This window comes from Methanosarcina acetivorans C2A, assembly GCF_000007345.1.
Taxonomy (GTDB): domain Archaea; phylum Halobacteriota; class Methanosarcinia; order Methanosarcinales; family Methanosarcinaceae; genus Methanosarcina; species Methanosarcina acetivorans.
The window spans coordinates 2768233-2825903 of record NC_003552.1 but is presented as its reverse complement, the minus strand read 5'-3'; the positions used below and the strand labels follow the sequence as shown (position 1 = coordinate 2825903).

The following is a 57671-nucleotide window of genomic DNA, read 5'->3' as shown; positions in this document are numbered from 1 at the left end:
TATTCGAAATCTCCCCCGGCTTGTCCATCCTTATCTCCGTCAAGAGACACACCTTTTACGTCAGTGATGGCTCCTGCCCCGGTATCGGTTCCTATTAAAGTAATGGAAACTTTGGCTTTGCCATTTTCTGCAGGATATTTTCCATGAGGCCGGAACATAAGAATCCTCCCTCCCGCATCAAGAAAACCATCCAGAGGCTCATCAGATACCGAACTTTTGACTATTACCGTATCTTTCGTAACTGTGGAACTGTCTATAGGTGCATCGAATTCGACCCAGATAGGGGATTTCATGTTATGGGAAAAAGTCTGGTGATCCGGATAAACAGCCCTCACCGTAACAGGAGCCGGGCCGCGTCTAAACACCTTCCTGGGAAGGGATTTGATTTTTTTGTGCATTTGCTGTTCCTGAATATATTTATCATAAGTGTACTTCAGCGTAATTCCGGCAACCAGACCTCCGACAATTCCAGCGGCTGTCCCCGCGACTGACCCCATTACCAGTCCACCAAGTATATGTTTCTTTGTCAGTTCTATACCCCCTTATATTTTCAGATTTACCCTCAATCTGATAGTAATCTAATTTTATTTTGTTTTGAGAACTATTTGTAACTGTATTTCCTGATTGAAAAGTCAATGTTTATAGAAGAATCAGTGTTACCAACTTTCAGTAAGATAGAAAATTCCCGGTTTACTTTGAATTTAAACAGAATGGTTCTGCTAGTTTGTTTGTTTCAGGCGCATATGTCTTCGGTCATATTATGAGGCATTTACGTCTTTTAAGATTTTTCATGGAAATTGACTTCATGGAAATTGACTCGAGTTTTTTGTGTATTTGCTTCTCATGAATGAGTTTGTCATAACCATACTTCAGTGTAATTCCTGCAATCAGACCTGCAATAACTCCACTGGCGGACCCCACTAAAAGACCCCCAAATAGATGCTTTGTTGTCAGTTTCATACCCCCCAAGTTCTTTTATTAATTCAACAAAATGGCCTGTTTTTACAGCTACTTATCCCAGTTTATATTATCAGCATTATATATAAACAATAACAAAATAAACTATTTAAACAAACAGATTTCTGCTTTTGATTATTATCGATAAAAAGTAAATAGAAAAATAACCTGTAAAAAATCAAATCGAAAATCTCCATTCTGGCTCGAAAAAGCTTTTTGTATTATCGAAAAGAAGATTAAACCATGAAACAATCTATCGGAGCAAAGCCCCTTTCATTTCCGACGCCTGCCTGGGTTGTCGGCACCTACGACATGAATGGAAAGCCAAATGCTATGACTGTAGCCTGGGGAGGGATCTGCTGTTCGAATCCGCCATGCATCAGCGTGTCCTTAAGAAAAGCTACTTACAGTTATGCCGGGATCATGGAAAATAAGGCATTTACTGTAAACATCCCTTCCGAAGCATATGTGAAAGAAACCGATTATTTCGGCATTGCAAGCGGAAAGGAAGAGGACAAGTTTGAGGCAACCTGTCTTACCCCGGTAAGAAGCGAACTTGTGCCTGCTCCTTATGTTGCAGAGTTTCCGGTTGTCCTTGAGTGTAAGCTTCTCCACAGCCTTGAGATAGGGCTTCATACCCTGTTTGTAGGAGAGATCATGGACATAAAAGCCGAAGAAGCCGTGCTCGATGAAAAAGGAAATCCTGACATTGAGAAAGTCCGTCCTGTGGTATACGGGACAGGAAATCGGAGCTACTACGGTATCGGGTGTAACCTGGGAAAAGCCTTTTCGATAGGAAAGAAGCCCTGAGAAAAACCATCCATTACCTAATTCGCAGGGTTGAGGGGTATGGTGAGGCTGAGGGGTATGGTGAGGCTGAGGGGTATGGTGAGGCTGAGGGGTATGGTGAAAATGAATTTGCTGCCTTCCCCAAACTCGCTTTCAACCCAGATTTTTCCTGTGTGCATTTCCACAAATTTCTTGACAAGAGAAAGGCCGAGGCCTGTTCCTTTCTGTTTTCCGTATTCGGAGTTCTCAAGCTGGGTAAACGGCTGAAAGATTTTTTTAACTCCGGCTTTGGAGATTCCGATCCCTGTATCTTTGACCATAATTTTTGCTTGATCTCCCTCAACTCTGGCGTCAACAATAACGAATCCGTCTTCGTGAGTAAACTTAATAGCATTATCCACCAGATTGTATAAAATCTGCTTGAACTTTGTTCTATCCGCCCTTATGGTTGTCAGCTCCTTATCGACCACGCTCAGGATCTGAATATCTTTCTTTGATGCCAGAGGGGTCAATAAAACCTTAACTTCAGAGATCGAATCGAGCACGGAAAACTCTTCTACCTTAAGTTCCATCTTCCCTGCTTCAACCTTGGAGAGATCCAGAATACCGTTTATCAGCTTCAGGAGATGATTTCCGCTCACAGAGATATTGTTGACGTATCTCAGCTGCTTTTTATTAAGCGGGCCAAAATTCTGGGTGAGCAGCATGTCCGAAAAACCTATAATCGAATTCAAGGGTGTCCTCAGTTCATGGCTCATGCTTGCCAGAAATTCACTTTTTGCTTTACTGGCAATTTCAGCTTCCATTTTAGCTCTCACAAGCTCACTTTGCATTTTTCTATTATCAGTTATATCCGAAACAATTGCATACAGGAGTTTTTTCCCACCCATCAAAATAGGATAACTGTATCTTTCAACATCTCGGAGCACTCCGTTTGATAAGCGGTGAGTAAAATAGAAGTGGTTTATATCCCTTGACTTTTCCTGTTCCAGTTCTTCCAGGATCTGCTCTTTTGGAAGGATATTAATGTCGGCAATGTTCAGACCGAGCATTTTCTCTCTGGGGTATCCGTAGAAAGCACAGGCAGCCGAATTTGCATCAAGTATATTTCCGGTATCAGGATCAAGCAGCAACATTACTGCACGGTTATTTTGAAACAGGGAACGATACCGGCTTTCATTCTCCTTTACCAGCTTTTCTGCTTTTTTGCGTTCAGTAATGTCTTCCACTATGTAAATTGTCTGGACATGGAACCCGTTTTCGTCCTTTAAACCCGAAGAGTTGACGTTGACATCCACGGTTTTCCCGTCTTTCCGAACCATCCTGTACTCTTTGTTAAAGGAAAAACCCCTGTTTTCGACCTCTTCTGAAGACTTTTTAATTTTTTCAAGGCAATCCGGAAAAATGAGGTTTCTTATGGGTTGCCCTAAGAGTTCGAACCGCCTGTAGCCCAAGAGCTCACCTACGCGGGAATTGCAGTCAACAATATTTCCGTTTTTTTCAACCAGAAGAATCAGGTTGGCAGCATTCTTAAACATGGACCTGTAGATTTCTTCCCCTTCGTGTATTGCTTTTTCAGTCCTCTTGCGCTGTATTCCCATCCCTATCAGGTTTACAGCTATTCGGAGTATGGACACGTCATCTTTCTCCCAAGTCCCGGTATTGACCACATTGTCCAGTCCCATGAAGCCTGCAAGCTTTCCACTTACATACAGAGGTAACACAATCAGAGATTTGATCCCCTGCTTTCCGAGCACCTCTTTCTCTACTGCTGCTTCCGGAGGCAGAGCCAGAACATCAGGGATGTGGATTATTTCATAATTGAGGTTCTGCCAAAATTGATAAAAATGCTTTAAAATAAAAAAAATAGGTCAAAATCACGTATTTTGACAAAAAATTACCTTTAAAACCTCTAAAATAATACTTCAAAATGCCTTTGAATACGAATTAAGCTCAAAAACTGATATAGTATTACATTTACTTTAAAAATTAGAATTTATTGCAACTTATTTCAATAAATCACATAAAAACATAAATATTTATTATATTTTGAAAGTTCAAAAGAAGTTTATTTCCAAATTAATGAGTTATTTCTTACTCCAATATTAATTATAGATAAAAATAACGAATTAAATAGATTTTAAGTTGTTATGAGGTAAATTTTTCACGAAATAAGCTACGCTGTTAAGTATTAGCGGAAATAAAGGGATTATGTGAAAAATGGCAAAACCTCAATTGGAAAGTTTTTCCATCCACCAGGGGCATTCATCGCAGGAAACATTTTGAAGGTTATTTTTCTGAGGCTCCACCCCTTCAGCACACCATTCATGTGTGTTGTCGAAGACGGTTCCGTTTTCTCGAAGCAGGAAAATGTAACTCCTGCCAGCCCCACAGAGCATACAAATCTTTTCAAGGGTAACGTTGATGTCCCTCTCAAGGATGGCAGGATCTGTGAACATGTTGGAAATTTCAAGCAATACTTATTCAATTTCCAGTTTGTGCCTTATTGCGTTTTTTGAATTTATTCTGCTATTAACATCAAAAACTTCACCTGAATAACTCATAATACCCCCTCATTATCAGGCAGTACCGGAATTCTCTTTTTAATCCAGCGGATGTTTCCGGACTTTTTTTAGCATCCCGTACTCAGAAACAAGATTTTTATCTCCTTTTTTAAAAATTGGTAAAATTCAGATTATTTAATTCCTGACTACTCTTTACAAACAAGTTTGTTTTGTGAGTTTTCTCCACTTTCCTATATAATATATATGAAATTTAAAGGATAAAATTATATCTATAGATACATTTACTGTGTATTTTATCAGCATCGAGCAACTATTATTAAAATTCAAAACTGATATATTACACACAGCAGAATTTAAAACAGAAAATAACCGGGTGTTAAGGTAACTTAAACAAAAAAATCTTTGGGTTTCAAAATCCAATTCAAGTAATTCAGGCAGAAAAAAGGTCGTCAACGGAAAAATAATTAGCGAGAAATCATCAGTAGAGATTAGTAGAGAAATCATTAGTAGAGAAATCATTAGTAGAGAAATCATTAGTAGAGAAAAATTCTCAGATCAGGAGATTATGGTTACGCCCCTGATCTTTACTCCTTCCTAAAAGCCTTTTTTGCCATGACTCTCCAGCCCTTGAAGTCTTTTCCTTCAAATTTCTTTTCAACGGCTTCAAGCAGGGCTGGTATATCCAGATGCTGCGGGCACTTTTCAACACATTCCCCGCATTGTACGCACTGGGAGGCATAACCCGGGACATCCCCTCTTATTATCCCTCCGGGTTTTGCCGCATACATGAGTTTTGCTTCTTTTTCATTCCCTGAAAGGCAGAAGTTATCGTAGATTTCAAAACAGCTCGGGATGTCCACTCCCGAAGAGCAGGGGATGCAGTACCTGCAGCCTGTACAGCCTGTTTTCATAAGTCCTCTGTACTTCTGTTCCACTTTCGATACTAGCTGCAGTTCAGCTTCGGTCAGGGAATTCGGATAGGCTTCCCCAGCAATTTTCAGGTTCTCTTCGATATGCAACTCTTCGTTCATGCCTGAAAGCACAACCGTAACCTCTGGATGGTTCCAGATCCAGCGAAGAGACCATTCTGCAGGCGTTCGCTTTACCGGAGCTTCGTCCCAGATCTCCTGAACTGCAGGCGGGATAGGATATGTCAGCTTCCCCCCACGCAGAGGTTCCATTATAATTACGCCCAGCCCCTTTGAAGCTGCATATTTCAGCCCTTCGGTTCCTGCCTGGTTCTTTTCATCCAGGAAATTGTATTGGATCTGGCAGAAAGTCCAGGGATAGGCGTCCACAATCCTTTTGAAATCCTCAACTGACCCGTGGAAAGAGAAACCCGCATTTACAATGAGTCCGTCAGCTTTAGCTTTATCAAGAAAACTCAAAACTTCGAGCTTTTCCATTTTGTCCCACAGAGCTCCCACAAGCCCGTGCACAAGGTAATAATCTATATGGTCCGTCCTGAGCCTCTCAAGCTGAACATTCAGAATCCTGTCCATATCTTCCCTACTTTTCACGGTCCAGGAGGGAAGCTTTGTTGCGAGCTTAACCTTTTCCCGGTAACCGTCAGCAAGAGCTCTCCCCACGAAAGGCTCACTTTCTCCCATATGGTATGGCCAGGCTGTGTCGACGTAATTTACCCCGTGACCGATTGCATAGCGCAGCTGCTCTCTGGCCCTTTCTTCATCTATTTTTCCTTCTTTAAGAGGAAGCCGCATGCATCCGAACCCAAGTATCGAAAGCTCGTCTCCGTTTTCTGGTATTTTTCTGTACAGCATTTCCAGTACCTTCGGTTTTAACTTGTTTCCTTTGATTTTTAAGGGTTTCCACTCTGGATTCCCGAAAAAATAAGGAATGGGTGATTTCGGATTAATGGATTAATATTACTCAAAAGATCCGAAGCTAAAATTTTTTGTTTTTCTGTTCTATTCATTGCAAGGATTAAGTTCCCGCCTTCAATGAAGAAAGTGACAGGAGAATTTATACTGTCAATAAGAGGAACTGAATTCAGAAACGTTTTCCATTCAAAGAATCATTCATTGGACACATTGGACCCGAGAATCTCATTTGAATTTTTAGATAATCTAAGCGCCTCCGCCAGCTTGTCTGGCGGCCCTTCCCAAAAGGAAATAGCAGATGAAACAAAGATAAAGATCTAAATTACTTCTTCTTGTCTGTTTTTTCTCATCCTTATTCAAGAACGACTCAGTAGTAAATTTGGTTTTACGGGCAAGAAAAATCGAATGATCCCACTCGAGTAAAACTTGCAACTCTAACCGATTAGCGGATCTGGAGGGTAGCTATTCTGCATCAATTGTCCTGTCTTCTTTGGCATGAAAGTCATTTCATTTACTTTCATTATTTGTGCCTGTTATTCGAAGAATATCATCTGTGTTTTTAGGAAGATGCATGTATTCGAAGCCTGTATTGAAAACTCATCTCCATTCCCTGGCATCTTCCTTACAGCATTCCGTTTCCTCCCCTTTTCAAAGTATTGATTTTCCCACAGTTAACCTTCGCAGTCAGTCTCTCTTAAAGAGTTTTTTAGCCATAGCTATCCTCTGCTCCAGGTCAGGCCCTTCCAACTCCTCCGCCACTGCTTTGAGCAGCTCAGGGATTTTTAGCCCCTGAGGACATTTTTCCATACATTGACCACACTCAGTGCACTGGGAAGCAAATCCCCCGGGATCGGAATTGGTAAATACCCCGCTCATATTAACCGCATACTTGAATCTGGCCCCCTCCACATTCCCGAACATATGCAGATCATTGTAAATTCTAAAGCATTCCGGGATGTAAACTCCTGAAGGGCAGGGCATGCAGTACTCACAGCCGGTACAGCCGACTTTCATGAGTTCATGGTATTTTTTCTCAACTCTGCTGATAAGCTGAAGCTCGTCTTCGGTCAAGGAATTCGGATAGGCTTCCCCGGCAATTTTCAGGTTTTCCTCGACCTGGGACTCCTCATTCATGCCTGAGAGTGCAACCGTGACTTCAGGGTGGTTCCACACCCAGCGAAGAGCCCATTCAGGAGGGGTCCTTTTTACCGGCGATTCGGCCCAGATCTCTTTTACTTCATCAGGTACTTGACCAGCCAGATTCCCGCCGAGAAGAGGTTCCATAACAATAATCCCCAGGCCTTTTGAAGCTGCATATTTCAGTCCTTCGGTTCCTGCCTGGTGCTTTTCATCCATGAAATTGTACTGGATCTGGCAGAAAGTCCAGGGATAAGCGTCAACAATCCTTTTGAAATCCTCAACTGGCCCGTGGAACGAGAAACCTGCATTTACAATACGGCCGTCAGCTTTTGCCTTATTGAGGAAATCGGTCGCATCAAGAGCCTCCAGTTTGTCCCATAGTTTTCCTGCAAGACCGTGGATCAGATAATAATCAATATGATCCGTTTTGAGTCTCTCCAGCTGGGCATTCAGGAATTTATCCATGTCTTCCCGGCTCTCCACAAGCCAGGATGGGAGTTTTGTTGCAAGTTTGACTTTTTCCCGATAGCCGTCAGCAAGAGTGCGTCCTAAAAACGGCTCGCTCTCTCCCATATGATAGGGCCAGGCTGTGTCAACATAGTTTATCCCCTGGTCAATTGCATACCTCACCAGGCTTCTGGCCCTTTGCTCATCTATTGTGCCATCCTCTTTAAGGGGGAGGCGCATACACCCAAAACCCAGTATTGAAAGCTCGTCCCCATTCTCTGGCATTTTCCTGTACAGCATTCTTTTTCCTCCTATGAGTTTCCTCTATGCTCTTATCCCATGAATATCCGTAAGTCCTATTCTCATCTGGTTGACCACTCACTCTTCTTTGAGGAGTTGTTATTATTGTTAAGTTGTTTGACTGCTGAATATGATCAATTAATCACTCAATGGCCGGTGAAGCCGTTGAAAAAAATACCTTAAATCATTTTTTAGCCAGCCCGCTTCAGATAATCTGAAACCCCTGTTCGGTGAGTTCATTCATGTCCAGAACCACCTGAGTCCAGAAACAAACTCACAACAGCCTTTGTGCCCTGAAAAAACAGTTTCATGATCAATTTCGGAGGGTAATCCCTGAGAACCCCGTTGCTGACCCCTTCCTAGACAAGCTCATGAAGGAAAATATATTCTTTCATCATTCTTTCCTGATGACTTTCATGATGTAAGGGGACGAACGGAACTGCTCGACAAAAAGGTATTCTTCGGGATTGTTCACGCCCTACATAATGAAGTTTGGCCACACCCTTCTGATCCTGCACCGGATAGAAACTTCCTCACCTATGCCTGCTTTGATACTGCGGCTCAACCTGCCTTTGACCTCAAAATAAAGGCTGTTTATGAGGGCTTCCTTGGTTGGGAAGTAGTTAAAAAGATCCCTGTAGCCACACCGACATCTTTTGAGATCTGGGCTGTGGAAGTGCCGTGGAAGCATCTTCCCGTAAAAAGTTTCAGGGCTGTTCCCATTATAGCTGCTTTTTTGTCGCTGACCTTCTTTTCTATATTTAAGCTCGTAAATATTTAAACTTGTAATATTGACTGATCAGTCAATTCGAGGTTCTAGTATTTATAGCTATCGCTGAAACATAAAATTCGCAGATTTCTCGTTTAAAAAAAGCGAATGAAAAGCTTGAGTCGATGCCTTCGGCTTTTTGAAAAAAGAGAGAGTTTGGGGATAATAGGGCATCTGGCTTTTTTTGGTTGGGAATGGGTGGAATACGTTTTCTGGAGAAACACAGAGGAAAGATTCTTCAGATGCCCCTATAACATAATAATACTCTATAAGATATAAAATTATGTTACTCTCGAAGAATTTCTATGATTTTTGGCAGTACTGTAAATAAACAGATATCTATGCCAATAATATAGCCAGATTATGGAAGAACATAACCCGTTTATATGAAGAAGCATAAAAGCCCTGAGTCTTTAAGCTCAGGGGGATATAAGCGTCAACTTCTCAACATTCTCCTGATATTGCTTCTGCAAATAAGTTTGTTTTATTAACTATATTATAATATTTAATACTGTCACCACAACCAAAATGCGAAAACCAAGCTGAGGAGTTGGATAACAGGGTATCCTCATACCTGAAAGGATCGGGAACGTCAAGCCGGAGAAAACCGGAAGCTGGAAAGCATCTCAAGTATAATCTCACGTTCGTATTCTGTTTCACCTTTGGAACGAGGGGCAGAGCCTGTACGACTCGCCAACATTGGCTGGGAGGAGGATTCAGGAAGCCGCTAAATCTTTAGTTTAGCGGTAGTTCACGACAGTAACATAGCGAGGTTACGGCAGATTGTAACCGGAATACCGACCTTAATATAGCCGGATATTTTATGAAAATCAGCTACTCAACTCAGTTAACAGAGCTTGAAGAAAAGGAGAAAAATGTATGATTATATATAATTGAAATCAGAGTTTTGGACCACGAACTTTACGCCGGGTATGTCGAAAAAGTTCCCGAAATCATAAAAAAGCACGGCGGCAGGTATCTGATTCGAGGAGGAGAAGTGATATCTATGTTTGGGAACTGGGACCCCGAGAGAATAATCCTGATCGAGTTCGAAACCCTGGAAAAGTTAAGAAATTGTTTCAATTCTGAGAAATACCTTGAGATTGCGCCCTCTCGAGAGAATTCAACCATTACAGAATCGATAGTAGTGAATGGATATCTCCCCCCTGAATAACTGTAACCGATAGGGTTTACCAATCGGGAAGCATAAGCTCAGGGAGTATTCTCTACCTGAGCTCTGTCCGAAAATAGAATTTTATAAGACGTCTGTCAGGGCTTTTGCAGCCGTGTAAACACTTCCAACTCCGAAAATATACTGGGCTATCCTTATCGTTTCCATAACCTCATCTTTTGTAGCTCCGGCTTCCATTGCCTGGATTGCAAGGACCTTTACTCCGTCAACTGCACCGTTAGCTGCATCCAGAGCCATTGCAATAAGGAATTTGTACTTAAGAGGAATTCCGCCTTCTGCAAAAGAAAGTTCTCGCATGTTTTCAAGCAGGGAAAATAATTCCGGGTCTTTATCCATTATAACTTTGAGAGGATGTTCTGGCATGTTATAATCTCCATTTCACTTATGTTTTCAAGAATTTTAACTTAACAGGACTTTAACTTAATAGAACTTTAACTTAATAGAACTTTAACTTAACAGGACTTTAACTTAACAAGACCTAACTTAACGGAACTTAACGTAACAGAACTTAACAGGACTTTTACGCTTAAAAGATCTCACGTATAAAAACTCACTTAGGAAATCCTCATGAAGTGACTCTGATTAAGAGATCCTGGATTAAGAGGTATTACCTGTTAGATCTTATTTTGATGCTTATTTTGTTTTGGTACTGATTAATTTTAAAACATTCGACGTTAAAGCCAGAAAGCCTCCTGTTTTGGACTTATCTGATTGCCGTATCTCTCTCATTATTCACATTAATTTATATTACTGCCTATAAAAAACTTTATTTATTATTAGCTAGTACATAGGATTCCGGTGTATTACTGAATATATTAGGCATTTATGTTCAAACTAAAGCAGGAAATTACGGTAATGCATCTCCGGTAAGACATCTGAAAGGTGAATAGAAATGAACAAAACATGGGAAAAAGTTTTTGAATATGCATCATCCCCTCTGGAAGGAACGATGTCAAGAAAGCTCAGAGAAGGAGTCAGTATTCAGATCAACGAAGGAAAGATCTACAAGAAGGCTGTGCTTTTCCTGGGGGAAGAATTCGTACGCATAACAGAAGAAGAGGAAGGACAAAAAATCAATACTTATTATGATTGGACTTCAATCAGTTCGATCAGGACATACAGTAAGACTAAATGATAATAGTTCTCGATGTTTGTATTCGGTTAAAGTTGAAGAGGTAAAGTTTGCGCCATTGTTACCCTTCATTCAAAGACAGATTTACAAAAGTGTGTTTTATACATGAGAATAAGCAGTGAATCCTGCAAAATTAACCGAATACAAACGAATACAAATACAATAAACAGTAGAATTACACTAAGTTCCAGAATTCAAATAAGTTCCAGAATTCAGATACAACAAGAGACTTAGTTCAACGAATTCCGGAAATAACTTTTTACCCGATCAAAACTTATCCTCAGATGGAAAAAAACAGAATAGATAAGGTCTCTGGCTTCCCTGTAAACGGAAAGCTTGAGGTAATATTTGAAGGAGTAGGGCATCTGTTTTTCGGTGAGGTGGGAATTGGGGAATGGGAAAGTGGGGGGTTTGAAAAAAGTTTTTCAGATGCCCATATGTATAAAATACCTGAAAATATATAAAATTGAGTTTATACTGCTATTTTTTGGCCTTTTCTGGAAGTACTCAAATTATTTCAATAACTTAATCTTAAAAGATCAAAAACATCCGTTTTCTCTCCAAAGCTCATAAGTTATTATTCCCTCTTCGGACACGGCTCCTTTAAAAGAAATCTGTTCTTTTCCAGCACACGGATCGAAGCCTTCATGTGTGGACACGTATAAGCTATGATGAAGTCCCCTTTGAGGCTGGAAAAAACCCGCTGCAACATTGATTTAACAGCCTTGGTCGCATATCCTGGTGCCAGAAAGTAATGAGTACCCTGGCTAAGAGTTCTTTTCTCATAGGCAAGAAATCTCCCGCTTCCTATCAGGAACGATAGTTCCGACCCTTTCTGATACAGGAGCCAGTAGGAGATCCTGATTTCGATCTTTTGCCTGCGTCCTCCCTATAAATCTTCAATGACCTCAGGAGTGATCTGCTCAAGGAACCATTCCTGTGGGACATGTGCTTTGAGGGTAGAAGAAAAAAGCCAGGCAGGTCATGCATTTCCTGAAGATATAGCTTTACAGTCGCAGGGACCAGAGTCATTCTATCGATATCAATAGGAAAGAGAAAATAGGAAAAAGAATTAGGAGCATGAAGGGGATTTGTGTCTTTTGGAGATAATCTTTTGGGAAGTTACCTCAAGGGTTTGGAAGTAAGAAAAGAATGGGGGATGGGCATCTGAGAGTTTGGGGGGTTTGGGAGTGGGGGGTGTAAAAGCTGTTGAGTGTATGAAAAAAGTATTTGTCAGATGCCCTATATACATATTAATTACTGATATTATATAAAATTATGCATATTTTGGTTTCCCCCTTAAGCTCCCTGTAATTACGGGGAATCTGTCCTAGGAAATCTTCCAGTCAGGTGAAACTTCATAATGCTCTCCGGCCGGACAGAGGCATAATATTCAAAGACAAACCTGATTTTTGCAAAAATCAACATAAAGCCACAGCGTTAGTTTTATGCCCTTTTCCTGCAATCTCTGTTATGGGGGTATAGATTATATGAGTAAGGATAGGGATAAGGAAAATCTTCCACCGGGTTTTTCAGATATACTTGATTTCAAGTTCACGGACGCACTTTTCGGAAGAAGAGCACGCCGTTTCTTTCTGGGGGCTTCTATTCCGGATGGGTATTTTAAGTACACATCAAAGCATGCTCCTCTGCCTCTTACAGAATGGGAGCAGATGTTAGTCCTTTCGGCAGCTTCAGGAAACACGGGCTGGCACAACCTAATAATGCGCGGAGAAAGGTATGCGCCTGCTCTCTCCAACTATGCCTGCAGTGCCGGAGGACGCACTTTTCCCTCAGCAGCTGGCTTTCATACAAGTGAGCTCTTTTTTACCGATGATACGGGTGTTTACTTTTTCGAGACCCGAGACGCGCCTGAACTGGCAACCCGTTCGGAAAGCGGGACTTTTGATGCCGAAGAGCTGATTAAAGCCCACAGGGCAAGAGTCAGTAAAATCTCAGAGGGCAGGATGAAACTCCCTCCTGAGACACCGTATATTGAAGCCCATAATACCTGGGTAGTCAATCATCCCGGAACAACCCTGATCATTCCCGTAGCAGACCTTGCCCAGCATGTGCTTGCCGGGATTTGCTACTATACACAGAACGGGATCTGTTTTTATGACGACGTACATGGGAAAAAGATAGAAGGCCTTGAGCAGTTCAGCAAGCTTGTTGATACGGAAAATCCTTTGCCCGTAAGTTTTCTGGAGATGTGGTCTTTATCCGAAGCGACTGCAGAGCTGTCTATTACCTGCTATGCCGGGATGCTCATGTTGCAGGCAATGGGGCTTGGCGGCTGGATGTTCAACGGAATCGACCCCTTTGCAGCCCTGGGGGCAAGTGGAAATCCTGACGTTCCCGGGCTTGGTTTTCGGTATGATACGGACGAGCGCTGGGCTCTTCCAAACCCCACCGGGCTTCCGGGAGTTTTTGAAGGCCATACTCCTCCCCACTACAGGGACATGCGCCATGCAGTTGATGTACTTACCGAAAGAAAGTTCGGAAAAGGGGGACCTTTCAATCCCGATACCCCGGGTTACTACAGGGATGCGAAGGCAGTCCGTAGCAACGCCATACCCCATAACGAGGAGTTCAGGGAGTGTGTCGCTCTTCAGGCTCAGTATATTTACGACAATTTTGGGAAGTTTCCGGGTACAGTTCCAAGCATTTTTGTCATGCCTTACCTTCAGGCCCAGCACATAGACCTCGAGTTCTATGACCACTTTTACGAAAAAGGAGCCTATCTGAAAACCCATGAAAAGCATATGGAACGCTGGCATCCCGGAGAGTGAAAACTTCCGGGAAGCCCTTAACGCATGAGAATCCATCAAGTCAAAAAGTGAAATTGAAACTGGCAGTGTGCAGCGCAAGCAGGCTGCAGCAACTCTGGTTTCAACTCTTTTTTAAGATCCAGTTTTCAGATTCAGCCTGTCCTTTCCTTTATAAGCCTACCGGAGTATTTTCTGTAGGTCCATTCGGCAGCAAAGCAACAAAAAACCGTAAATCCAAGTAGTCCGAGAGTTGTCTTCGAATGCATGAATTCGTAGTACAAAAGCACGCAAAAGAAGGTCAGGCTGCTTAAAAGTGAAGCCCAGATAATATAGGATTTTGCCCCGGTTTCCTTTAACAGGCGAAGGTGGGAAATATTAACTGCCACGTAAACCATGAGAAGGCAAGTACTGGCAAGCATACCTATTCCTTCAAGCTGGAGAAAGTTTGCGCAGAGAATAACCAGGCTTGAGGTGATAAAGAGCCCTTCGGGACTTCGGTGCCAGACTTTCCTCTCAAAAATTTCGGGCAATTCTCCATCTTTTGCCAGAATGTAGCTTACATTTGCACCTCCGTAAAGGGAGGCATTGATTGCGGAAGAGGTCGAAAAAAGGGCAGCAAAAGCCATTATTTTAAAACCTATATCCCCGAGGAAAGGCTTTGCAGCAGCCGCAAGGGCATAGTCCTGTGCATTTTGGATCTCAGGGACGGAAAGGTTTCCTATCACAGCAAGGCTGACGGATACATAGATGATGATGACGAGCACGACACTCAGATAAAGGGCTCTTGGAAGGTTTTTTTCCGGGTTTTTCATGTCTTCTGCAGCATTGGTTATCAGTCCGAAGCCCTGGTATGCGAGAAAAACCATTCCGGCCCCGAAAAAGAGATTTTTGGGAGCCGGCCAGGCTGAAATTGAAAGGTTTCCTGGAGTAACATAAAACATCCCTGCAGCAGCAAAAAGCAGGAGGATCCCAACTTTTATGGAAACAATAAAGAGCTCCGATTTCCCCACGGTTTTTGCCCCTCTGAAATTGATGGCTGTAAAGGCAAGGATGATAGCCGTGGCAAAGAAACTGGTCCACACAGGAGCCGAACCTGCAGGGAGAAAGGTTATCGCATAGTAAGAAAAACCTTTTGCATAGAGGGCGAGCCCGAAAACATAACCCACCCAGAGCAGGAGGTTCAGTCCCCCGCTTAAAATTCCATCTCCAAACCCTTTAAGCATGAACTCTACGGGGCCGCCTGCCGAAGGGTACCTGACCCCCATCTTTGCATAGGAATAGGTGTTTAAAAGTGCGATCATCCCTGCAATAATAAAAGAAACGTAGACCGCGTTTCCGGAAATCTGGGCAGCCGTTCCGAAGATTGAAAAGATTCCGGCTCCAACCATTGCTCCAACTCCTATGGAAGCTGAAGCCCATAACCCCATTGATTTTGTCTCTGCCATCGAAAATCACAATTTTTATTTTTCTCGTCTCTCTTCTTTTTCTCCCTTCTCTCTTAATAATTAAACGGAAAGAAGGCAGTAAAGTCAGTTTCACAGTCTCTCTTATCCTGAAATAATTTTTCTTAAAGAATCTCAGGAAATACTTTTTTCCCTGAAACCAGACAGATTTTTCTAACCTTTTGTTCTGATTTTAACCGTGATTTTAGCTTTATTTCTGGTTTCTAAATCTGCTCCTGATCTTCAACTTTTTGTTCTGATCAATGTTTCACATTTTGTTAAGAACCCATCCCGATAATTAATATTATTTCATTTATACGGAGGGAAAATATGGGACTTTTTAGTGAATTCAAGGAATTCCTTTACGAATACAAGGTGATTCCCCTGGCAATTGCCTTTATCATGGGTATCGCATCCACGGCTCTAATAAAGTCATTTGTGGACAACATTATCATGCCGATTATCACACCTTTTGTTCCCGGAGGGGGCTGGGAGACGGCAACGGTTGAACTGGGGCCAATAGTAATAAGCTGGGGAGCTTTTCTCGGGGAGTTGGTAAACTTCATTATAATTGCATTCGCAGTTTTTATCATTGCAAAAAAAGTGCTGCAGGAAGAAAAGGTTGAAAAGAAATAATTCCCGGAAAGTATTCGGTAAAATAGGGGGTAAAAAATGACCAGCGTAAATTTCGAAAATCAACCCTGAAGAAAAGAAGTTCCAGATCGGATTCGTGGAAGAACTTTCCCTCCGCCCCGAGGACTTCATAGTTATAAAATGTAACGCTATTAACGGCTTTTCCGATACCGCTCTGGACAAAGTTTTGAAGAGACTCAAGCGGAACACGCTTATCCTTGCAGAAGCTTTTGACAGGGGATACAACATCATAGTGCTCAGCAACTGCACGGCCTCTATCAATGCGAAGCTTCAAGGGTTTTCCATCGAAGCAATCTTTCCGATGCTGGGGGGAAGTCAGTACAGTCGATGAACTGGGATTGTTTCCTGAAACTTCTCCATAGTCTTAAGGAAGATCCAGAAAAAAGATCCAATAACTTTCCTGAATCTTCCTCTTTAATGAGCCACGCCGAAATTTAGATTTACTGCTTTGAAACCCTTGTTCTCCATTCTTTTTCTTTACCTTCTTTTGTACAGAAATACTGTTAGCAGGCAAGCGACACTGAAAGCTACTTCAAATCCAGGCATGCCTGTACTTTCTTCCTGTTCGGTTTGCTGTTCTGATTCCATCCCTTCACTCCCGGTCTCATTTCCATTGATCGATCTACCCTCGGATTCAAGCTTTGTACCTGTCTCATTTTCTTCCCTGGAGCTCTTTGACTCCCCTGTTATTGCAAATGGAGAGAAACCAGGAACCCCGGCTGTGAAGTACATGTAAGTATCATCTTCACCGGAAAGGTTTGCCGGCAACTGTTCCCACTTTTCATCACTATACCTGTTAAGCGCAATTGAAGCCTGGTCAATGTTTTTGTCCTGCAGCCAGGCCTTTTCAACCTTAAAGCAAATAACAGGGTTTTCGATATTCTCGGAAGTTGCGTATCCAGAATTTCCAACCCAGACATTAAAGGACTTGTAGACATCACCGGAAGGAAGTTCGGAAACAAGTGAAGATTTACCCTTTAATTCCTCAACAATGGTTGTGGTCTTGCCTGCGGTCTTTTTTGCATCAAAACCCACATATACAACACAGGTTGCGTTCTTCACGAAATCAAACTTTACAGCCTTGTCGTTTGTAATGAACACCTGGGAAAGTTCCTTGACTTCAACGTTTTTTGCAGGTTCGGGGGAACCTCCTCCACCGCCACTACCGCTGCTTCCTCCGCTGCTCTTCCTCTCCACAGTTATTGTGGTAGTTTTTGAATCCGTGCCGTTTGCATTGTTTACTGTTAGTTTTACTGTGTAAATTCCCGGATCTGAGAACACATATACCGGAGCTATTTCAGAGGAGTCAGAAATTCCGTCATTGTTAAAATCCCAGCTCCTTCCTGTAGCGTATTGAGAGAGATCGGTAAACAGGACGGAAAGAGGCGCATTCCCGCTGGAAACGTTGCTGGTGAACTCTGCAGCCGGGGACTCAGAATCATTGCCACCAGAATCTGGTACCTCGGCCGAAGCGAGGGTAAACATGTAGATATCAGCATTTCCATTCCGATTATCATCCCACACAATTCTGTCTCCATAGATAGCAGGCAAAGCCACATATATCACGGACTGATATGGTTCATTACTGGTAATCTTAGATTCAGTAGAAGTGGAAAGGTTCCACATATAGATCTCGGGATTTCCGTTGAACCTTCGGTTCTCATCCCACACTATCCTGTCATCATAGATAGCAAGATTAGATGCCGATACGCTGGTGGTTATTCGAGTTTCAGTTGCAGTAGAGAGGTCGTACATGTAGATATCCTTCCCTCCAGTGCGGCGGGTGTCTATCCACACTATCCTGTCCTCGTAGATAGCAGCAGGCGAGTATGCTGATCCGCTGGTGCTAATCTGAGTTTCCTTAGAAGAAAAGAGATCGTACATGTAAATATTCCAGTTTGGATTGTAATCATCTCCATTCCTCGAATCATACCATACTATCCTGTCACCATAGATAGCAGGCGAGTATGCTGATCCACTGGTGCTAATCTGAGTTTCTTTGTGAGTTGAAAGGTCATACATGTAAATATCGTAATTCGTGTAACTTCCATTGTCATTGCGGTAATCCATCCAGACTATCCTGTCTCCGTAGATAGCAGGCGAGTATGCTGATCCACTGGTGCTAATCTGAGTTTCCGTAGAAGAAAAGAGATCGTACATGTAAATATCGGAAATCATGTAACTTCCATTGTCATTGCGGTAATCCGCCCAGACTATCCTGTCTCCGTAGATAGCAGGGCGGGACTGAGATGATTCGTTGGAAGTAATCCGGGTTTCTGTAGAAGTGGAGATATCATACATGTAGATATCCCCATTTAGGAAGTCATGCCGGTTTCCATTGCGCCAATCGGTCCAGACTATCCTGTCCCCGTAGATAGCAGGCCGTTCCTGCTCTCCTTCATTGGTGGTAATCTGTGTTTCAGTACCCTGTGCCATTTGTTCTTCTTTAGCTGTAGTAATCCGGGTTTCTGTGGAAGTTGAGAGGTCGTACATATAGATGTCCGACAAGTCATCATAACTAACTGCGTTCCTCGCATCTGTCCAGACTATCCTGTCTCCGTAAATTGCAGGATCCCCCTGGAGCGAGTTGTTGGTGGTGATACGAGTTACCGTAAAAGTGGAAAGATTATACATGTGGATATCATGGTTCTCGTCACCAGTTAAAGGAGTGCCACCAGGAATGTTTTCCCATACTATCTTATCACCATAAATTGCAGGGTAGTATGCTTCATCCACCAAACCGATGGTCTGTTCAGTGGAATTAGAGAGGTCGTACATCTTAATAAGGTAGTTTCCTGTTTCGGTTTCAGCCTCATACACGATCCTATTTCCATAGATAAAAGGAGCCCTAGCGAAATCATTATGATATTCCTCATCCCATCCTTCCCAGCCCCACCAATGAGGGGTGACCTGGGTTTCTGTTGAAGTGGAGATGTTATACATGTAGATAGCCCCTTCTTCAGTCCACACTATCCTGTCTCCGTAAATATCAGGCGATGACTGATCTGATGTGTTATTTGTGATCCGAGTTTCTTTGGAAGTGGAGATATCGTACATGTAAATATCCCGGTTTCCATTACGGTCATCTTCCCACACGATCTTATCGCCATAGATAGCAGGCTTACCCTGATATGATTCACTGGTAGTGATCTGGACTTCTCTGGAAATAGAGATATCATACATGAAGACATCCTGGTTCCCATTGCGGGAATCCTGCCACACTATTCTGTCCCCATAGATATCAGGGTTCTGCTGGTCTGCTTCATTGTTGGTGATCTGAGTTTTAGTAGAATCATAAATATCATACATTTGAATATCCCAGCTTCCGTTGCTATCATCCTGCCACACTATCCTGTCTTCGTAGATGGCAGAGTTCTGTTCCGAACCTGCAGCCGCGTTCCCTACGGTCATCAGAAATAAAACAAAAAAAATCCCAAAACAAATTACCGTTCTTTTTTTAATTTTCATCTGATTACACCCCTGATTCAAGATGTGATTCTTTTAACCCTGTTCTGGTTGTTTCAAAATCCAGTAATCTCCTGCTTATATCAAACACCAAACTTTCTTGAATTAGTTACAGTTATCTCATCATAAAAGAATAAATATACTCCTCTTTAAAAAGAAATAGAATAATTTATTAAATAGTATGACTGCAAATTGGCAAAAACCTGGATTAGATTACATTTTTTGCAGTAATTATCACCAGATGTCGACATATCATATCAACTTCAGAGCAAAATATGCCAATATCTGGGTTTTTGATTTTCCACAGTTACGATATAGGAGCCCGGATTCCGTCCCAATAGCTTAGATCGCTCAGGCAGAACAATTTATTGACAGCTAACGTTACTTTTTTCTGTCTAATGAGAACAAAATTATGAATTCTCTTGTCTGTGCAACCTTATTTGACATACCGTGTTTTTTCCATTCCGCTCGACGCAGGGGAACGATCTTCCAAAAAAAATGGCCAAAAATAAGAGCAAGGAAGTAAACATGTCACAAAAAGAGCAAAATAAAAACGATAATGACAAAGCACATCTTTAACTATCTGGACAAAATGGGATACCTGTCAGTGGATTAATATAAACTGTGAAATATATAAATAAGACGAGGTAATAAAAAGAGGAAAAACTGGGCTATAGTGATTATGAACCATTTCCTGTCAGAAAATTTCCTGCAGGCGGACTTTCAGAACTTTGCTGAATTATTCAGCAAAAAGATTTTCGAAATTGTTTTTTGTTTCCAGAGCTAGGTTTCAAATTTGGGGAAAAAGTTAAGCAGACCGTGGCATGAAGCCCTTCATCAATTCCTGGAGAGAAGGCAGGGATAGTCAATCGTGATCCGGAGAAAAATTAGTCCATAGATATAAATCACGGTAAACAGGAGGGGATAGAAATGACCAGTGTAAAGAAAGAAGGTACAGCTCTTATCGCCGTAGACGTACAAAATTATGTTCTCCATGAAAATAGGTTCGGTGCGGACTGGGGATCCTTAAGCATGCAAAAGAGAAAAATATGATTGAAAATACGAAGAAAGCCATAGAAAAAGCAAGAGCTGCAGGGATTCCTGTTATTCATACTATAATGAACATCAGGCTTGAGGTTTTACCGGATATGGGGTTATGGAAGACTGCTAAGCATATGGAATTCGCAACAACGAAGCCCGAGAAAAGGGAATTCGAATTCGGGATTGTGGAAGAATTTACTCCTCAGCCGGAAGACATCGTAGTCATCAAATACAATACCCTGGACGCCTTTCATAATACTGATCTGGATCAAATCCTGAAAGGTTTAAAGTGTGACACTCTCCTTTTAACAGGGGTTGCAACAAACCTTTGCTTCGAAATCACTTTTAGAAGTGCATTTAACAGAGGTTACAAATGCGTGGTATTAAGCGACTGCACTGCCTCTATAAATGAAGAGTTTCAAAAGTTTGCCGTAGAAGGAATCTTCCCGATGTTCGGGGAAGTCTGTACAGTTGATGAACTGGAGATTGTTTCCTGAAACCTTCGGTTTTTCCAAAAACTCAATATTTTCTTTTTGACCTTTAACAATATGTCCAGAATGCCACTGTTGTATTCAAATTTCAGAATGCAACTACTTCACTCCTTTTTCAGAAAGAAACTACTTTACCCGGATTTCAGAATGCTACAACTATATTCGTTTTTCAAAACGCCACTACTTTACTCATGTCCATTTTGACCAGACACAAATCCCCGGTATTCAGGTTCAGGGCATCTGCAAATTGTGCAGGTACCTCGGCATTCAGGGATTTTTCATGCCTGGCAAGTTTAAGTACAATTCTTTTCTTTGGTCCCTTGCCGGTGATGCTGTGGACGTATGCGGAATAGACATTTTCGTCCTTATCCTCGGAGCCGGAGTTCGGCAGGAGAAGCGTTATGTTCTCCGGATGGATCCCCCAGGAAACTTTATCCCCTTCTTTAAGGTTCAGGGGGTTTACCGCAATCCGCATTTCCCCGCTCTTTAAAACTGTGCGTTTTGGGCCTGCATTATTCCCCTCAACCAGTTTCTCAACCTGTTCCTCAACCCGTGCATCATCAAAAATATTTGACAAACCTGCGAGCTCTGCGACATGCAGGTTTCTGGGATGATAGAAGATCTCTTCAGGGGCTCCGAACTGCTGGACTTCCCCACGATATAAAATGAGGATCCTGTCAGCTAAAACGAAAGCTTCGTCCAGGCTGTGCGTGATAAACGCGAGGGGAATTCCGATTCTTTTTTGCAGTTTCTTTAGTTTTTCTGCAAGTTCGATCCTTAGTACCCTGTCAAGTGCGGAAAAAGGTTCATCAAGCAGCAGCAGTTCGGGTTTCGGAGCAAGGGCTCTTGCCAGGGCGACTCTCTGTTTCTGCCCGCCTGAAAGCTGAGATGGATAATGGGTTTCCAGCTCCTCAATATGGAGCAGGTTCAGCATTTCCATGACCCTTACTTCCCTGTCCTCTTTTTCCCATTTTTTGAGGCCGCATTCTATGTTTTTTCTCACGTTCATGTGGGGAAAGAGGGTATAGTTCTGAAAAACATAGCCAAGATTACGTTTCTGGATTGGCAGGTTAATTTTTTTGTCTTTGTCGTAGTATATTTTACTCCCTACAGTTATCTTTCCGTTATCCGGCTGTGTGATTCCCGAAATGCATTTAAACAACGTGGTCTTTCCGGACCCTGAAGGCCCGAAAAGCACCACAAGTTCGTTATCCATTTCAAAGCTGACATCTAACGTAAAAGCTTTTCCAGTGCTTCTTTTCCTATTGATTTCAGCTTCAGTATAATGTTTTTTAATATCAACTTTAACGCCCAATCTCATACCTCTAATTTTCCTGCGAATCTTCCGGTCAATGCAATGGTCAGCAGGGACATAAAGACCAGGATTAAGACCAGCACCTGGGCAAGTTTGTTATTTCCCGCCTGAAAGGCGCTATATATCGAGATCGACATTGTGTTCGTTTTTCCCGGGATATTTCCTGCCAGCATAAGAGTTGCTCCGAATTCTCCCATAGCCCTGGCAAAACTGAGTATCAGCCCTGCCAGTATTCCTTTTTTTGCAATTGGTAGGGTTATTTGCAGAGCGGTCTCAAGTTCACTTTTTCCAAGGATATAGGCAGCATATTCTATTTCCCTATCCACTGCTTCAATGGCTGCTTTTGCGGTATATACCATCAGGGGAAGGGAAACCGTATATGCCGCAATAACTGCTGCCTGCCAGGTGAACATGATCCCTGTCCCCAGAAAATTGAGAATCATCTGCCCTAAAAATCCATTTCTTCCCACCAGGACAACAAGAAGGTAACCAATTACGGTAGGGGGAAGGACAAGGGGAAGAGTTAGTAGTAGTTCCGCAAGTCCTTTCCCCCTGAAATCCCGCCTTGCAAACACATAAGCTATGGCTACGCCACTGGATAGTACGAAAAAAGACGATATAGCTGCTATCCAGAGCGTGAGTGATAAAGGAAACCAGATATTGTCCAGCATAGGTATCATTTCTTACGTTTTGGTCTTACGTTTTCTAGTTTCTGTTTTTAGCTTATGCCTTTAGCTTCTGTTTTTAGCTTCTGCTTTAGCTTCTTTCCTTAGCTTCTGCTTTAGCTTCTTTCCTTAGCTTCTGCCTTAGCTTCTTTCCTTAGCTTCTGTTTTTAGCTTACGCTGTTATTCTTATTCGGGAGTGAACCCGTATTCCTCAAGTATTTCCTGGCCTTCCTGTCCTGTTACGAAATCGATGAATTCCTGTGCTTCTTCTTTGTTTTCAGATGCCGAAACCACAGCTATGGGGTAGCTAATAGGGGTAGTTACAGGCACTGTTGCAACGATTTCGATGGTTCCGGGCTCTGCGGTCTTTGCGTCGGTCATGTATACAAAACCTGCATCCACCTCTCCTCTTTCAACATATACAAGGACCTGTTTTACATCTTCGGCGAGTACTGTCTTTCCTTCCAGCTGGTCCCAGATTCCTGCTTCGGTCAGAGACTGGGTTGTATATTTGCCTACAGGAGCTGTTTCAGGATTTCCGATTGCGATCCTCTCAACTTCGGGGGAGGTCAGGTCTTCTATTCCGCTTATGTTGAGGGTGCTGCTTGATGGGACTATGAGCACGAGGGAGTTCTGGGCGAAGTCTTCTCTTGAGCTGTTCTCAATTAACCCCTCTCCGGCAAGTATGTCCATGTGGCTCTGGGAAGCCGAAGCAAAAACATCAACCGGAGCTCCTCCCTCTATTTGCGTACGCAGGCTTCCGGACCCTGCAAAGTTGAAATTAACGTCTACATCAGGGTTTTCGGTTTCAAACTGGGATTCCATATCCGTAAAGACTTCGGTTAGGCTGGCAGCTGCAGAAACTAAAATAGTTTCGGACTCCTGCTCGGGTACCGCTGTTTCTGCTGTGGGGGTGCCCGTTTCATTTACAGCTTCGCTTCCGTTTTCAGCACATCCTATTGCAAGGAATACACCTAATAACACTAACAGAACGATCAGTTCTTTCCTCATGATTTCGCCTACTAAAAATATTTTTTTATAATTACGTACTTACGCAATTGAACTAAGGATCGAAAGCAATGGACCTCTGGAAGTATGAATCATGCCTTTGACATCAATGCCCATAATAATTGATTTTGTGCCTCAGTTGCGCAAGTGTTACTATTTATTTTTTCTTACTATTTGACACAATTTTATGACAAGTAGTTATGTATACCTAAACATAACGATTATTCTGTATTTTAATAGTATATGAAAGTTCCCGGCGTTGTTCGGAGAAAGCCTTACAACCCTTAAAAATCTTTAACTTCAGCGGCAGTCCGTGATTCCGAATAGACCTTGGTAAATTCCGCACCAATTGTAATCATAATTGAGATGTAATAGATCAGAAGAAACACCCCCACGACTGATCCGATCGCTCCATAAACGCTAACAGGGTTGCTGTATGCGAAATAAAACCCAATAGCATATTTGCCTATGTTTATGAGAATTACCGTTACCAGTGACCCCACAAAAACAGGTTTAAGGTCCAGTTTCGTATCGGGCAAAACCCTGTAGACAAGCATGAAAAACAGGACAAGGATCAGAAAGCTGGCTATGGAACCGGCGTATCGGGCAAGAATCGGAGGAAAGGGGCAACACTCCTGGAACACTTTTGAAACTGCATAAAGCACCCCTTCGACAATTATGCTGAGCGCAAGAAGCCCTCCAAAAACAATGACCACGAAAAAAGAGACGATTGAACCTTTAATAAAGTCTTTAACCGTACTTGACCCGGCAGGTTCAATATCCCAGGCTACCTCAAGGAATTTCTTCATTTGCCTGAAAACATTACTTGCACTCCAGAGGAGGATCACAAAACCGATCAATGCACCTACTGAAAGGGAATTTACTTCTGGAATGTATTTGAAGAGAGAATTAATCATATCAATTACACTCTGATCAACGAATCCTTGAAGATTACTGATTATGGCATCCTGAATCTGTTTTGACCTCAAAAAAAGACTCCCTACGGATACCGAAAACAGCAGAAGGGCAGGCAGGCTTAACACAAAATAATACGCAAGGGCAGCACTGTAAGTCTTTGAATTATCTTCCATCCATTCCTTTATCGTTCCGGTGATCAGCTTTTCTATATACCCCAAACTCATATTTTCCCATAATTCATAATATATGACTTTTTATTAAACATCTCTTATCAAAATTTTGCATAATCTTTTTTCTGCAAGTAAACAGGGGCAAGTAAACCGATACAAGTAAACGGAAACAAGTAAACAGAAAGAAACTCAGGATTCAAATGAGAAAGCCTAAGGGCTGTTCCACTTCTCGAGGGTGGAACGAATTTTCTTAACATCTCTGTCATCTAACTGTCTTAACTTCGACCTCACTTTAAGCAAGTTGTCCAGATCCCCGGTCTCAAGAAAAACTTTCAGATCCGGACTTATTCCCTTCGAAAAGATTCCCATTACACCGTCCCCCGAAGTTTTGCACCTTTGCCCTGAAAGGTAACGTTTAATGAAAAAACTGTACTGTTACCAACAGGGCTGCAGAATATGAATAGACACTGAATAGATACAGGCTCGAGGGTTAATTTATAGGCTTATATCTAACCATGCTTAACTTTATTTTTTATACTCATTATCGAATATCGTGTTTTGATTCACTAATCTTACATCGTAACAGGTCAAAATATAAATTGGCTTATATAAAAGTTCATACTAAATATTACAGGCTAAAACACATTTTTACAGAAAACGCACATGAAATTCCTGAATAACAGGCACAAAAAATGAAAGTATGCATGGACTTTCATGCCAAATCAGATTTATCAACTTTAGCCTTTATTTTTATTGGGGAGGTAATATAATGGCAAATCTTAGACGAGTAAGAAAAGTAATGAGAAGCATGCCAACAATTGAGGGGGCAGGAGTACACTTAAAGAGGGTTTTCGGCTTCCAGAATGTACCTGAGCTTGACCCTTTTTTGTTGCTTGATGACTTTCATTCTGAAAAACCGGAGGAATACATTATGGGATTTCCCTGGCATCCGCACAGGGGGATAGAGACTATCACTTATGTCCTGCAGGGGGAGGTTCGGCATGAGGACAGCCTGGGAAATAAAGGTGCGATCCGACCTGGAGAGCTGCAGTGGATGACTGCCGGAAGCGGAATTATCCATCAGGAAATGCCAGAAGGGGATGAAAACGGAATTCTTTGGGGTTTTCAGCTCTGGGCAAACCTTCCGGCTTCGCACAAAATGATGAATCCGCGCTATCAGGAGATCAAAAGTAACGTAGTGCCTGAACTTTTCATGGAAAAAGGACTGAAAGTAAGAATTATTTGCGGGGAAGTAAACGGGATTGAAGGGCCTGTGCGGGAAATAGTAACCAACCCCGAATATCTGGACGTTACAGTCCCTCCGGCGGAGAAATTTTTCCATCTGACAGTTCCCGGATATACCGTCTTTGCGTATGTGATAGAGGGCAGTGGGAATTTTGACAGGGAAAAAGACCCGTGTACCTTTGAAGTCGAAGGAAAAAGATATCTTGACCCTGCAGTGGACTGTATGATAGAGAAAGAGACCCTGGTTCTTTACGGGGACGGAGATTCGATAGAAGTGACTGCAGGCGAGCGAGGGGTAAGGTTCCTGCTTGTGGCGGGAAAACCAATTGGGGAGCCGGTTGCCTGGTATGGACCTATTGTTATGAACACGCAGGCAGAATTGAAAACGGCTTTTGAAGAATACAGAAAAGGCACATTTATCAAACATCCGTGAAACAGCAGATTTCAGGCACAGCAGGTTCCGGTCAATCACCTGGGAAACGCTAAAATAGTTTACCTTAACATTTTTTGTAAGTTATTTCTTGTTTTTATACTGAATCCGAGCCAAGAAAAAAACTGTCTTGAGCAGGAGTTCTTATGAGTTTTCTTGTTCTTATGAGTTTTCTTGTCCTGATAAATTTTCTTATCCTGATGATATTAGTTAGATATAATGCATATTTTGTTGGATTTATCCATCATTATATTGGTTATTTCTAACTTAGACTTTCACTTCGGGCAAAAACTAGAAATAATAGAAGATGTTATTAATATCTAACTTAATGTTGGAAATATCTAATAATATGTTGCGAATAGAGAACAGGTTAAAGAACCGATTTCAACAATCTATAAAAAAATATTGAAAAAGATGTTGGAAAAAGGAGGGTAAAAATGTGGAAAAAATATACAGGTACAAACTGGTCCTTGGAATAATCATTATGCTTTCCGGAATAATTTCGGCAGCTTTTCTTGAAGTTGAGGCATCAATTTCAATTATTCTGATCAGTATGGGACTGGTTATCTTTGTTATGACAGCCCTCAGGCTCTTCAGACGTGGGGAACTTCCTGACAGGGACGAAAGGACAAAGAAACTTGCAGCATACGGAATTACATATTCCTGGCTCCTGACGCTTGTTCTGATCATGGTGCTCTACTGGGTTGAATTCTTCAAACTTGCCGAACTTACGGCTGAAGTAATTCTGGGGATACTTCTTTTCTTTATGATAATCTCAGCAAATGTTTTCAGGTGGTATTTCATGCAGAAGGGTGATATTGAGTAAGGACACCGGAGGATGCAGCATGAAAACAAGGATCAAAGAGTTTCGGGCAAGGCACGATCTGACCCAGGAGGCTCTTGCAAAAATAGTAGGAGTCAGGCGAGAAACTGTCGTTTTCCTTGAAAAGGGAAAATACAATCCTTCTCTCAAGCTGGCTTACAGAATAGCCAGAGCCCTGGACACCACGCTTGATGAACTGTTTATTTTCGAGGACTCGGACTTCGAATGAGGTAGGCAGTTCCTCAATAAACCGCATCAGAAATTATTATATTTATATTTTCTGTGCAAAGTCTCAAACAATCACAGAGAAGGGAAGAGAGCCGACTCGAAAAGAGTGTGAAATAATCAGTTTGAGGATTGGGCCGGGAAAACTCATAAAAGGTTGATAAAAAATAGTCTACTGGTTTTGAATTTATTCAGGGAAATTCTTTTGAATTCTGAGGCATTATAACCTTAGATTCCCCCGATATTTCGAAATTTTGTATTATGAACAAAACTGAATCCGCAAAAAACAAAAAGGAAATTGAACAAACCTTTTAAATCTTACATTATACTTACTAAGTAAGTCCTTCAGGAGAAAACATGGAAAATACACTAATCGCCTTTCAGAATGTCTGGAAAACCTATCAGATGGGGGAATTCCAGGTCAATGCTTTGAAAAATGTGAGTGTGAAACTGGGAAAAGGAGAATTTACCGCTATAATCGGACCCTCAGGAAGCGGGAAGTCCACGATGATGAACCTGGTTGGCTGTCTTGACATTCCTTCGCGGGGCAAAATTTTCCTTAAAGGGAGGGATATATCCCGGCTTCAGGAATCGGATCTTGCAGCCCTCAGAGGCAGAACAATCGGGTTTGTTTTCCAGCAGTACAACCTGATTCCCGGAATGACGGCTCTTGAAAACGTGCTTTTGCCCCTGGAAATTCAGGAAATTGAGGACAGGACTGCGGAAAAAAAGGCAAAGGAACTGCTTGAATTGGTAGGGCTTTCCGATAAGATGCAGAACAAACCTGCCCAGCTTTCAGGGGGACAGCAGCAGAGAGTCTCGATTGCAAGAGCCCTTGCCTGCAACCCGGAAATCGTCCTTGCAGATGAGCCGACAGGAGCCCTTGATAGCATCACCGGGAAAGAAGTTATTTCAATTCTTTACAGACTCTGGAAGGAAAAAGGAAAGACGGTAGTTATGGTCACTCATGATATGCACCTTGCAGGCTTTGCAAGCCGACATATCCGGCTAAAGGACGGGGAAATGATAAGTGACGGGCCGAATAAAGCACAGATCAGTCCTGAAACCTGATCAGAATATCCGGATGGCCTTAAAGAGAAAAATAAGGTTTTTCAGTTGAGATTGAACTGTAAATTGGACAAATTTCATGTTTATTTTCAAATTGGGTTTCTGATAAAAATCTTCTGAAGAAAATAGGCGACAAAATTCAGGAATTAATAAGTGAACAGGTAAATTGAGGTATCCAAAAATGGGGTTTAAAAACTTTGCAAGTTTTATTTTTTTGATTCTGTTATGTCTATCATTATGCAGCGGAACTGCCTTTGCTGCAAGCACTCTTGATTCAAACAGGAGTCTTGATAAAGGTGTAAGTATTGCCCTGCTCAACCAGGACCCTGATCCTGTAAAGCCCGGAGACGTGCTTGAGGTAAGGATCGCTATCGAGAATACAGGGTATAGTGACATAGAGAACTGTTATCTGAAAATCGAGCCTGAGTATCCCTTCCGGGCTCTTTCGGGAGAAAATCTTTTGGAGGATATAGGCACTCTCGGGAAACGCTCCGAAGATGACCGCAGAAGGATCGTCAAGTTTAAAATAGGAGTGGAAAACGACGTCAATGAAGGCAAATATCCCCTCAAAGTCTATCTCTACTCAAGAGATAGCAAAAATAAAGTCTCCCTTAACCGGGAACTCACGATCGATATTGACAGCGAGTCAAACGCCGAAATCGAATATATCAGTGTCGAAAAGCTGATTCCCGGAGAAAAAACCACCCTTCTTTTCGGCATAAAAAATGTAGGGAATTCCCCCCTGAAAAACTCAATGTTTTCCTGGGAATGCACAAGCGATCTTATCCTGCCTGTTGGTTCCAGTAATGTCAAGCATATTAACCTGATTGATGTAGGAGAAACTGCCAATGTCAGCTTTGAGGTTCTGACAAACGTAAACACAAAGCCAGGACTGTACAAGCTGGATATGGTACTTACCTATGACGATATAGAAGAGCTCCAGACAATTACGGAAGCCGGCACCGTAGAAAACCAGAAGCGAAAGACGATCGAAAGCAAAGCAGGGATCTACATCGGAGGGACCACGGATTTCGATATTGCTTTCATGGAAAGGAGCCCTACGGGAGCCTACACGTTTTCGGTTTCCAATATAGGAAATAACGGTGCAAATTCGGTTAAGATCTCTGTTCCCCTGCAGGAAAATTGGACCGTAACGGATGGTAGCAATTCGGTAATCCTTGGAAACCTGCAAAAAGGCGACATCACGATTGCGGATTTCAACCTTGAACCTAAAACCATAGGCCAGGACCTTCCTATTAAATTTGAAATAACTTATACCTCAAGCGACGGGATGAGACAGGTCGAGGAAAACGTGTTCTCCCTTTATGCTTCCCCCGTTACCCTTCCGGTAGGTTCCAAAATGCAGGAGGAAAGTACTGAATCGGGTTTATTCTCTTATAAGCTCGGATTGCTGATCCTTCTCGGCGCTGTAGGCTTTTTTATCTATAAAAAGCACCAGAAAGGGCTGAAAGAAAAGAACGCCGATGGAAACTGGCAAGGCGAAAATTCTCCGGAAGAAAAGAAACCGGAAGAATAAATTAGAAACCTGAGCCCGTGGTTTCCATGAAATTGGCAAAGATTTTGAAAATTGCCCTGAACATGGTCAAAGCCAATAGGCTGAGGAGCTGGCTGACCATTATAGGGATCATCATAGGCATTGCTTCGGTAGTTGCAATTGTTACGACAGGGGAATATTTCCAGGAGCAGGTGACCGAAACCCTGGAAGAGCTGGGAGGCGACACCATTACAATAGTGGCCTCCACTCCTTTTAAAATCTCGTCGGAAGAAGCTGTGGGATACGAAGAAGATACGGTCGAAACCTCGGACGGGAGTTCGGGTACGACTGCAGAAGGCGGAGAGGAAACGGAAACGGAAAACTCCGGGCCCATGATATACGAACCCGTAGAAGAGGCCGAACTCACAAGGATAGACGTGTTTGTCCTCCAGAGAATTCCGGATATAGAGTATGTAAACATCAATGTTGAAGATGGAGCGGAATTAAAATTAGGAAGCGAGACGACCTATGTCCGGGTTAAAGGTGTGGACCCCGGAGTCTGGCCTGAGATCACTAATAAGAATGTGGGAGAAGGCAGAATGCTGGAGCCCGGAGACCGGGCAGTTGTGGTTATTTCAAACGAACTCGCAAAAAATACCTTCGAGAGGGAGATCCGGCTCAACCAGATGATCCTCCTCAACGGCAGATCTTACCGGGTAATCGGGATTCTGGAAAATGGCGGCGGGCTTCTCGGGGGGATGGGAGCGCTTTTCGGAAGCAGCATTTACATGCCCTATCAGGAGGTATACTCCCTCCCGTACAGCGATGAGGATATGCCTGAAAGGGAAAGGGACGTTTACGACAGCATAGAAATAAAGCTCTATAGCGGGGCAGATTATGATTCCGCTCTTGAGGAGATTGAGCGCAAATTGAGGCTTTCGAGAATGGTTACCGAAGATACGCAGGACTTCTATGTGAGCTCCTCAAAAGAGGCTATTGAAAGTACTCAAAAACTGATTAACGGCCTCACATCATTTCTAGCCTTCATCGCAGGCATTTCTCTCCTTGTAGGCTCCACAGGGATCGCAAACACGATGTTTACCTCGGTCCTTGAGAAAACAAAAGAAATAGGGATAATGAAGGCAATAGGGGCAAAGAATAGCGATATCATGCTGATTTTCCTCTGCAACGCCGCAATGATCAGCCTTGTGGGAGGAATAATAGGCATCCTGCTGGGTACGGCTGCAGTGCAGCTGGTTTTGCTCCTGATTTCCGTCAAAATGAACGTACCCTTCGAGTTTGCCCTCAGCCTGAAAGGCACTGTTGTTGCAACTCTTGTCTCCATAATCGTGGGGCTTATAGCAGGGCTTGTACCTGCAAAGAATGCGGCAGAACTGAAGCCTGTGGATGCCCTGAGGTATGAGTGAGGAAGTTTAAAAGAACTTCATACGGACTAAAACTCGTTGAATTCCAATAAAACAAAAGTGGAGAATGGCTCTGCAGGAATCACTACAGAGCCTCCGGAAAAACTGAGGAGCACTTCAGAGCCTTATGTAGTTATTTTCTTTAGCTCTTCATACTTCGATGATATCAATCACATCAAGCCGCATCGTCGGAAAAACCTCTTTTTCCGGCACTCCCACTCTTATGAGCATCTGGATGGTTTCGTCTTCCCCTGCATATGCCTCGTGGATTTCCGTATATATTTCAGCCATTTCGGGATACTCTTCAAGAGCCTGGCTCATGGGCTGCATGGCGTATCCCATATCCGTAGCTGTGAGCAGAAAGCGGCTGTAGAGTATTCCTGCTTCGACCTGTGCCGCACGGCTATTATTCTTCGTAATTATCAAAGCATATGCCGGCGTATTTTCAACTGCAGATTCTGTTTGGCTGAGAAAGGATTTCCCCGATACTTCCGGAGAATTCAAAAAAGGAAAGAGACTGATAAGGCCCTGCATCAGATGTACGTTAAGAGCCGGGAGCCCCTGCCCGTCCAGGCTGAAGCCGTATCTATACTCATTTTTCTTCCATTCATTGGGCCTGAATAGCTCAAAGCCTTCCTGCTGTATCCCATCGTTTCCAGCTTCGACTTCTGCTGCCCTTAGAACAATGTTTCCGAGCGATTCAAGGCTTTCAGGGTCCTGGAAAATAAGGATGGTGACATTTTCTGTGCTAAGGGCTTCAAGGGTTTCAATATCTTCTGCAGAAAGCTGCGTTTCTCTGTAAGGAACCCTGTATGTGTCAGGCACAAACATTGATTTATAGAGAGGAGAAGACTCAGGCTCAGTTTCTCTGCTATTTTCCTTAAGAATCACTCTTGCAACCGGTTTGCTTCCCAGGTTTATGGCAGTGCCCTCCGGTCCGTACTCCCCTCCCGGAAAAAGCTCCATTTCGGCTTCGTACCCCAGATTTCCCGCTGCAACTCTGACATATTCCAGAAAAGTCCCCTGGCTGATTGTAACCTGCCGGCCCGGGGGGTCGGCTTTAGGGCTGAGTCTGCTAGGGTCAACATAGAGGAAGAAACTATCCTCTCCTTCAAGTACCACTTTCCAGGACTGCAGGTTGTGGGAATTCGGAGCAAGCACCCCGTGCGCCAGGACCTGAACTCTCGGGTCTTCGAACTGCGTGTGATAGGTCCCCGACCATGGCTCAAGATATTTCTTCGGAAGAAAGACGCCGTCTACCATAGCAAGTGAAAAAATGCCGATTACGAGAATACCTAAAACTGCAAATGCAATCTTATGAATGGTGATCAAAACCAGAATGTTACCCCCTAATATGAGTTTTCATAAAAATCGATAAACTCCTAATCACAAGATGCTAATTCAAGAGACGTTAGTACATGGGATGTTAATACATAAGATGCCATTATTTTTTAAACCTCCACTTTGGGTAATTACCTACTTATGGAATTACTTGTCTTTCGAGTTTCGTTCTTCTTTTCTTTACCATGATTTAAGTTCCCTGATCTCAATTACTTTCCCTTACCTTAAAATTCTGTATTCTACCTCGAAGGAGCTTGCTTAAGAGAAGCTCTTCAGACTTGAAGTAAAAAAAAGCAGAGATATACTATTTATTTTTAAAAAAACTATATGTAATAATATGAAAAACTATATATAATTGTAAAAATAGGTACGTGATATTTTATATGGAGGGAAAAAAATGGATAGTATAAAGTTATTTAAGCAGGTTACGGATGCTATAACCACAGTCATCCTGTACATACTGCTTCTGGCTTTAATTCTGGGGATGGCAAAAACCTTACTTGAGATCCGCTTCATAATTTTTGAGTCTCTTGAAAGCGGCTTCAACCACATGGTAACAAGTGTGCTGACAGTTTTCATTGTTATAGACCTTTTCAAAGCCTTTGTCGATTACCACGAACACGATAGGATCAAGCTCACGGATATAACGGATGCCACGATCCTGATAGTCCTGCGGGAGATAGCTGTTGGCCTTTATGCCCAGAAGTTCGGGTATGAATTTATCCTGAGCCTTTCCGTGCTGCTACTTGTGCTCGGCATAATAAGAGTACTTGCAGTCAAATATTCCCCTGCAAAAGTCCAGGTACCTTCTACCCCTGTAAAAGAAGAAGTGAAGCCTTCAAAAACAGGCCTTGGTGCCCTGCTTGACCGCTGCAGTTCCGAGCCTGAAGGAAATTAAGCTTTACCCGCAGACAGGCCAATAGATACCGTCCAATATTCTGCAGGCCAACATCAATTCACCTCAATAATTTCTCACCTGCCGCCAGACAGGCAGACTGAGAAACCTTACCTTTTTTCGGATTCAATCTTCCTCATCAAAAGAGTAACGGACTTGACCTCGGGAACCTCATAAAAATTCACCGTTAAACATAAACGCCCCCGCCAGCTTGTCTGACAGCTCTTCACAAAAAGCAGAAAAAAGATAGATTTGAAAGAGAAATGAGACCTGAATATCTGCCCTTTACCCTTGGAATTTTCTCTCAGATCCACAAACGCCTAAAGCAGCTGTAAATTGCTGGCTTTTACTTTATTTATTTTTTCCGGTCTCTTTTTCCTTATTTTCATCCATTTCTCATATCTTTTTGAGAAAGACTGCTTTCTACGTCTCTTTATTTTACCATTGTTTTAGTTAGTCCTCTTGAGCGAGCGAAGCGAGTGAAAAGGACAGCGCACTGCAGAGCCGCAACTCTGCTGGCGCAACTCTGCCAATAGAAGAATTAAAATGGAATTCCCTGATATAGATGTATTGAAATGAAGAAAAGTGTTCAGAATCTCAGTTCAGGAAGAACCTTTAATGAACCTGTTATCCAAACAATTTACGGCTACCTCCTTGACTCATACGGGCTTCAGGGCTGGTGGCCTCTGATAGAACTGCACAACAGTTACGGGACTAATCCCACAAAAACAGGATCCATCCGTGGGTATCATCCCGGGAATTATACCTACCCCCATACCGAAAACCAGCAGTTTGAGATTATCTGCGGAGCCCTGCTTACACAGAATACGAACTGGCAGCAGGTTGAAAAAGCCCTCATCAACCTCAGGCAAATGGATTCCCTTTATCCGGAAAGAATCCTTTCCTGTGACATAGAAACCTTAAAGGAAGCCATAAAGCCTGCAGGGTATTATAATCAGAAAGCAGCACGTCTCAAAATTCTTGCAGAGTGGTTTACGAATTTTAAAAGCCAAACGCCTGAAAGGGAAGAACTGCTCTCGCTAAAAGGGATTGGACCCGAGACTGCCGACTCGATCCTGCTTTATGCCTTTAAGCAACCCTCATTTGTGGTTGATGCGTACACCAGAAGAGTTGTAAGCAACCTTGGCCTGGTTGAGGAGAAAGCGAAGTATTCTGAGATCAAGGCCCTGTTTGAAGAGAATTTGCCGGAAGACCTGGTTATCTATCAGGAATATCATGCCCTTCTTGTGGAACATGCAAAGAGGTATTATCAAAAGAAGATCAGTTATTCAAGATGTCCGCTTCTAAGGCTCGTTTCGGACTGAAAAATCCTTTGGCTTTTCTAAGGTTTTTCTAAGACTTAAAAGATATTAAATGGGAGAAATAGCTACTGACGAAACTTCGGTTGAAGTTTTCGCTGTATTATGTTTCTTTACCCGACTTATAAAACTGGTTAAATGACCAAATTCTCGGAAGGCAGTTTAAAGCCTGCTTGAATTCTTGATCTGATCCAGAGTTTCGTTACGCGTTGATCTGTGTTTCCTTTCTTTTCCCTGATCAATGTTCTTATAAGAGCTTTATCCCGGACCAGTCGGAAATTTCAGCTTCAAGAACCCCTTCATGGACCATCTTCTCGATCTCGTTTTCAACCTGTCCGTAAGTGAACTTATAGTCGTATGAGATCGCGGAGATTACATCAGGGCTATGGCAGAACCTGTCCGGAAATGCCTTATTGAACATTGCCACGTTCTCTATAATTAAGTTCCTGAGTTTTTCCATTTTTACATCACCTTTTTTGTTTTTAATGTATATTTTTCTTAGTTACGTCTAGTTTCTGTTTTCTCTTCGACACAGTATAGTTGTCTGACATCTATAAATAGATTTCCCAAGTAGTAAATATATAGCATAATAATCTATATACTTTTAGATTTCTGGTGAAGTTTTTTACTGATATAAATCACTCACGTTGAATAGTAGTACAGTAAACTGATACAACTTTTGTGTTGAGTAAGGGAAAAAGCATGGGAAAGCACGTAGGAAACAGTTATTAGAGTAAAAGAATATACAACGCAATGGGGATAAGTAACGAATAATACTGTGTTTTTTATATACTGATGCTTACGAGAGCGAATATGCCAGGCTGGAGAAATATAATTTTCAGTTAACCCGGTGGCAATGAATTTTTGGATTTCATAGGCCGACTTTTAGGCTAAGATAATAGGGAGCCTTGAAGGGAAAAGGAGAAAAAATGGATCAGTTAGTATCTAAGAACCCGAATCCTGTGCTTCAGGCAGGGACTGACGGGAGAGTTTTTTACTCAAATAAGGCAGCTGAGCCTTTGCTGTCTATCTGGGATATTGGAGGAGAGGGGAAACTACCTCATTCCGTGGAAACCCTTATTAAAAGAGTTGTTTCCAGGAATGACCCGGAAAAAATGGAAGTTAAGGTGGGCAAAAAATTGTATCTAATAGACTTCCAGCCCGTGCCAGGAAAGGAACTTGTAAACATTTACGGGCTTGATATAAGCGAACAGAAAAAGCTGGGAAAAAAACTCAGTATCAAAAAAAAACAATATGATGCTCTTTATACTCTTGGAAAAATGGCTCTTAAATGCGAAAACCTTCAGGTTTTTATGGATAAAAGTGTAAAACTGATTGTAAAGACCCTGGACCTTGAGTTCTGCAAAATCCTTGAACTTACCCCCGATGGAAATTTCCTGCTCAAAGCAGGCATCGGCTGGAAACCAGGACTTGTGGGAAAAGCCGTTGTGGAAGGAGGAAAATTATCTCAGGCAGGATACACTATTTTTTCAAAGATGCCTGTAATTGTAAGAGACTTTGCAGAAGAAAGCCGCTTTGAAGCCCCGAAAATCTTGAGAGACCACAACATTGTAAGCGGGGTGAGTGTCATTATAGGAGATGTGGAAAAACCCTTCGGAGTACTGGGAGCCCATTCCACAAAGAAAAGAAAGTTTACTGCGGCTGAGACCTACTTTTTAAACTCCGTTGCTTTTGTGATTGCAGAGGTTATCGAGCGCAGGCAAGCTGTAGAAGAATTAAATAAGCACAGAGAACACCTGGAAGAGCTCGTTAAAGAAAGGACTTCTGAGCTTACAAAAACAAATAGACAGCTGTTCAATGAAATCTCGGTCCGCAAGCAGGCGGAAAAAGACCTTCAAAACAACATATACTTCCTTGAAACAATCCTTGACGCTATCCCTTCTCCCATATTTTATAGAAACCTTGCAGGTATCTACCAGGGCTGCAATGAAATGTTTGCACGGCATGTCCTTGGCCTTCCGAAAGAAAAAGTCATAGGGCACTCCATTTACGAATTTACACAAGTGTTCTCAGAAGAAACGCTTAATGATTCCGTTTATTATGACAGGATACTTCTGAAGGAAGGCAAAAGCCTGTCTAATGAACTGAAAATAAAGTGCGCAGACGGAAAGGTACGGGATTTCCTCTCCCACAAAGCTATTTACAGCAATATCTCCGGGGAAGTAATCGGAATTGTGGGTGTAATGCTTGATATTACCGAACGCAAAAAAGCAGAAGAAGCCCTTTTAAAAACGGAGGAAATCAGGAAAAAAGAGATACATCATAGAATTAAAAACAACCTTCAGGTAATCTCATCCCTGCTCAGCCTTCAAGCCGAATATTTCAGTGATCCAAAGGTAAAAGAATCTTTCAAAGACAGCCAGAACCGGGTCATCTCGATGTCCCTTATCCACGAAGAACTTTATAAAACCAGAGAGACTGCGGATATTGAAACCTTTGATTTTAAAGTATATATCCAGAAACTGGCAACTGAACTTTTCAAGTCATACTTGGTAGGAAGTGAAGATATTCGCTTAAAACTGGATGTGGAAAGCGCATTTCTCGGAATGGATACTGGGATCCCCCTGGGGATCATTGTTAATGAACTTGTATCTAACTCTTTAAAGCATGCTTTTCCCGAAGGAAGAAGTGGAGAAATCCAGATCAAACTTCACCGCACAGGCAGCAGTCAGAAGAAGGGTTGTAACAAGCACCCCGGAAACTGTGAAATCTCGGAGTTCTTGCTGACGGTATCGGATAATGGAATCGGCTTTCCTGAGGATCTCGATTTAAAACATACCTCTTCTCTCGGCCTTCAACTTGTAAATATCCTTGTAGAGCAGATTGAAGGCAGTATCGAACTTGAAAGAGGGAAAGGGACAGAATTCAGGCTAAAATTCAGAGAACAGGAGAGCAAAGAAAAGTGTGAAAACCGGGAAAAACGAAAATAACGTATTTTTTAAAGCGGAGCAGTTTGTCTTTGATCCCTTTAACTTTTGATTTGAATCGGCTCTGAATCGGTTAATTGACACAACACCCGAAGCTCGTCCGAAACTTCACAAAACCCGAATTTGGGAAGCTTGATCCGGAACTGCTTACCCGTACGAAACTGCTTACCCGTACGAAACTGCTTACCCATTCGAAACCGCTTACTTAATTAACTTCGCAGCTTCTGCAAGGTCTTCGGCAATCATCATTCTTTTCGATTTCTCAATCAGGTAATTCTGCCCGGTCTGCACATACGAAGGAAAAACCCTTTTCCCATTGTAAAAAAACTGTTCCTTCCTGATCTTATACGTAGAACCCGAACGAATCGTGTTTTTTCCGGTGAGCCTCCTGCTGATGTAGTTAAAAGCCTTTATTGCAACGTCTCCCATCAGCATATACACCTCAACATTAGGGAACAGAGAAAGTTCTTTTTCGAGCACCAGAGAGCAATTTTTTACCGTATCTGCCGAAATCACGTACCGGGTTTTTGCACATTTGAGTGCTGTTGTCAGGTAGAACCCGTGATCCAGGATTTCCTGAATACTGTTTACGGGAATTCCTGCATCGTTGAATGCCTGAAGAGTCGTTTTTAGATAAAATGGCTCTCCTGAAGCATAAAAATAGTCCAGGGGATTCTCCGGAGGGGCTTCGGCAATCATAACCACTTTAACTTTTTCGGGGTTGACTTCTACAGCAGGCACAAGATATCCGCCTTTATTGATATCGGAACAGGGAAAGGCTTTACATTTAACGTATTCAACAGGCTTCATTTCCGGTTCACTTCGGGTATATTGATATCACAAGCTTTGCTTTGCAAGAATTGCAGGTTGTCTTTAAGGGACCGTAAAATATAGATTTGCAGCATAGAAAACTATGGCAAGTACCGATATAAAGTTTAAGGACTCCTTGACAAAAAGCAACAGGAAAACTGAGTTCAATAGTTCGCTAATTTTCACTTTCTCACGGTCAACTGATCCTTCGGACGGGATAATATTCAGTAAAACACAGCTTAACAACTCTTTATCTCCGTTTATGAAAAAGTCGTCATCGTTCAATAAAAACACAGATATTTTGGATAAGAAAGCATATGTATTAAAAATGATTAAACAGATTTTTACGATTGCTTGCATTTTTTGTCACAGACAGTAAAATCAAAAACCATTCGGAGCAATCTTATTAGCTTTGGCTGCCAAAACTGGTTTCAATTAAAAAACAAGAACAGGCTGTAGCAGTTAAAATCTGGAGGAAAAATGATTCTTAATAATAAGTACAAACCCGGGGTCTATTTTGCTGCGACCGTTATAGCGACCTATGTTCTCTGGTTTGCAGGGGCGTATTTAAGTTTTCAGGATGATGAAAGCGGGCTGTATATGCTACTTATGCTGCCCGGACTGATGGCACCTTTTCTGATCTCACTTATTATGATCTTTACATCAAAAAACCCAGATTTGAAAAAGGATTTTATTAACCGGCTCACCAACCTCAGGCTGATTCAACCAAATAATACTGCCGGCATTTTTCTTAATAATGCCGTTCTCTGCCCTGGCTTCTATCCTGCTTTCGCTTCCTTTAGGGGGTTCGGTCTCGCAGTTCCAGCTTGCCGAAGGTTTCTCTTTTTCAACAGGCTTTGTCCCTGTACTATTTCTTCTTATGCTTGCTGCAGGTTTTGAAGAACTTGGGTGGAGAGGATATGCCTTTGACAGCCTTCAAAGCCGGTACACCTACTTTACGGCATCTCTTATTTTCAGTATACTCTGGTCGCTCTGGCACTTCCCGCTGATCTTTGTCAATAATTCTTACCAGTATGAGATTTTCCACGAAAACATCTTGTATGGGGTGAATTTTTTTGTAAGCATCATCCCCCTGGGAGTGATTATCAGCTGGATCTGAATAAAAAATGGGAAAAGTGTTATCGCGGCGATCCTCTTTCACTTTATTGTCAATATCTCTCAGAAGATGCTGAATATATCTCAGACGACGAAGTGTATCGAGACCCTGATTTTCGCTGTTGTTGCCGCTGCCATCATTACTTTGGACAACGAGCTGTTTTTTTCGAAAGAATGTCTTGCTGCCGGGGCTAACTAAATGACGGATAAAACCGAAAAAATGAAAGTTGAACTCGAAAAAAAGATAGATGAACCCGAAAACCTTTTTTCCAAATTCCTTTTTATTTGGTTTGGGCAGTTCATCTCAATAATAGGCACCGACCTTACTATTTTTTCTTTAGGAATATATGTATACCAGCAGACCGGTGCGGCTTCAAGCTACGTCTTTATACTGATGTGCGTGTTTTTGCCCCCCTTCCTCCTGAAACCCTATGGGGGAATCCTAGCAGACCGTTACGACAGGCGCCTGATGATGGTCCTCGGGGACCTGGGAGCAACGCTCGGGCTTCTCTTTATATTTTTTATGATGATTAGGGGAAATATCGAACTCTGGCACATTTATCTCGGGATTGCAGCGAGTTCGATTTTTTCAGCTATTCAGGAACCGGCCTATAAGGCTCTAATTACTGACCTCCTGCCCGAAGCCCAATACGACAAAGCAAGCGGGCTGGTGCAGCTGGCAAGTTCAGCTCGATATTTAATCTCCCCTTTTTTAGCCGGAATTTTACTGACACTAATTGACATTGAATTTACTTTTTTAATCGACATCAGCCCCCTCTTAATTTCCAGCTCTATTGTTATATGGGTAAGAAAATTTTTAGGAAAAACGACAATAAAGCATCCGGAACAAAATATCATAGCCGACTTTAAGGAAGACATTGAAGAGTTTTCAAAAAATGGAGGCGTGGTAAACCTAGTTCTCACTACCATGCTCGTACTTTTTTTTGTCGGGCTGCTTCAATCCCTTTTTATTCCGATGCTGCTGGGCCTGACAACAGTAAAAACAGTGGGGATCTCTCAATCAATCTGCGCATCAGGCATACTGATCGGAAGCCTGTTTCTCGGAGTATTCGGCTGCAAAAGCAAACAGGTTAAAACATTAGCTTTCTCGTTATTCCTGGCAGGCATATTTTTTGCCAATCCCGGGCTCTCAACAAATATAATTTTTATTACTCTGGCAGGCTTCATGTTTTTTGGCACCCTGCCCTTTATTAATACCTCCATTGAAGTCCTGATTCGGAAAAATATTGAAAACAGAAAGCAGGGGCGTGTTTGGTCAATTATTTCCATGGTCACTTATCTCGGCTCCATCGCAGCTTTTGCAGTCGCAGGTTTTTTAGCGGATAAAGTTTTCAACCCGCCTCTGGAACTGGACGGTTTCCTGGTTGAAACAGCCGGTTTCATTGTTGGAGTTGGAGAAGGCAGGGTAATTGCCCTGATGTTCATTATTTCCGGATTAATGATTTCCATGATTGCCTTGTTGATCTGGCGAAATAAAAAAATAGAACGATTAGAAGAGGTTGAAGTGCAAGGCAGTAATGTAAACTTGGTTAAAGCAGGGGATTTTTAATGCCTTTCTAACCTGCCTTTTTAGGCGTATAAAACTCTACTGATGTCGAATTATGTGCTTGAACTTAAGCACAATAACTCAGGATTTAATTTTGAAAACCGTAATCAACTGGCAAGATAGATTTACGGAACCTGACATATGCGCTTAAAATATGGGAACTCAGGTTCTAAAGATTGTTCCTACAATATCTATTGTTTCAGAAATTCTTGCGAAATTAAAATTAACGAGTACTGATAGCATAAGTAATCTGAAAACAGAAGGAAACAAAACATGAGGAAACAGAAGTTGAGATGTCAAAAGGGTCTTGATGTGACCCATAAGGTCTGATCCACAATTTAATGTAGTTCTTTACTCAGTTAAGTTATGCCTATTTAAGTTATGCTTATTTAAGTCATTACTCAGTTAAGTTACTACTTAGTCAAGTCATTACCTATTTAAGTTACATACTTTCTTCGTACGTCTTCTTCATAGATCTGGGACTGACCTTATGGATCAATATATGTTATGTTGTTAAAGGTATAAAAGGACAGCGATAAAATATTTCTTTCTTTAACAAGTGAGAATTCAGGATAAATGATTATCCTGGGTTGTACGGTTTCACCGGAAAAGGATTGGCTAACCTGAAGAGGCTAGCCAGGTTTTTTGCGGTGTTAACACATTCCAAGACCCTTAAGGATCTTCTCTATATCTGCCTTTGATTTCTCTACAAAAACTCCCCTTGTACCCGAAATCATAACTATCCAATCGCCGCCGCTGTACATCCAGTTGTTCTGGGGTACCCAGTTCATTTTGTAGAGCTCCGTGTAAGCACTGGCAAGAGCATCGAACATCATGTTCACGGCTCCGCAGAACTTTGCAGTCATCACGGCCATCACTTTTGGCATCTCAGTCTTTGATTTGTACTCCACAAGCTTTCCATCCGGGCTGAAAATCCCGGCTGCCATTACTCCATCAAACTTCAGAAGTTCGTCTAAAGAAAGGTTACATTCCTTTTCGCTCATACATTTACCCCCACTAAATTCGGTATCCCATTAAATCAGGTATTGTACTGGAGATTTACCCGTGAATGAAATCACGTGTATTGTTCAGTACAAAAATGGTTCCCTTGTTCCTGATTTATACATAAATAAACACAAAAAAATTGATGTAATATTATATAAATGTATCAAATTGAAAATGAAAAAAAGAAAGTTAAAAACTTAAATTTCGGTAAAGAAAAGCTTTTCAATCTGACAGATACCACTGTGGAATCGACCTTTATACCCCCGAAAAAGCTGAAGTCTTTTCTATTGAAGGAGGAACCGTTTCGGAGAGTTCTTATGACTTCCCCTGAGATCCTGCCTTACTGGAACCCCACTTATTACGTGATAATCGAAAATACCTCAGACATTTTGCAAGTATGGAAAACTTGCAGAGCATATAGTACAAAAAGGAGAACAGGTAAGTCCAGGACAGCTGATAAGATACGTGGGAATGGTCCTCAACTGTGCGAAAATAGATGAATGCGCTCTTTCCTATATCCTAAAATTGAAGAATAAAAACCCAAGCATGCTGCATTTTGAACTCTGGAAGGATAAGCCCGTCACCTCCCATAGAAAATACCCAGGTGGGAACTGGTTTTCGGAAGAAAAGCCAGAAAATCTCATAGACCCTGCGGAATATCTGGCATCAATAAGAGACTGAATGAAATATCCTGCCTGAAGTTCACGGCTTCTGCTGTGGGTTTTTGTGATGGGCTATACTGTTTTTGTTATATGATAAGGAACGAAACTTAAGAAGATAATAAGTTTCCGGAAGAAAGACTTTCAACGTGAATATAAATAGACAAGTTTGCCATTAATTCATAGTTCTAATTAATATTTTTTTAATGTTGTGCTATGTGTTTTAAACTGTTTACAACACAAAAGTCCTTGCAGAATCACTGCAAAAACCAATAAATAAATATAGTAACATAATAAAAATATAATTATATTAAAGAATACGTTAAACGGATGTTGATACAATAAATACACAGTAGGAAATATATTAGTGTACAATCAGGATTTAAACATTGTAACACAAAATTGAACCTGGTATGGAGGTTCGTTGCTACCCCTTTTATATAAAAGGAAGGCAGATTTGTCCATATGCATGGAGAAGAGGAAAAAGACCTTACAGCTTATTGCGGCCTTTACTGCGCTGATTGTATCCATTTTCAGAATAAACACAGTAAAATCGCGGGGCAACTTAAAGAGGAACTTGAGAATATAGACTTTCAGAGTTATGCCAGTATAAAAAGTCCTTTTGGTTCGGAGTTTCAGCAGTACGATGCGTTTCTTACCGTGCTTGAAGCCCTCATGAACCACTCCTGTTCCGAAGGTTGCAGAACCTCAGGAGGGTGCGGTGCAGCGCCCTGCCAGATAATTCAGTGCTGCATGGAAAAAAGCTACGAGGGATGCTGGGAATGCGGGACTTTTGAAACCTGTGAGAAATTTGAGGCTTTAAAGCCCCGCTGCGAAGCTTCGGTAATGCATAACCTCAAAGAGATAAGGAAAAATGGTCTTGAAGGCTGGAGCAAGCGCCGCAGGCCTATTTATAACTGGCAGCAGGCATGATGAAGAGAGACCTAAGAAGCAGTCAGAAGAAAAAATGAGGATTTAAAATAATCCTCTGAGACGTAACTACACTTAATGGCTCATCGAATTTACTCGATAAACGAATTTGATGTCTGAAGAATATTTTAGAGGGATTCGAATGGCAGCTCAAGCCGATAAAACAGCACCGATTCATCTAGAAATGGAAGCATTCAAAAACCTTCAAGTAATCAAAGACTATTACCTCGTCCTAGGCGGTGGAAAAATCGGCACAGATTTTCTTCGATACGCCCTGAAAAACAGGTTTCCCTTCGTGCTTATTATCGACAGGGACGAAAACGCACCTGCATCAAGAGAATCCCGGGTTCTTAAAACCAGGAGCGAACTTGTAAATCTCCTGAGGGAAAAAGCAAAAATTCCCCCCCGGGAAGAAGTAGCCGAACAACTTCCCGGAACAGAAGACAAAAGTAGAAGCGAAAATAAAAGAGAAAGCAAAAAAGAAAATAAAAGAGAAAATAAGGAGTCCGAAACCTACTTTTACGCGATGGATATGCACAGCATCCCTCTTCTCCTCAGTCTGGGCATCCCTGAAAATATCATCCCTGCCGTGCCTTGCCATGCAGTTGCATATATACTTGCAGACATTTTAAAGTTCCCGGTGCAGCAAACGTGGAATGAGGGGAGCCAGGCAGATCTTCCTGAAAAAGAGATCTCTGAGATAAATCTTTCAGGGGGAAACAGACCTGTAAATGAACTCTTCATCCGACCTAAAGATTCAGAGCTCATGCCCTTTTTCGAAACTCTTGCAGCAGTTTTTCCCGAAGATGTAATCGCAGGCAGTTACCCTGAGTATGGAATGCTGTTTTTTTCATACGCAAGGGAAGGCGAAATATGTCCGGATGGCTGTCCGGGACCGCGAGATCGATGCCCGATCTTCGGGAGAAATAAACCGAAAACCATCACTGAATATTCCAGGGAACTCAATAATACCATATCTGGCTGGGTCTTTGAAAGCCACCAGATGAAGCCGGGAATAGGCGGGCTCAAGGGAGAGGAGTTCAAACAGAATATACTGGAAATCATGGAATTCGTAAGTACACTTCAGGAAGAAAGGAGCTTTAGAAAGTCTGAAAAACCCAAGGAAAAGGCTTTTTTCATAGCCACGACATGCACCTGCCATGGGGTTTTGAATCTCTTCTACATTACCTGAGTTTACTTTTCCGAACCTTCACTCCTTTATAATCCAGAGTCTTCAGAGACAAAAGCTACATCTATCAGCATGCCCGATACCTGTAAGGGGATTATATGGATGCATTTGTGGGTACAAGTGGCTGGTACTATGAGTGGAATAAAAAGAAAAATCTGGACTGGTTTGTGGAAAACTCGGGGCTTAATTCCGTAGAGCTCAACGCAAGTTTTTACAGATTTCCTTCTTCAAACAATATACTGAACTGGAGCACGAAGGGGGCAGAACTCAGGTGGAGCATAAAAGTCCACAGGTCCGTAACCCACTGGCGACAGTTCGGGGAAAGTGCTCTTGAGACCTGGGAAAATTTTCGGGAACTTTTTGAACCCCTGGACCATCGGATCGATTTCTACCTTTTTCAGGCGCCGCCGAAGTTCGATGATGCTGCAAAAGCGCTCGGGTTTGCGGAAGAAACAGGGCTTGGGGAAAGGTTTGCTCTGGAAATAAGGAATAAAGAATTGCTCGGAAACAATGAGCTGTGTGCGGAACTTCTGAAAAAGGTGACCCTGGTATCCGTAGACTCGCCGGATTACAGGAACCGGATATTTCCAGGAAAAATCGTTTATATGCGAATGCACGGAAGAGATGGCTGGTACAGTTACAATTATACGCAGGAAGAAATTAAAGAAATTGCCCGGAAAATCGATGTATTTGAGCCGGAAAAAGTCTACATTTATTTTAATAACAATCATAACATGCTTGAAAACGCAAGAAAGGCGTTAGAAGTCTTTTCCGAAATGTAAACCTGGTAATTTTGTTCCAATTTTCAAAAATTAGCTGTTTTGATGACTATAATTTCACAGCGTGATGGCTACAGTTCTGATTTGTTTGCCGGGCAGGGAAAAAATTGACTCCAATTGTTAACCGGGACCTAATGAATAAATTATTATATAAAGAGATATATTTAAAGTTTTGATCCAGATATCCCATACAGTCAAAAGTCAAAAGGTCTCAAAATAAAATTTTAGCTTTTTCTGAGATTGAAGCTGATGGCAGAAAAGAGAATTACCTGGAACTCCCTATATATAAAACCAAAGTTGAAAAACAAAGTGGAATATATGTTCTGGAGTAAAGATGATATTGTCGAAAGGTTGAGCAAAATACCTAGAACCCTTGAAGACATTTCAATAGAAGTTTTTGAAGGTGTACCCCCGGAAAATAATTTTTTATGCGAAACAAGCCTTTCGAGAGAATATTGCACCGATGCGTCCAACAGCTATGGAAACCCGCAAACAAATATAAGCGTAGCACAGGTGAGTATTGAAAAAGAACTTATGCATCCTTATGTGGATGGTTCTTCTTCGAATGAATTTGCCGTTCATCCCTCGCAGCACCGGTTTCTGCTGCCGTATGAGATCCTGGGCTATGAAATAAGGAAGAAATACAGAATCTTTCAACCGGAAGAGTTGAAAACAAAGTTTCCTGCGGCTTATGAACAGCTAATGGAAGTAAAACAAAAAGCAGGAACCGAAAAGCAGGAACTGGACTCTGTCGAATGTTACCGGCTGGAAAACGAAAGTTTTCTGCAGTATATTAAAACGCCCAAAATAATTATTACTAACCACTGCCAGCTTCATGCTTCCTACGATGCGACCGGAAGCCATGTTTTTGCAGATGGCATAGGAGTTGTGCTTGGGGATATTACACTCTACCATTATGTCACAGCTGTCCTTAACTCTGCTATAGCAAGGGCTCTACCTGAGATATGGCACCGTGAAAAAATGCAGAAAAATAACCATCTGAACGCAAGAATGCTAAAAAGATTCCCGATCGAGTTCCCTAAAAAAGAAATCACTGAGACTCTTGTAAGCACAATCTGCAGGTATCTGATTTATCTCAACAGGCAAAAACAGGTATCAAAGGCTTATCCGAAATCTGAGTACCAGAACCTGATTGATTTTTACAAAAGAATTTCAGATCTTCTGATTCTGGATACCTATATCACAGATGACCTTGATCCGAAACTCCTTGAAATCCTTGCGGAAAACATCACAGCCCCCAGAGAGGAATTTGAATACAGTAACGACATAAATCTTTTGATAGGGCTGCAGGCGATAAAGCAAAATATCCTGGGCTCTGCGGATTTCCGTAAGTGCAGGTTCAACAATGAATTCACCAACATTCTGGCTACCCTGAAAAATAACGGCGTCTGGTAAAAAGAGATAAGGCCTTTTTTCTGGTTCTTAACTTAAAGGATTTTGCTTTTTATTCCTTTTCTTTTTCAAACAATTTTTTCCAGCAGGTTTTTTTTCCAGCGCCTTTAATCCGAAAAATTCTTTTTCAGATCCCCCATCTATCCGGGTCATTTCAGCTATTTGTAATCGATTCAGCCATCCAGACCGTTTAAGCTATTTGGATGGATTCAGCCATTCAGGCCGTTTCAGCTAGGATCGCTTCAACTATTAGGATCAATTCAGCCATTTATTTCTGTCAGGATTATTCTTCAGCTTTGCAGAAACTTCGGTCTTCCCGAGGTGCCGAAAGGATACATGTCCTGCAACCCTCTTCCCTTGATTCAAGGCTCCTGATTAGCTGCATAAGTATTTGTTTATTTAAATCCTCTTTTTGCATCACGACCGAAACATTGCTGTTCAACAACTCCGTTTCTTCGGCACTCAGGTCTCTTGCAGTGCAGACGATGACAGGGATGTCCACGGTCTCAGGGTCTTTCTTCAGGGTCCTTATAACCTCAAAACCCGATACTTCCGGCATCATCAGGTCCAGAATTATAGCATCTGGAAGCTCTGTTAATGCCTTGTCAATTGCTTCCTTTCCTCCATATGCCCTACTGATAATGTAACCTTCTTCTTTAACCAGGGAAACCATAAGTTCAACCATATCCTCCTGGTCATCCGCGATCAGAATTTTCGGAGACCCTTTCTTCGTTTTCTTATTCAAACGCTCCAGAGTTGAAAGCAGGATTGATTTTTCAACCGGCTTGACAAGATGGTCAAATGCACCCCAGACCATGTTGCACTCATCCCGTTCATCGATCGAGAGGAGAAGTATGGGAATTCCGGCAGTTTCACTGTCTTTTTTCAGGTTTTTAAGCACGTCCCATCCATTCATCTCAGGCAGCATGAGGTCCAGAGTGATTACGAAGGGATTTAACTTCTGAGCAAGGGACAGGGCCTGTTTTCCACTTAAAGCCCGGACTACCCTGTAGCCGGCTTCCTTTAACGTGAAGATGAGCAGTTCCCTCGACAATTTATCGTCTTCGACAATCATCACAAGAGGCTCGGAACCGTCTGAGCCTTCAGGCTCAAAAATCTCCACGAAGTCTTTTTCTTCGGATTTTTCTGTCTGACTTCCTATTTCGGAGTTACCTGCTTCTCCTGTTTCGGCAGGGATTTCGAAATTATTTGCTCCATTTATCCCGCAAATTTCAGGGATTTTCATCTTCTCCCCGGAGTTCAGGATTTCTACGGGCACTTCGAAAGTAAAGGTTGAACCTTTCCCGGGTTCGCTCTCAACCCAGATCCTGCCCCCGTGCATCTCTACGAAATTCTTGGATAGCACAAGGCCAAGGCCGGTACTTTCGTATTCACGGCTGAGGGCAAAATTAATCTGTTTGAAGGGCTTGAAAAGATGTTTTATCTCATCCTGTGAAATCCCTATCCCGGTATCGGATACCGTAACCCTGATCCTGTTTTCGGATCTCCTACCCACGACTTCAACCGAGCCTCCTGCGGGAGTGAACTTTATTGCATTGCTTACAAGGTTATACATTATCTGCTTGAAACGAGTCCTGTCGGCATAGATAAGGAAATCTGATTCCACATTGAAATCCATAGAAATATTTTTCTTCAGAGCAAGAGGAGAGCTTATACTCTTTGTATCGGCAAAAATATCGTAAAGGGAGAAAAAGTCAGGTTCAAGGTCCATTTTCCCGGCTTCGATCCTGGAAAGGTCAATGACACTGTTTATGAGCGAAAGCAGATGTTTTCCGCTGTTTGAGATATGCCCAAGAAACTTTCTGTTAAGTTCGTCAAACTCGCCTGTTGCCTCTCCAAGCATTAGCTCTGAAAAACCAATTATGGCAGTGAGAGGGGTACGCAGTTCATGGCTCATGGTCGCAAGGAATTCGCTCATTGCACGGTTTGCTCCTTCGGCTGCGAGTTTTGCCTGCAGAAGCTCTTCTTCAACCTTTTTACGTTCGGAGAGGTCAATGAAACTTTCAACAAAATACCCGTTTCCTCCTATTGAGACGGGCACAACGTTTCTGAGGATAGATATTTTGTCTCCTCCGGCTTTGAAAAGGATACTCTCAGAGAGCTCACCTGCCGGATCCAGCGATGGCACGTTACACCTTTCTTCCCCTGCCTGGCAGATTAACCGGCTGCAGACCATTCCTATAAGTTCCTTTTCGGAATAACCCGTGGTTTTCAGGGCGACCGGATTTGCATCTACAATTTTTCGGGAGGAAGCTTCGATCAGCAGGATACTGCAAAGGGTGTTGTCAAGGACGGTTTTGAACCTTTCCCGATTCTCCTGCTCCAACCTTTCCGCATTTTTCACCCCGGTAATGTCCTGGGCTACAATATGAATTATATTATTATTTCTGTCGATAAGGGACAGGCTGACCTCGATATCAACAATTTCCCCTTCAGCTTTCTGGTACCTCATTTCAAAACAAGAAGAAGCCTGCTTGAAAGTTTCCTTAAGCGCCTGCTGAAGCTCGGAAAGGTACTCAGGTGGAATGAAGGAGATAAGAGAAACATTAAGTGGCCTCTCTTCCCGGAAACCGAAAATTTCACAACCTTTATTATTTATGTCCAGGACCTTTTTTCCGTCCGAAATAATAACAGCATCATTGGACATCTCAAATAGAGCCCGGTACATCTGATCTTTTTCCCTGAGATCTTCTTCTGCTTTCCTGTAAAGTGTGAGGGTATTTTCAAGTTCCATCCATCTCCCGAGAGAAAATATTCCCATTCCAAAAGAAGTATATATCGAAAGAATTAGCAGAAGCCCCAGTCCATCAAGGTTGTACTCCTCAACAAACAATACGACAGATTCAAAAAGATTATAGTTGGAAGCTACCAGTGTAAATATAAAGCCCAGAACCAGAATAAATATTAGTTCATTGGACTTTTTCATAAACGGCGACTTTGAAATATTTTCCATCCCATATCCCCCTTAAAGGACCAGAACCTGTGTAAATTTCACAATACCTGGTAACCACCCGTGCAGGTATCTAAGATTAATTTGAATCTGTCGATATCAATGGGCTTTGAGATATAGCCGTTACATCCTGCTTTTAAGAACCTGTCCTCGTCTCCCTGCATGGCATGAGCCATAAGGGCAATTACAGACGTCTTCCGGATTTCAAAAATCTTTTTGATTTTTTTCAGGACTTCAAGCCCGTCAAATCCCGGTAGCTGTTTGTCAAGAAGTATGAGATCGAACCTATTTTCTTCAGCAATTTTGAGAGCGTCAAACCCGTCCCCGGTTTCTCTGCTCTCATAGCCAGAAGAGGTAAGAAAAAAACTGATGAGTTCCAGAATTACAGGACTATCCTCAACTACAAGTATACTTTTCATTTCCATGACCCCTCAACCTGCATATATTAAGAGACCTGGCAAAATACAGATGCTTCTGGCAAATTGACCCTTTTTTCCGAACCCTGAGATAATATAGCGGGCTTCTACATCTCTATGAGCTTCTATAAGTCCATAAAGTGGATTATACACTCCCAAATCTCCAGAGCGAAAAGCAAAGAGTATCTTTGGCAGACTCCCTTAGATAATTATATAAAGACCCCGTCGTTTTCCCCATTTCCAAAAACTTACCATAACGTAAGTTAACTATCTTATTCTTATTTCCCAGATAAGACAGAATTTATTAAAATTTAAAATTTAAACAGTAATTGAATTCAATACATATAAAAATTTTGTTGCTTGACAAGAAAAAGCCGGATCAGCAGGTAAATGGAACTGGTTTTCTTAAAAAAAGGAAGGGTGATTACCAGAAAACAAAAGAATAACTGGAGAGTACCCGAAGAATAGTTGGAGATCAACAGGAGAGCAGTCAGAGAGGGAAATCCATGCATGATTTGAAAAATAAGGATGGAAAGCAATTGGAATATTAAACCTGTTATAAAGAATGGGAACAATCCGAAGAATATGGGAATAAAAATTAGAAAGTGAAAAAAGAAAAAGTAGGAGAAAGTGAAAAAAGAAAAGTAGAGAAAAGAAAGGAAACAATGAAGAAAAATTAAAAGGCAAATAAAGAGCCTTCAGCATTCAGGTCCCCCGTGATTATGAAGTCGGCCTCACCCGGAAAAGCTACACTGGTATAGTCAAAGGATGAGGGCAGGGAATTAAGTTATTTGATCGCTATACTGCGTCGAGTATAAAAAGAAGGACGTGGTATAGCGAATAAAGTTGTATGGTAAGAATGTACCTTAATCTCTGTGATACACTAATATAGCTTGGGGTAGCCTATATATGGATCAATCCGGAATATTTCCAGTTAGAAGTTCCATTAAAGATCTTAATTATTCTGCTTTTCATTCAGGAGGGGTGATTTACGGCTAATTCCAGGGAAGGTTCGGCAAAAGCGGAAATTTTTACTGAAAGCGGTTTTATTGAGAATGAGGAAAGAGACGTGAAAAAGGAAGAAGAAAAGAAAGAGTTAAAGAAAGAGTCAAAGGGAGAAAACCACAGGATCCTGTTTGAAGGATATAATCAGAGGTTAAAGGATCTGGATCCTGAACTGCTCACACCGGAAGATGAAATCAGCTTAAAGGAAGCTTTCAGGCATGCAAAAGAGGTGCTGGGGCCTGAGGAACTTATAAGCTGGTTTATAGGTGCAGCCGAGCCGTTCTACAGGTCTGCAACCTGGGAAGTGCTTTTACCCATATACGAAGAGCTGCTTGATAGTGCGAAAAGGGAACTCGGCCCGGAATCTCCGGGAACTGCAGCTGTATTGAACGGGCTTGGCGGAATTTACCGGTACATGGGAAAGCTCGAAGAAGCCCTGAAGTTGTATTTAAAAGCCCTCAGAATCCGGGAAAAAACTTTAGGGCAGGACAGACCTGAGACCGGAGACACGCTCAGTGAACTTGGAATCCTCTACAATGTGATGGACAGGCCCGAAGAAGCCCTTCTGTATTATAACCGGGCTCTTGAAATTCAGGAAAAGTTTCTGAGTCCTGAGAACCTGGGAACTGTCAGGACGCTTAATAGAATGGCTTTTTACTATCAGGGAATGGAAAAGCCCGAAAAAGCCGAAGAGCATTTCATCCGCGCCCTCGGGTTGCTCGAAAAACTCAAAGAAAAGGAGCCGGAGAATAGAAAAGTCCTGGCTTATACTGCGGGCACCCTGAACAATCTGGGAGTGCTTCTCTCGGAAATGGGCAAACTTGAGGAAGCCGAGGAAAGATACGGTCAGGCCCTGAAACTCCAGGAAAAGATATACGGAAATGAACACCCCCAGATAGCCCAGACTTTGACCAACCTTGCCCTGCTTTATTTCCAGACAACACGGTATGAAAAAGCCATGATTCTCTATACACGCTCCCTTGAGATCATGGAAAAACTGGGGAAAACCGAACATGCAGGCTTTGCCACAACCCTTAACAACCTCGCAGGCGTTTATGTCCAGAAAAACCGCTACGAAAAAGCCCTTGAACTTTACACGCGAGCCCTCGAAATCCGTGAAAGGATCCTGGGCCCGGATAATCCCGAAGTTGCCAAGACTTTAAACAACCTTGGAGAACTGTACAGAATCCTCGGCCAGCACAAAAAAGCTCTTCCTCTCTACTCTCGCGCCCTCAAAATCTATGAAAACACGCTGGGCCCCACCCACCCCGATGTCGGCACAACCCTGAACAACCTCGCAGGCCTCCATGAAAGCATGGGAGAATACGAAACCGCAATCGACCTCTACGAAAAAGCCCTGGACATAATCGAAAAAGAATACGGGCCCGACCACCCATATTTCAAGGTCACACGAAATAATTTACTTGGACTGTACGAGAAAATGGAGAGGAGCTGGCGGGAATAAAAAGTATTCAACCTAAAGATATTTGATGATTAAAGATGTTTGATGCTATGAAAATTCGATACTTGCAGGTAATTCGATGCTTACAGGTAGGCTCTCCTTTTCCTCAACTGATTGATCTTACAGAGAAGACGTAAATGAATATTTCATTTTTTTCTCCCCGGCTTTTAAACCGGACCTTTCCCTCTGCCCGGGTACAACGTTTACATATTTCAGTATATATAAATGACGATTAATGCAACTTAAAGTAACCAAAAATGAGTTCGAAAAACGGTAGTCTACACTTAAGGGGGATTAGAAGTGTCAGTAAATGACAGGATGAATACTACCAAAGAGCTTCGGGACATGGGTAGGGTTCTCAAAGAGCAGGTGCCCCGCAGCAGTCACGGGACCTGGATACCCAATCCTTCCAGACCTAATTGACCTGCTTCAGGAACAGGACAGGACCCGTCTTGAACACCTTTTGCCTATCAAATACGGCCGCATGCTGGCATCACCCTTTGTCTTCATGCGAGGTTCGGCTGCTGTGATGGCATCCGACCTTGCTACAACTCCGGTGACCGGGCTCCAGGTGCAGCTCTGCGTGGATGCACACCTTTTAAACTTCGGCATTTTTGCAACCCCTGAACGCAAACTGGTTTTCGACATTAACGATTTTGATGAGACTTAATCCCGGTCCCTGGGAATGGGATCTCAAGCGCCTTGCAGCCAGCTCGGTGATTGCAGGAAGGGAGAACGGGTTTGGAGATTCGGTAAACCGAAAACTGGCTAATGTTGTCGGTAAATATTACGGCAGAGCCATAGAACGTCTTTCCCAGACTGCCTTCCTGGATTGTGGTATTACCGTGGAGGTGGATAAGGTCCTCGAGGTCTTTGAGCAGGCCTCAAAAAGAGCCGGGAAAAATGCCCGGAAGGCGGGTAGGAAGGCACGCGAGAGTACGCAGGAGCATACGATGGTGAAGCTCACCAAGGTTGTCAACAATAGAAGGCAAATTCGCAACAATTCACCCCCTGCTTGCACGTCTGAGTGAGATACTGCCCGAAGAAAAAAAAGCCGGAATAACAGAACAGTACGTTGAAAACCTGTACCGGGATTTCATAAACACCCTGCCCGCGGAAAGGCATCGGCTAGTCTCACACTTTAGGATCTCGGACGGAGCTTTGCGAGTAGGAGGCATTGGGAGCATTGGAACGCGCTGTATTATAATTATATTTCATCTCGAAGGCGCGAATAAAGATGAAGCTCTGATACTGCAGCTGAAAGAAGCCGGACAGTCGGTCCTGGAACCCTATGTCGAGAAAAAAGATTACGCCGGCAACGCACGACGCGTGGTTGTAGGACAGAAGCTTATGCAGGCAGCCAGTGATATCTTTCTGGGATGGATCGAAGATCCAAAAACCGGAATCCAGTACTACTGGCGCCAATTGAAAGACATGAAGAGCTCTTTTGACCTGAATTCCCTTCAAGAACCCGGCCTGGAAACATACCTCAAGGTGTGCAGTGTCTGCCTTGCCCGAGCCCACGCCAGAACGGGGGATGCAGCCTGCATTTCAGGATACATCGGCAAAAGTGACGCTTTTTGTGAGGCGATAACCGATTTTGCCGTAGCCTAGCCGACCAGACAAAACGCGATTATCAGGCACTGAAGGAGGCGGTAAAATCGGGCCGCATTAAAGCTGAGAAAGGCACATAGAAATCACAAGAAAATTTTAAAAATAACTCTCACGGTTACGAACACCGAGTTGCTATTCGGTAGCCACCAATCCTTTTCGCCACGTTTTTCCCCTCTCAAGAGGACTAAATTACAATATCTTTGACCCACTCAACCATATTCGCTATCTTGAACCTTTCTTATCCCGCTCGATGCAGGAGAGCGGCCTTTTCCAAAAAGACGGAAAAGAATAAAGGGACAGAGGGAGTGTAAAAACTTCTGTGAAAGCTTGCAAGTTTGAAAGAGAATCCTAAGGTCAAAGAGATGATATTCCGGTCTTATTTCTCTTTCAAATCTGTTTTTCTTCTTTATGGTAAGGGCCGCCAGATAAGCTGGCGGAGGCGTTTATTTCCATGTAAACTAAAAGAGGCTCCAGGAGTCAAGATTACTCCTTATCTCAGAAGGAACCTTTTTCAACAAACTTACCTGCCCCGTACAGTATCGGCTAATTACAAAATCAGCCATTATAAAACCAGCTGCATTTTAGGAGCACTTTTATTACATTTATGTTAAGTGCTTCTATTACTACTGATTTCCTGCAATAAACTCTTCAATCATAAGGTATGCCTCATCATCCGGATACTGCTTTGGAGGGTGTTTCATGAAATATGCGGACGGCTGATAAAGAATTCCGCCTTTCCCCCTATCCAGTGCAAGTTTGCAGCACCTGATAGCGTCAATTACGACCCCGGCAGAGTTTGGAGAGTCTTCTACCGATAGCCTTAATTCAAGGTTCATGGGCACATCTCCGAAGAGTTTGCCTTCAATCCGCAGGAAGCAGACCTTGTTGTCTTTCTGCCAGGAAACATAGTCACTCGGGCCCACATGGATATTTCCGTTTTCAAGCCGCTCGGCAAGCACGGACTGCACGGCTTCGGTTTTCGAGATTTTTTTGGACGCAAGCCGGTTTCGGTTTAGCATATTCAGGAAATCGGTGTTTCCACCTGTGTTGAGCTGGTATGTCCTTTCGAGTTTTACTCCCCGTTTTTTGAAAAGGTCGGCAAGAGTCCTGTGGACTATGGTTGCTCCGAGCTGGGACTTGATGTCATCGCCGATGATCGGAAGCTTCTTTTCTTCAAAGCGTTTTGCCCATTCAGGGTTGCTCGCAATAAAAACAGGCATATTGTTGATAAAGGCACAGCCGGCTTCAAGGGCGCATTCGGCATAGAATAGGGCAGCTTCTTCGGAACCCACAGGCATGTAATTTACAAGAATCTCGGCTCCAGAATTTTGCAGGACACTTACTACTTCCTCTTTTGTTGCCCCCTCCCCTTCCACGGGCAGGAACCTGCACTCTTCGGGATAATTGAAAAGATGTTCGGAACAGCCGTCGAGAACCCTCCCCATACTAACTTCAATGCCTGTCCTCGGCACATCTGGACAGAAAACTGTTGTGCAGTTCGGAAGGGAAAAAATTGCTTCGGATACGTCCTTTCCAATCTTCCTCCGGTCGATATCGAAAGCTGCTGCCACTTCAATGTCATACGGGAAGTAGCCTCCAAGGTCCCGATGCATCAGGCCGATCGCATCTGCATCCTCATTTTTTCTGTAATATTCAATCCCCTGCAGAAGCGAACTTGCACAGTTTCCAACCCCTGCAATGGCAATTTTGATCCTGTCTTTACCTGCCATTAAAACTCCCCAAATAAATTTAAAATAGTACAAGAATAGTTTAAGATATCTTTAAACCCGGTTATCTTTAAACCCCACTATTTTACACCGGTTACCTCTATCTCCCGGTTGTCTTTGTTTCCCGGTTCCTCTTTATCCTCAGGTTATTTTAATTCCCGGGAACGCTTTATTCCCAGGTAATCCAAATTCCTCAGTCCCCCATTTATCTACAGTTCCCAAAACCTATCGCCAGAGTATTACCCCCCATCCAGGATAAGGAATGAAAACTGTGATGCCTCTTATCTTATGCAGAAAATAGTATAAAAAACATTTTACAAAAAAATAAATTAATGTAACACTGTATCTCCAGTTTTCCAGCCCGCTTTCACCGATTCTATGCGGCCATCAGGCCCCTATACAGGTTTACAGGTTTAGCCAGAGCACCAGCAGGAGGTGAACTCCAACAAACCCCGGCACAAGATATCTAAACATGGGTTTCTGGGTTTTATGTCTGAACTGCATCATTCCGAACCAGGCACCGATAGGTCCGAAAAGGGAAATAGTCAGAAGGGTTTTTTCCGGGATCCGCCAAATTTTCTTTCTCGCTTTAGATTTATCCAGCCCGTACAGGGTGAATGAAACTGCATTAAGCGCAGCGTAAATAAAGAGAAAAATAATATATACAGTCTCTACCATGGGAAAGAATTCTCCGTAATAATAATTAAAAGCTGTGATGATTTACAGGAAACAGTTTCATGCTCACTTTATCGCGTCTTACTTC

55 protein-coding genes and 1 pseudogene (1 of these 56 running past the window's edge) are annotated in these 57671 nt (G+C 42.5%); 31 read left to right on the top strand and 25 right to left on the bottom strand.

Annotated elements, in window-relative coordinates; genetic code table 11:
* Together MA_RS11930 and MA_RS11925 are read right to left on the bottom strand one after the other, a co-directional pair.
* Nucleotides 1-497: the 5' portion of an Ig-like domain-containing protein gene (locus MA_RS11930; protein ID WP_011022276.1), read on the bottom strand. 22 nt of this gene lie to the left of the window's left edge; 497 of the gene's 519 nt are visible here — the first part of the coding sequence; its start codon is at nucleotides 495-497; its stop codon lies beyond the left edge, outside the window.
* 256 nt (nucleotides 498-753) lie between these two features.
* Nucleotides 754-921 (bottom strand): hypothetical protein, encoded by a 168-nt coding sequence (locus tag MA_RS11925; protein ID WP_157860199.1) that lies wholly within the window; start codon nucleotides 919-921, stop codon nucleotides 754-756.
* Between the two features lie 279 nt (nucleotides 922-1200).
* Here MA_RS11925 and MA_RS11920 point away from each other — a divergent pair, with 279 nt between their 5' ends.
* Nucleotides 1201-1767: a flavin reductase family protein gene (locus tag MA_RS11920; protein WP_011022274.1), complete on the top strand. Its 567-nt coding sequence runs from the start codon at nucleotides 1201-1203 to the stop codon at nucleotides 1765-1767.
* Between the two features lie 17 nt (nucleotides 1768-1784).
* Here the strand turns inward: MA_RS11920 and MA_RS11915 are convergent, their stop codons facing one another.
* The 5 genes from MA_RS11915 to MA_RS29415 all read right to left on the bottom strand — a co-directional run bounded on the left by MA_RS11915 (nucleotide 1785) and on the right by MA_RS29415 (nucleotide 8722).
* Nucleotides 1785-3551 carry a sensor histidine kinase gene (locus tag MA_RS11915; RefSeq protein ID WP_345939375.1) on the bottom strand — a complete coding sequence of 589 codons (1767 nt, stop codon included), beginning with the start codon at nucleotides 3549-3551 and terminating at the stop codon, nucleotides 1785-1787.
* A gap of 426 nt (nucleotides 3552-3977) precedes the next feature.
* Complete coding sequence (locus MA_RS11910) at nucleotides 3978-4205, bottom strand: hypothetical protein (RefSeq protein ID WP_157860198.1); 228 nt, start codon at nucleotides 4203-4205, stop codon at nucleotides 3978-3980.
* A 650-nt stretch (nucleotides 4206-4855) separates the two neighbouring features.
* Entirely contained in the window at nucleotides 4856-6052 is a 1197-nt protein-coding gene (locus tag MA_RS11905) for an aldo/keto reductase (RefSeq protein ID WP_011022271.1), read from the bottom strand.
* 744 nt (nucleotides 6053-6796) lie between these two features.
* Nucleotides 6797-7999, bottom strand: coding sequence for an aldo/keto reductase (locus MA_RS11895; RefSeq protein WP_011022270.1), 1203 nt, complete (start codon nucleotides 7997-7999; stop codon nucleotides 6797-6799).
* A 594-nt stretch (nucleotides 8000-8593) separates the two neighbouring features.
* A complete protein-coding gene (locus MA_RS29415) occupies nucleotides 8594-8722 on the bottom strand; it encodes a hypothetical protein (protein ID WP_282680128.1) in 129 nt (42 codons plus the stop codon).
* A gap of 935 nt (nucleotides 8723-9657) precedes the next feature.
* Between MA_RS29415 and MA_RS11885 the strand changes: the two genes are divergently transcribed.
* The gene (locus tag MA_RS11885) at nucleotides 9658-9942 is read left to right on the top strand and encodes a DUF1330 domain-containing protein (RefSeq protein ID WP_083755918.1); all 285 of its coding nucleotides are present in this window, start codon (nucleotides 9658-9660) and stop codon (nucleotides 9940-9942) included.
* A gap of 81 nt (nucleotides 9943-10023) precedes the next feature.
* Here MA_RS11885 and MA_RS11880 read toward each other — a convergent pair whose 3' ends face one another.
* Nucleotides 10024-10323: a carboxymuconolactone decarboxylase family protein gene (locus tag MA_RS11880; protein ID WP_011022268.1), complete on the bottom strand. Its 300-nt coding sequence runs from the start codon at nucleotides 10321-10323 to the stop codon at nucleotides 10024-10026.
* 529 nt (nucleotides 10324-10852) lie between these two features.
* Here MA_RS11880 and MA_RS11875 point away from each other — a divergent pair.
* Nucleotides 10853-11095 carry a hypothetical protein gene (locus tag MA_RS11875; RefSeq protein WP_011022267.1) on the top strand — a complete coding sequence of 81 codons (243 nt, stop codon included), beginning with the start codon at nucleotides 10853-10855 and terminating at the stop codon, nucleotides 11093-11095.
* Nucleotides 11096-11376: 281 nt separating this feature from the next.
* Entirely contained in the window at nucleotides 11377-11556 is a 180-nt protein-coding gene (locus MA_RS11870) for a hypothetical protein (protein WP_048065355.1), read from the top strand.
* 113 nt (nucleotides 11557-11669) lie between these two features.
* Here the strand turns inward: MA_RS11870 and MA_RS29645 are convergent, their stop codons facing one another.
* Nucleotides 11670-11903: a GNAT family N-acetyltransferase gene (locus MA_RS29645; RefSeq protein ID WP_345939374.1), complete on the bottom strand. Its 234-nt coding sequence runs from the start codon at nucleotides 11901-11903 to the stop codon at nucleotides 11670-11672.
* A 679-nt stretch (nucleotides 11904-12582) separates the two neighbouring features.
* Here MA_RS29645 and MA_RS11865 point away from each other — a divergent pair.
* Complete coding sequence (locus MA_RS11865) at nucleotides 12583-13884, top strand: hypothetical protein (protein WP_048065354.1); 1302 nt, start codon at nucleotides 12583-12585, stop codon at nucleotides 13882-13884.
* Nucleotides 13885-14015: 131 nt separating this feature from the next.
* On the opposite strand, the gene MA_RS11860 is transcribed toward MA_RS11865, so the two are convergent.
* Entirely contained in the window at nucleotides 14016-15308 is a 1293-nt protein-coding gene (locus MA_RS11860; RefSeq protein ID WP_011022265.1) for an APC family permease, read from the bottom strand.
* A 327-nt stretch (nucleotides 15309-15635) separates the two neighbouring features.
* On the opposite strand from MA_RS11860, the gene MA_RS11855 reads away from it, so the two are divergent.
* Together MA_RS11855 and MA_RS11850 are read left to right on the top strand one after the other, a co-directional pair.
* On the top strand, nucleotides 15636-15941 hold the full coding sequence (locus MA_RS11855) for an MscL family protein (protein WP_011022264.1): 306 nt from the start codon (nucleotides 15636-15638) through the stop codon (nucleotides 15939-15941).
* A 94-nt stretch (nucleotides 15942-16035) separates the two neighbouring features.
* Nucleotides 16036-16290, top strand: coding sequence for an isochorismatase family protein (locus tag MA_RS11850; protein WP_048065353.1), 255 nt, complete (start codon nucleotides 16036-16038; stop codon nucleotides 16288-16290).
* Between the two features lie 146 nt (nucleotides 16291-16436).
* On the opposite strand, the gene MA_RS24590 is transcribed toward MA_RS11850, so the two are convergent.
* A complete protein-coding gene (locus MA_RS24590) occupies nucleotides 16437-19370 on the bottom strand; it encodes a PGF-pre-PGF domain-containing protein (RefSeq protein ID WP_162013083.1) in 2934 nt (977 codons plus the stop codon).
* A gap of 984 nt (nucleotides 19371-20354) precedes the next feature.
* Here MA_RS24590 and MA_RS29410 point away from each other — a divergent pair.
* Nucleotides 20355-20477, top strand: a complete 123-nt coding sequence (locus MA_RS29410) for a hypothetical protein (RefSeq protein ID WP_281085488.1) — start codon at nucleotides 20355-20357, stop codon at nucleotides 20475-20477.
* The gene (locus MA_RS24585; RefSeq protein ID WP_011022262.1) at nucleotides 20474-20962 is read left to right on the top strand and encodes a cysteine hydrolase; all 489 of its coding nucleotides are present in this window, start codon (nucleotides 20474-20476) and stop codon (nucleotides 20960-20962) included. The genes MA_RS29410 and MA_RS24585 overlap by 4 nt, the downstream gene beginning before the upstream one ends.
* A 163-nt stretch (nucleotides 20963-21125) precedes the next feature.
* Here MA_RS24585 and MA_RS11835 read toward each other — a convergent pair whose 3' ends face one another.
* The 5 genes from MA_RS11835 to MA_RS26955 form a co-directional block, all read right to left on the bottom strand.
* On the bottom strand, nucleotides 21126-22277 hold the full coding sequence (locus MA_RS11835) for an ABC transporter ATP-binding protein (protein WP_011022261.1): 1152 nt from the start codon (nucleotides 22275-22277) through the stop codon (nucleotides 21126-21128).
* Complete coding sequence (gene modB, locus MA_RS11830) at nucleotides 22274-22951, bottom strand: molybdate ABC transporter permease subunit (RefSeq protein WP_011022260.1); 678 nt, start codon at nucleotides 22949-22951, stop codon at nucleotides 22274-22276. The genes MA_RS11835 and modB overlap by 4 nt, the downstream gene beginning before the upstream one ends.
* A 171-nt stretch (nucleotides 22952-23122) precedes the next feature.
* On the bottom strand, nucleotides 23123-23947 hold the full coding sequence (gene modA, locus MA_RS11825; protein ID WP_011022259.1) for a molybdate ABC transporter substrate-binding protein: 825 nt from the start codon (nucleotides 23945-23947) through the stop codon (nucleotides 23123-23125).
* A 281-nt stretch (nucleotides 23948-24228) separates the two neighbouring features.
* Nucleotides 24229-25086: a YihY/virulence factor BrkB family protein gene (locus MA_RS11820; RefSeq protein ID WP_011022258.1), complete on the bottom strand. Its 858-nt coding sequence runs from the start codon at nucleotides 25084-25086 to the stop codon at nucleotides 24229-24231.
* A 156-nt stretch (nucleotides 25087-25242) separates the two neighbouring features.
* Nucleotides 25243-25401, bottom strand: a complete 159-nt coding sequence (locus tag MA_RS26955) for a hypothetical protein (protein ID WP_157860197.1) — start codon at nucleotides 25399-25401, stop codon at nucleotides 25243-25245.
* A gap of 400 nt (nucleotides 25402-25801) precedes the next feature.
* On the opposite strand from MA_RS26955, the gene MA_RS11815 reads away from it, so the two are divergent.
* The 6 genes from MA_RS11815 to MA_RS11790 all read left to right on the top strand — a co-directional run bounded on the left by MA_RS11815 (nucleotide 25802) and on the right by MA_RS11790 (nucleotide 31745).
* Entirely contained in the window at nucleotides 25802-26710 is a 909-nt protein-coding gene (locus MA_RS11815) for a pirin family protein (RefSeq protein WP_048065352.1), read from the top strand.
* Between the two features lie 436 nt (nucleotides 26711-27146).
* The gene (locus tag MA_RS11810; protein WP_011022256.1) at nucleotides 27147-27533 is read left to right on the top strand and encodes a hypothetical protein; all 387 of its coding nucleotides are present in this window, start codon (nucleotides 27147-27149) and stop codon (nucleotides 27531-27533) included.
* 19 nt (nucleotides 27534-27552) lie between these two features.
* Nucleotides 27553-27759, top strand: a complete 207-nt coding sequence (locus tag MA_RS11805) for a helix-turn-helix transcriptional regulator (RefSeq protein ID WP_048066331.1) — start codon at nucleotides 27553-27555, stop codon at nucleotides 27757-27759.
* A 353-nt stretch (nucleotides 27760-28112) separates the two neighbouring features.
* Nucleotides 28113-28826, top strand: coding sequence for an ABC transporter ATP-binding protein (locus MA_RS11800; protein WP_011022254.1), 714 nt, complete (start codon nucleotides 28113-28115; stop codon nucleotides 28824-28826).
* Between the two features lie 178 nt (nucleotides 28827-29004).
* Nucleotides 29005-30360, top strand: a complete 1356-nt coding sequence (locus tag MA_RS11795; RefSeq protein ID WP_048065351.1) for a COG1361 S-layer family protein — start codon at nucleotides 29005-29007, stop codon at nucleotides 30358-30360.
* A gap of 26 nt (nucleotides 30361-30386) precedes the next feature.
* The gene (locus MA_RS11790; RefSeq protein ID WP_048065350.1) at nucleotides 30387-31745 is read left to right on the top strand and encodes an ABC transporter permease; all 1359 of its coding nucleotides are present in this window, start codon (nucleotides 30387-30389) and stop codon (nucleotides 31743-31745) included.
* Nucleotides 31746-31892: 147 nt separating this feature from the next.
* On the opposite strand, the gene MA_RS11785 is transcribed toward MA_RS11790, so the two are convergent.
* Entirely contained in the window at nucleotides 31893-33074 is a 1182-nt protein-coding gene (locus MA_RS11785) for an Acg family FMN-binding oxidoreductase (RefSeq protein ID WP_011022250.1), read from the bottom strand.
* Between the two features lie 406 nt (nucleotides 33075-33480).
* Here MA_RS11785 and MA_RS11780 point away from each other — a divergent pair, with 406 nt between their 5' ends.
* Together MA_RS11780 and MA_RS11775 are read left to right on the top strand one after the other, a co-directional pair.
* Complete coding sequence (locus MA_RS11780; protein WP_011022249.1) at nucleotides 33481-33981, top strand: phosphate-starvation-inducible PsiE family protein; 501 nt, start codon at nucleotides 33481-33483, stop codon at nucleotides 33979-33981.
* Nucleotides 33982-34553: 572 nt separating this feature from the next.
* Nucleotides 34554-35303 (top strand): endonuclease III domain-containing protein, encoded by a 750-nt coding sequence (locus MA_RS11775; protein ID WP_011022247.1) that lies wholly within the window; start codon nucleotides 34554-34556, stop codon nucleotides 35301-35303.
* A 241-nt stretch (nucleotides 35304-35544) separates the two neighbouring features.
* Here the strand turns inward: MA_RS11775 and MA_RS11770 are convergent, their stop codons facing one another.
* Nucleotides 35545-35757, bottom strand: coding sequence for a hypothetical protein (locus MA_RS11770; RefSeq protein WP_011022246.1), 213 nt, complete (start codon nucleotides 35755-35757; stop codon nucleotides 35545-35547).
* 469 nt (nucleotides 35758-36226) lie between these two features.
* On the opposite strand from MA_RS11770, the gene MA_RS11765 reads away from it, so the two are divergent.
* Nucleotides 36227-38248 carry a histidine kinase dimerization/phosphoacceptor domain -containing protein gene (locus MA_RS11765; protein WP_048066330.1) on the top strand — a complete coding sequence of 674 codons (2022 nt, stop codon included), beginning with the start codon at nucleotides 36227-36229 and terminating at the stop codon, nucleotides 38246-38248.
* Between the two features lie 198 nt (nucleotides 38249-38446).
* Here MA_RS11765 and MA_RS11760 read toward each other — a convergent pair whose 3' ends face one another.
* A complete protein-coding gene (locus MA_RS11760; protein ID WP_052279161.1) occupies nucleotides 38447-39055 on the bottom strand; it encodes a uracil-DNA glycosylase family protein in 609 nt (202 codons plus the stop codon).
* A gap of 480 nt (nucleotides 39056-39535) precedes the next feature.
* On the opposite strand from MA_RS11760, the pseudogene mmrce1 reads away from it, so the two are divergent.
* Together mmrce1 and MA_RS11745 are read left to right on the top strand one after the other, a co-directional pair.
* Nucleotides 39536-40370 (top strand): annotated as a pseudogene (gene mmrce1, locus MA_RS29180) (MmRce1 family CPBP family CAAX prenyl protease).
* Nucleotides 40371-41741, top strand: coding sequence for an MFS transporter (locus tag MA_RS11745; RefSeq protein ID WP_011022243.1), 1371 nt, complete (start codon nucleotides 40371-40373; stop codon nucleotides 41739-41741).
* 650 nt (nucleotides 41742-42391) lie between these two features.
* Here MA_RS11745 and MA_RS11740 read toward each other — a convergent pair.
* The gene (locus MA_RS11740) at nucleotides 42392-42742 is read right to left on the bottom strand and encodes a DUF2173 family protein (RefSeq protein ID WP_011022242.1); all 351 of its coding nucleotides are present in this window, start codon (nucleotides 42740-42742) and stop codon (nucleotides 42392-42394) included.
* A 159-nt stretch (nucleotides 42743-42901) separates the two neighbouring features.
* Here MA_RS11740 and MA_RS26250 point away from each other — a divergent pair, with 159 nt between their 5' ends.
* The 6 genes from MA_RS26250 (at nucleotide 42902) to MA_RS11715 (ending at nucleotide 47716) form a co-directional block, all read left to right on the top strand.
* Complete coding sequence (locus tag MA_RS26250) at nucleotides 42902-43243, top strand: hypothetical protein (protein WP_011022241.1); 342 nt, start codon at nucleotides 42902-42904, stop codon at nucleotides 43241-43243.
* Nucleotides 43244-43268: 25 nt separating this feature from the next.
* Nucleotides 43269-43424, top strand: a complete 156-nt coding sequence (locus tag MA_RS26245) for a hypothetical protein (RefSeq protein WP_157860196.1) — start codon at nucleotides 43269-43271, stop codon at nucleotides 43422-43424.
* 443 nt (nucleotides 43425-43867) lie between these two features.
* Complete coding sequence (locus tag MA_RS11730) at nucleotides 43868-44335, top strand: DUF3795 domain-containing protein (protein WP_011022240.1); 468 nt, start codon at nucleotides 43868-43870, stop codon at nucleotides 44333-44335.
* Nucleotides 44336-44474: 139 nt separating this feature from the next.
* On the top strand, nucleotides 44475-45524 hold the full coding sequence (locus tag MA_RS11725; protein WP_048065347.1) for a hypothetical protein: 1050 nt from the start codon (nucleotides 44475-44477) through the stop codon (nucleotides 45522-45524).
* A gap of 95 nt (nucleotides 45525-45619) precedes the next feature.
* Nucleotides 45620-46303 carry a DUF72 domain-containing protein gene (locus MA_RS11720; RefSeq protein ID WP_011022238.1) on the top strand — a complete coding sequence of 228 codons (684 nt, stop codon included), beginning with the start codon at nucleotides 45620-45622 and terminating at the stop codon, nucleotides 46301-46303.
* Nucleotides 46304-46549: 246 nt separating this feature from the next.
* Nucleotides 46550-47716, top strand: a complete 1167-nt coding sequence (locus MA_RS11715; protein WP_226990836.1) for a hypothetical protein — start codon at nucleotides 46550-46552, stop codon at nucleotides 47714-47716.
* 280 nt (nucleotides 47717-47996) lie between these two features.
* Here MA_RS11715 and MA_RS11710 read toward each other — a convergent pair whose 3' ends face one another.
* The 3 genes from MA_RS11710 to MA_RS26950 are packed head-to-tail and all read right to left on the bottom strand — an operon-like array spanning nucleotide 47997 to nucleotide 51253.
* Entirely contained in the window at nucleotides 47997-50687 is a 2691-nt protein-coding gene (locus MA_RS11710) for a hybrid sensor histidine kinase/response regulator (RefSeq protein WP_157860195.1), read from the bottom strand.
* Nucleotides 50688-50725: 38 nt separating this feature from the next.
* Nucleotides 50726-51109, bottom strand: coding sequence for a response regulator (locus MA_RS11705; RefSeq protein WP_011022235.1), 384 nt, complete (start codon nucleotides 51107-51109; stop codon nucleotides 50726-50728).
* Between the two features lie 6 nt (nucleotides 51110-51115).
* On the bottom strand, nucleotides 51116-51253 hold the full coding sequence (locus tag MA_RS26950; RefSeq protein WP_157860194.1) for a hypothetical protein: 138 nt from the start codon (nucleotides 51251-51253) through the stop codon (nucleotides 51116-51118).
* Between the two features lie 916 nt (nucleotides 51254-52169).
* Here MA_RS26950 and MA_RS11695 point away from each other — a divergent pair.
* The 5 genes from MA_RS11695 (at nucleotide 52170) to MA_RS29390 (ending at nucleotide 55181) form a co-directional block, all read left to right on the top strand.
* Nucleotides 52170-53570 carry a tetratricopeptide repeat protein gene (locus tag MA_RS11695; RefSeq protein ID WP_011022234.1) on the top strand — a complete coding sequence of 467 codons (1401 nt, stop codon included), beginning with the start codon at nucleotides 52170-52172 and terminating at the stop codon, nucleotides 53568-53570.
* A 297-nt stretch (nucleotides 53571-53867) separates the two neighbouring features.
* Complete coding sequence (locus MA_RS29405) at nucleotides 53868-53990, top strand: hypothetical protein (RefSeq protein ID WP_281085434.1); 123 nt, start codon at nucleotides 53868-53870, stop codon at nucleotides 53988-53990.
* A 40-nt stretch (nucleotides 53991-54030) separates the two neighbouring features.
* Nucleotides 54031-54237, top strand: coding sequence for a DUF2252 family protein (locus MA_RS29400; protein ID WP_052279160.1), 207 nt, complete (start codon nucleotides 54031-54033; stop codon nucleotides 54235-54237).
* Nucleotides 54227-54598: a DUF2252 family protein gene (locus MA_RS29395; protein ID WP_052279159.1), complete on the top strand. Its 372-nt coding sequence runs from the start codon at nucleotides 54227-54229 to the stop codon at nucleotides 54596-54598. Before MA_RS29400 ends, MA_RS29395 begins: the two co-directional genes overlap by 11 nt.
* On the top strand, nucleotides 54540-55181 hold the full coding sequence (locus tag MA_RS29390; protein WP_052279158.1) for a DUF2252 family protein: 642 nt from the start codon (nucleotides 54540-54542) through the stop codon (nucleotides 55179-55181). Before MA_RS29395 ends, MA_RS29390 begins: the two co-directional genes overlap by 59 nt.
* 623 nt (nucleotides 55182-55804) lie before the next feature.
* Here the strand turns inward: MA_RS29390 and MA_RS11680 are convergent.
* Both MA_RS11680 and MA_RS11675 read right to left on the bottom strand, forming a co-directional pair.
* Nucleotides 55805-56911 carry an inositol-3-phosphate synthase gene (locus MA_RS11680; protein WP_048065345.1) on the bottom strand — a complete coding sequence of 369 codons (1107 nt, stop codon included), beginning with the start codon at nucleotides 56909-56911 and terminating at the stop codon, nucleotides 55805-55807.
* A 402-nt stretch (nucleotides 56912-57313) separates the two neighbouring features.
* Nucleotides 57314-57586, bottom strand: a complete 273-nt coding sequence (locus tag MA_RS11675; RefSeq protein WP_011022232.1) for a DUF1294 domain-containing protein — start codon at nucleotides 57584-57586, stop codon at nucleotides 57314-57316.
* Nucleotides 57587-57671: the final 85 nt, after the last annotated feature.

Bases quoted from the DNA above. Each gene is read 5' to 3' on its own strand.
- MA_RS11875 (WP_011022267.1), top strand. From the start codon at position 10,853: ATGAACAAAACATGGGAAAAAGTTTTTGAATATGCATCATCCCCTCTG.
- MA_RS11715 (WP_226990836.1), top strand. From the start codon at position 46,550: ATGGCAGAAAAGAGAATTACCTGGAACTCCCTATATATAAAACCAAAG.
- MA_RS11815 (WP_048065352.1), top strand. From the start codon at position 25,802: ATGGCAAATCTTAGACGAGTAAGAAAAGTAATGAGAAGCATGCCAACA.
- MA_RS11795 (WP_048065351.1), top strand. From the start codon at position 29,005: ATGGGGTTTAAAAACTTTGCAAGTTTTATTTTTTTGATTCTGTTATGT.
- MA_RS11860 (WP_011022265.1), bottom strand. From the start codon at position 15,308: ATGGCAGAGACAAAATCAATGGGGTTATGGGCTTCAGCTTCCATAGGA.
- MA_RS11910 (WP_157860198.1), bottom strand. From the start codon at position 4,205: ATGTTCACAGATCCTGCCATCCTTGAGAGGGACATCAACGTTACCCTT.
- MA_RS11790 (WP_048065350.1), top strand. From the start codon at position 30,387: ATGAAATTGGCAAAGATTTTGAAAATTGCCCTGAACATGGTCAAAGCC.
- MA_RS11920 (WP_011022274.1), top strand. From the start codon at position 1,201: ATGAAACAATCTATCGGAGCAAAGCCCCTTTCATTTCCGACGCCTGCC.
- MA_RS11675 (WP_011022232.1), bottom strand. From the start codon at position 57,586: ATGGTAGAGACTGTATATATTATTTTTCTCTTTATTTACGCTGCGCTT.
- MA_RS11865 (WP_048065354.1), top strand. From the start codon at position 12,583: ATGAGTAAGGATAGGGATAAGGAAAATCTTCCACCGGGTTTTTCAGAT.
- MA_RS26250 (WP_011022241.1), top strand. From the start codon at position 42,902: ATGTATCAAATTGAAAATGAAAAAAAGAAAGTTAAAAACTTAAATTTC.
- MA_RS11780 (WP_011022249.1), top strand. From the start codon at position 33,481: ATGGATAGTATAAAGTTATTTAAGCAGGTTACGGATGCTATAACCACA.
- MA_RS11745 (WP_011022243.1), top strand. From the start codon at position 40,371: ATGACGGATAAAACCGAAAAAATGAAAGTTGAACTCGAAAAAAAGATA.
- MA_RS11905 (WP_011022271.1), bottom strand. From the start codon at position 6,052: ATGCTGTACAGAAAAATACCAGAAAACGGAGACGAGCTTTCGATACTT.
- MA_RS29410 (WP_281085488.1), top strand. From the start codon at position 20,355: ATGACCAGTGTAAAGAAAGAAGGTACAGCTCTTATCGCCGTAGACGTA.
- MA_RS11770 (WP_011022246.1), bottom strand. From the start codon at position 35,757: ATGGAAAAACTCAGGAACTTAATTATAGAGAACGTGGCAATGTTCAAT.
- MA_RS11855 (WP_011022264.1), top strand. From the start codon at position 15,636: ATGGGACTTTTTAGTGAATTCAAGGAATTCCTTTACGAATACAAGGTG.
- MA_RS11730 (WP_011022240.1), top strand. From the start codon at position 43,868: ATGCATGGAGAAGAGGAAAAAGACCTTACAGCTTATTGCGGCCTTTAC.
- MA_RS11895 (WP_011022270.1), bottom strand. From the start codon at position 7,999: ATGCTGTACAGGAAAATGCCAGAGAATGGGGACGAGCTTTCAATACTG.
- MA_RS11870 (WP_048065355.1), top strand. From the start codon at position 11,377: ATGGAAAAAAACAGAATAGATAAGGTCTCTGGCTTCCCTGTAAACGGA.
- MA_RS11835 (WP_011022261.1), bottom strand. From the start codon at position 22,277: ATGAGATTGGGCGTTAAAGTTGATATTAAAAAACATTATACTGAAGCT.
- modB (WP_011022260.1), bottom strand. From the start codon at position 22,951: ATGATACCTATGCTGGACAATATCTGGTTTCCTTTATCACTCACGCTC.
- MA_RS11720 (WP_011022238.1), top strand. From the start codon at position 45,620: ATGGATGCATTTGTGGGTACAAGTGGCTGGTACTATGAGTGGAATAAA.
- MA_RS11725 (WP_048065347.1), top strand. From the start codon at position 44,475: ATGGCAGCTCAAGCCGATAAAACAGCACCGATTCATCTAGAAATGGAA.
- MA_RS11880 (WP_011022268.1), bottom strand. From the start codon at position 10,323: ATGCCAGAACATCCTCTCAAAGTTATAATGGATAAAGACCCGGAATTA.
- MA_RS11740 (WP_011022242.1), bottom strand. From the start codon at position 42,742: ATGAGCGAAAAGGAATGTAACCTTTCTTTAGACGAACTTCTGAAGTTT.
- MA_RS11820 (WP_011022258.1), bottom strand. From the start codon at position 25,086: ATGAGTTTGGGGTATATAGAAAAGCTGATCACCGGAACGATAAAGGAA.
- MA_RS24585 (WP_011022262.1), top strand. From the start codon at position 20,474: ATGATTGAAAATACGAAGAAAGCCATAGAAAAAGCAAGAGCTGCAGGG.
- MA_RS11765 (WP_048066330.1), top strand. From the start codon at position 36,227: ATGGATCAGTTAGTATCTAAGAACCCGAATCCTGTGCTTCAGGCAGGG.
- modA (WP_011022259.1), bottom strand. From the start codon at position 23,947: ATGAGGAAAGAACTGATCGTTCTGTTAGTGTTATTAGGTGTATTCCTT.
- MA_RS11680 (WP_048065345.1), bottom strand. From the start codon at position 56,911: ATGGCAGGTAAAGACAGGATCAAAATTGCCATTGCAGGGGTTGGAAAC.
- MA_RS11775 (WP_011022247.1), top strand. From the start codon at position 34,554: ATGAAGAAAAGTGTTCAGAATCTCAGTTCAGGAAGAACCTTTAATGAA.
- MA_RS11705 (WP_011022235.1), bottom strand. From the start codon at position 51,109: ATGGAAATGAAAAGTATACTTGTAGTTGAGGATAGTCCTGTAATTCTG.
- MA_RS11760 (WP_052279161.1), bottom strand. From the start codon at position 39,055: ATGAAGCCTGTTGAATACGTTAAATGTAAAGCCTTTCCCTGTTCCGAT.
- MA_RS11805 (WP_048066331.1), top strand. From the start codon at position 27,553: ATGAAAACAAGGATCAAAGAGTTTCGGGCAAGGCACGATCTGACCCAG.
- MA_RS24590 (WP_162013083.1), bottom strand. From the start codon at position 19,370: ATGACCGTAGGGAACGCGGCTGCAGGTTCGGAACAGAACTCTGCCATC.
- MA_RS26955 (WP_157860197.1), bottom strand. From the start codon at position 25,401: ATGGGAATCTTTTCGAAGGGAATAAGTCCGGATCTGAAAGTTTTTCTT.
- MA_RS11710 (WP_157860195.1), bottom strand. From the start codon at position 50,687: ATGGAAAATATTTCAAAGTCGCCGTTTATGAAAAAGTCCAATGAACTA.
- MA_RS11800 (WP_011022254.1), top strand. From the start codon at position 28,113: ATGGAAAATACACTAATCGCCTTTCAGAATGTCTGGAAAACCTATCAG.
- MA_RS29415 (WP_282680128.1), bottom strand. From the start codon at position 8,722: ATGGGAACAGCCCTGAAACTTTTTACGGGAAGATGCTTCCACGGCACT.
- MA_RS29395 (WP_052279159.1), top strand. From the start codon at position 54,227: ATGAGACTTAATCCCGGTCCCTGGGAATGGGATCTCAAGCGCCTTGCA.